Raw genomic sequence first — 57671 nt, 5'->3', positions numbered from 1 at the left:
CAGCAACGCAGTCTCGAACGGAAACACGCACAGCATGTGATCGACCGCTTTCGCGATCTTCTTGATGCGGCCGCCGCGCCAGGCCCAGATCGACGGGCAGACGAAATGCACGGTCGGAATGCCGGCTTCGCGCAGCGGCTGTTCGAGGCCGAAGTTGAAATCTGGCGCGTCCACGCCGATGAACATCGACGGCGGCTCCGCAAGCAACTGGCGCTTGATCTCGTTGCGGATACCGAGAATCTCGGGGATATGCTTCAGCGCTTCGACATAGCCGCGTACCGTCAGCTTGTCCATCGGCCAATGCGCTTCGAAGCCCTCGGCTGTCATGCGGGGGCCGCCGATGCCGCTGTAACGCGTGCCTTCCGGCAGGGTTTGCGCGAGGCCCTTGAGCAGCGAGGCCGCGAGCAGGTCGCCGGACGGCTCGCCCGCGACCATCGCGATGCGTGGCGGGTTGGTGATCAGGGTCATCGGGCAGCGTGCTAGCGGATGATGCCGCGCTGCGACGCCGCGATGAAATCGGAAAATGCCGTGACCGGCTCGTCGCCCTCGCCGCCGGCCGTGCTCAGTTCCTTCAACTGCGCCTTCGCCTCTTCGAGCGACAGACCGCTTTTGTAGACGATGCGATACGCCGAGCGCAGCGCGGAGATCGCCTCGGGCGTGAAGCCCCGGCGGCGCAGGCCTTCGACGTTGATGCCATGCGGCTCCGCCTTGTTGCCGGCCGCGATGACGAAGGGCGGCACGTCCTGCACGAGCGCGGAGGCGCCGCCGAGCATCGAATGCGCGCCGATGCGCACAAATTGATGCACGCCCGACATGCCGCCGATGATCGCGTGATCGCCGACGAACACGTGCCCGGCCAGTTGCGCATTGCTCGACATGATGACGTTGTTGCCGAGCCGGCAGTCGTGGCCGACGTGCACGTACGCCATGATCCAGCAATCGCTGCCGATGGACGTCAGCCCCTGATCCTGCACCGTGCCCGTGTGCAGCGTCGTGAATTCGCGGATGGTGTTGCGGTCGCCGATTTCGAGGCGCGTCGGCTCGCCCTTGTACTTCATGTCCTGCGGACGGCCGCCGATCGACGCGTAGTGGCCGATGCTGTTGTCGCGGCCGATCGTCGTATGGCCTTCGATTACGCTGTGCGAGCCGACGGTCGTGCCCGCGCCGATCACGACGTGCGAACCGACGATCGCGTACGGTCCGATTTCGACGGACTCGTCGAGCTGGGCGCCCGGCTCGATGATCGCGGTTGGGTGAATCTTGCTCATGCGCATTTCGCCTATGCTGTTCGTGCTGCTTGTTACGATGAACGCGGGATGAACGCAAATGCGCTCAGGCGTCCGTGGTCTTGACGGTACACATGAGCTCGGCCTCGGCGGCGGTCGCGCCATCGACCTCGGCGCGCGCCTTGAACTTCCAGATGCCTCGCATGTACCGCTCGAAGTGGACGTTGAGGATCAACTGGTCGCCCGGCTCCACCACGCGCTTGAAGCGCGCACCGTCGATGCCGACGAAGTAATAGAGCGTATTGGTCGGATCGTGCGGCTCTTCCGCGAACGTCAGGAGCGCCGCGGTCTGCGCGAGCGCTTCGAGGATCAGCACGCCCGGCATCACCGGGCGCGTCGGGAAGTGGCCCTGGAAGTACGGTTCGTTGATCGTCACGTTCTTCAACGCTTTGATGCTCTTGTGCGGCTCGAGTTCGAGCACGCGGTCCACGAGCAGAATCGGGTAGCGGTGCGGCAGCAGCGTGAGGATCTTGTGGATGTCGAGATTGATTTTTTCTGTGCTCATGGTCGTTCTGCTCACGCGCGCGTCGGGCGCGGAAATTTGGGTGGCGGGGCGTATCGGACGCCCGCCCGGAATTGCCTTCTTGCTTCGGCGGCGTGAAAGAGCCGCTCTGCTCGAGGTTCTTGCTTATGCGCCGCCGCTCGTATCGTCACGCTTGCCCGCATCGGCGAGCGCTGACTCCAGCGCCTTGATGCGCTCACGCATCTTGTCCAGATTGCGCATGATCGCCGCGTTCTTGTTCCAGTCGCCGTGCGGCACTGCCGGAAACGCGCTGGTGTACATGCCGGGCTTCAGAAGCGACTTCGAGACGCCCGATTGCGCCGTGACGATCACGTAGTCCGCGAGCGTCACATGGCCCGCAATACCGACCGCGCCGCCGATCATGCAATGCTTGCCGATGTTCGTGCTGCCCGCGATGCCCGCGCACCCGGCGATCACGGTATACGCGCCGATGCGGCAGTTGTGACCGATCTGCACGAGGTTGTCGATCTTCACGCATTCCTCGATGACGGTATCTGCCATCGCGCCGCGATCGATCGTCGTGTTCGCACCGATTTCGACGTCGTCGGCGATATCCACCGCGCCGACCTGCGGAATCTTGACCCAACTGCCGGTGCGCGCATCGCCCTCGCCGACGAAATCCGGCGCGAAGCCGAAGCCGTCCGCGCCGATCACGGCGCCCGCGTGCACGATCACGCGCGCGCCGAGCTTGCAGCCGTGATAGACGGTCACGTTGGGATACAGATGCACGTCGTCGCCGAGCTTCACGCCGCGGCCGACGACCACACCCGCATCCAGCTTCGCGCGCTCGCCGACGACCGCGCCCGCCTCCACCGTCACGTGCGGCCCGATCACGGCGCTCGCCGCGACCTTCGCGTCCGGATCGACGTAAGCGCTGGGATGCACGCCTGGCCTCGCCTTGGGCGTCGCCAGGTCGATGAACGCCTGGGCGACGCGCGCGAAATAAGCGTAGGGGTTCGGCGTGACGATGAAATTACTGCCCGCGCGATTCGTCACCTTCTCGAGATCGCCCGGAGAAATCAACACTGCGCCGGCGCGCGTCGTTTCGACTTGCGCCAGATACTTCTGATTCGCGAGAAACGCGAGTTGCGCGGAGCCAGCCTTGTCGAGGGGCGCGAGACTCCCGACAGCGTGCGCGCCGTCGCCGACCACCTCGCCGCCGAAGCGCTTCACCAGTTCGTCGAGCGTGATCGCCATGCCTGATGCCATCTCGTCTCAGTCCTCGTCAGTTCGGGCTCGTGAGCGAGCCCGTGCCGGTCGCACCCGCGGCCAGCGCCTTCAGCACCTGATCGGTGATGTCGATGCGCGGGCTCACGTACACCGCCTCCTGCACGATCAGGTCGTAATGCTGCTGCTCGGCAATCTGCTTGATCACCTTGTTGGCCCGGTCCAGCACTGCCGAGAGCTCCTCGTTGCGGCGCTGGTTCAGGTCCTCGCGGAACTCGCGCTGCTTGCGCTGGAAGTCCGCGTCGAGTTGCGCGAGGTCACGCTGGCGCGCCGCGCGGTCGGTCGGCGACATCGATGAACCGTTCTTATCGATGTTGTCCGACATCGCCTTCAGGCGCTGCGCCATGTCCTGCAGCGCCTTGTCGCGCTTGGAGAATTCCTGCTCGAGCTTCGACTGAGCGGCTTTCGCCGCAGCAGATTCGCGCAGGATGCGGTCCGAATTGACCGCAGCGATGCGCGCTTCCTGAGCACTGGCGGACATCGCCGTACCCAGGCCGAGAACCATCGACAACGCAAGCGCCAGCGCCCTATGTTTCGAATGCTTACCGGTTCCCAAAGTGTTCCTCACGTTACGTCTGAATGGATGAAGTTCGTGTCCGTCCGGGCGCCTTTAGAAGGCCGTACCGATCTGGAACTGGAACTTCTGATACTGGTCGCCATCGTGCTTCTGCAGCGGGAAGCCGAGGCTCAGCTTGAGCGGGCCGATCGGCGAGATCCACGCCAAACCCACGCCGTAGCCGTAGCGCAAGCCGTTCGCGCCGCCGCTCGTGCCGCCCTGGTTCGGATCGCCCCAGACGTTACCGGCATCGAGGAAGGTGAAGACGCGCAGGGTGCGGTCGTAGCCCGTGCCCGGAAGCGGGAAAGTCAGCTCGATGTTGCCGACCGCCATGCGCGAGCCGCCGATCGGATCGTTCGTCTTCGCGTCGCGCGGACCCAGCGAGCTCGGCGAGTAGCCGCGCACCGAGCCGATACCACCCGCATAGTAGTTCTTGAAGATCGGGTACGTCTGACCTTGCAGGCCCTTGCCGTAACCGCCCTGCAGGTTGAAGCCGAGCACGAAGCCGCGCGCGAACGAGTAGTAATACTGGAACTGCGCGTCGAATTTCGCGTAGGTCGTATTGCCGAGCGGCGTGCCGTATTCCGCGTTCGACTGGATGTAGTAGCCGCGGCTCGGAACGAGCGCGCTGTCGCGATTATCGCGCGACCAGCCCACTGTCAGCGGATAGTTGTTCACCACGCGGCCGAACTCGTTCACGTAGTTGATGTACGACTGCGGCGTGTTCGAGTCCACGTCCATCGTGTTCTGCTCGGCGCCCACGCCGAAGAACACGGTGTCCTGCTCGGAGAACGGGATGCCGAACTTGGTGTCCGCGCCCATCGTCACGATCTTGAAGCTCGAATCGGTCGAGTAGTACAGCGGCTGATACGTGCGGTAGTACGCGTCGGTGATCCGCTTGATGCCGTCGATCGTGAAGTACGGATCGACCTGCGTCACCGTCAGCGTGCGGTACGTCTTCGCGGTGTTCACGTTGACCGCGAGACTCGTGCCCGAGCCGAACACGTTGTCCTGCGACACGCCCGCCGACAGCACCACCTTGTCCGTCGACGAGAAGCCCGCGCCCAGCGTGATCGCGCCGGTCGGCTTTTCCGCGACCTTCACGTCGACGTCGACCTGGTCGTTCGTGCCTTCCACGGGCGTGGTGGTGACGTCCACGTCGGTGAAGTAGCCGAGACGGTTGACCCGGTCCTTCGACAACGCGAGGCGGCTCGAATCGAACCACGAGCTTTCGAGCTGGCGCATTTCACGGCGCACGACTTCGTCGCGCGTGCGCGTATTGCCGACGATGTTCACGCGCCGCACATAGACGCGGCGGCTCGGGTCCACTTGCAGCGTGAGCGCCACGGTGTGGTTGGACTGATCGATCTGCGGCTGTGCGTTGACCTGCGCGAACGCGTAGCCGTATTCGCCAAGCTTGTCGACGATCGCCTTGGTCGTCGCCTGCAGCTTCTCGGCGGAGAAGCGCTCGCCCGGCTTGATCTTGATGAGCTTGTTGAGCTCGGCTTCGCGGTCGAGCAGATTGCCCGAGAGCTTGATGCTGCTGATCTTGTACGGCTCGCCTTCATGCACGGCGATCGTCAGATACATGTCCTTCTTGTCCGGCGAGATCGACACCTGCGTGGAGTCGATGCTGAACTCGAGGTAGCCGCGGTTCAGGTAGTACGAGCGCACGTTCTCGAGGTCGCCCGTGAGTTTTTCCTTCGCGTAGAGATCGCTCTTCGTGTACCACGAAAACCAGTTCGGCGTGGAGAGCTGCATTTCTCCGAGCAGCGTGCTCGAACTCACCGCCTTGTTGCCGACGAAGTTGATCTGGCGAATCTTGGCGCTCGGGCCCTCCGCGACGGAAAACAGAATGGCGACCCGATTGCGGTCGACCGGCGTCACCGTCGTTGTGACTTCCGCCGCGTAGTAACCGCGCGTCAGATACTGACGCTTGAGCTCCTGCTCCGCCTTGTCGACGAGCGCCTTGTCGTACGAGCGGCCTTGCGACAGACCGACCGAACGCAGCGCCTTCGTGAGGTTGTCCTTGTCGAACTCGTGCAGCCCTGCGAAATCGATGGCCGAGATGGCCGGGCGCTCCTGCACCTGCACGATCACCACATTGCCTTCGGTGGCGATCTGAACGTCGTTGAAGAAACCCGTCGCATAGAGTGCGCGAATCGCTTCGGAGGCCTTGTCGTCGGTGAACGTGTCGCCTTGCTTAATCGGCAGATAAGCGAATACGGAGCCCGGCTCGATGCGTTGGAGACCGTCGATCCGAATATCCTGCACGACGAACGGCGTGGTGGCGTGTGCCGCCATACCCGTTGCGGCGAGTGCCGCGGCCACAGCCGTCTTAGGAACAAAGCGATGAGGTTTGAACAACGTGCTTCCCCAGTATTTAAAGCTGCATTCGTTCCGGCGGTCGCTCGAAAGGCGCCGCCAGAAATTGTCAAAGTGGATCAAAAACGAATCAGACGAGCGAGGTCGTTGAACAGTGCGATCATCGACAGCGCGACGATGCAGACCAGGCCCGCCCTTTGCAGAACCAGCTGCCAGCGATCGGATACGGCCTTGCCGGTAACAGCTTCAACCAAATAATATAACAGATGCCCACCGTCCAATACCGGAATCGGTAACAAGTTCAACACTCCGAGGCTGATGCTGACGAGGGCGAGAAACGAGACGAAGGCCGCCACGCCGAGCCTTGCGCTCTTGCCCGCGTAGTCGGCAATGGTGACCGGCCCCGAGAGATTTTTGAGCGAAGCCTCGCCGATGACCATCCGCCCGAACATGCGCAGCGAATAGATGCTGATGTCCCACGTGCGGTTCACGCCGAGGCGCAGACTCTCTATTGGCCCATAGCGCACGTCCACGGTCGGAAGCTGATTCGCGAGCGCGGCGCCGATGCGGCCGATTTCCTTGCCCGTCGACCCGTCGCGCTTCAGGTCCGGCACGATCTGCACGGATTCGCGCTTGCCGTTGCGCTCGATGACGAGCGTGACGGGCTTTGCGCCGTGCGCTTTCACGTAATCGATGAAGCTCGTCGCGTTGTCGACGCTGCGGCCATCGATCGCACGCAGCATGTCGCCCGCCTTCAGCCCGCTCTTCTGCGCCGCGCTGCCCGCCTCAACGCCCGCGACGGTCAGCGTGCCGCCGCCCGGGGCGAAGCCGAGCTTGTCCATGAAATCCTGATCGGCTTCTTCGTCGGTAATGCCGGCGACGCTCACCGGGAAGTCGAACGTGCCCTCGTGGGTCTTTGCCGTCAGCACGATCCGCCGATGATCGAACGATGCGTCGAGCACCTTCCAGCGCAAATCGGACCAGGAGCGGATCGGATGCGTCTCGCCGCCTTGCGCGTCGCGCATCGAGAGGACCGTTTCACCGCCTTCGAAACCCGCGCGCGCCGCTGCCGTGCCGGGCGCGGGCTGCGACACGATCGCCGCGGGCTCGGTCACGCCGCCCGCGAACACTGCGGAAAAGAGCGCGATCGCGAGCAGGAAGTTGGCGACGGGCCCCGCCGCGACGATCGCGATCCGCTTGGCGACGCTCTGGCGGTTGAAGGCGCGCGGCAAGTCCTCGGCGGGAATCGTCGTGCCGCTAGCGGGATCGATCTCGCGCTCGTCGAGCATTTTCACGTAGCCGCCGAGCGGCAGCGCGGCGATCGTCCATTCGACGCCCGTCTTCTTGCTGACCCACCGCACGAGCGGCTTGCCGAAGCCGACCGAGAACCGCAGCACTTTCACGCCGCACAGTCGCGCGACACTGTAGTGACCGAATTCGTGGACGACGACGAGTACGCCTATCGCAACGACGAAGGCGACGATTTCGGTCAGAAAGTTCATGACGGCCTCAATGGGCGATGGGTTCGGCGCCCGGCGCGCTCGCGGTGAGCTCTGCGACGAAACGGTAGGCGAGACGGCGGGCGTCCGCATCCGCGGCGAGAACGTCCGCCAGCGTCGCGGCGCTCGTATTCGGCAGCGCGTTCAGCACGCGCTCGACCACGCCGCCGATCGCCATGAAGCCGATGCGGCGCTCCAGGAACGCTTCCACGGCGATTTCGTTCGCCGCATTCAGCGCTGCGCTCGCGATGCCGCCCGCTTCGAGCGCCTGGATGGCAAGCGCGAGGCACGGGAATCGTGCGAAATCGGGCTTCTCAAACGTGAGGGTCGCAATCTGCGCGAGATCCAGCGGCGCGACGCCCGAGTCCACACGGTCAGGATACGCCAGTGCGTGCGCGATCGGCGTGCGCATGTCGGGGTTGCCGAGTTGCGCGAGGACCGAGCCGTCGGCGTAGGAAACCATCGAATGAATCACGCTCTGCGGATGGATCAGCACCTCGATGCGCGAACCCGGCAGATTGAAGAGCCAGTGCGCCTCGATCACTTCGAGGCCCTTGTTCATCATCGTCGCGGAATCGACGGAGATCTTGCGACCCATCGCCCAGTTCGGATGCTTGACGGCTTCCTCGGGCGTGACGTTCGCGAGCGTTGCCGGCTCGCGCGTGCGGAACGGGCCGCCGGACGCCGTCAGGATAATCTTGGAGACGCCGCCATGCAGCTTCGCTTCCTTGTCCGCGCACGGCGGCAGGCACTGGAACACGGCGTTGTGCTCGCTGTCGACCGGCAGCAGGATCGCACCGTTGTCGCGCACCGCGTCCATGAAAATCTGGCCGGACATCACGAGCGCTTCCTTGTTCGCGAGCAGGATGCGTTTGCCGGCCCGCGCAGCGGCGAGCGTGGGCGCGAGACCCGCCGCACCCACGATGGCCGCGACGACCGTATCGCACTGCGCCGCGCGTGCCACCTCGGCGAGCGCTTGCGCCCCGTACGTGACTTCGGTCTTGCAGCCCTGCGCGCGCAACGCCGCCGCCACGCGCTCGGCCGTTTCGGCGTCGCCGACGACCGCCACTTCGGGCTGAAATTTCAGGCATTGCGCGACGAGTTTGTCGCCGTTGCGGTGAGCGGTGAGCGCATAGACCGAGAAGCGGTCCGGGTGCCGTGCCACGACGTCGAGCGTGCTGTCGCCGATCGAGCCCGTGGAGCCGAGCAATGTGAGACGTTTTTGCATAAATTCTTCTCTAGCCGATTAGCCAAGCATGAGCAATGCGATCGGCAATACGGGCAACAATGCGTCGATGCGGTCGAGGACGCCGCCGTGACCGGGCAAGAGGCCGCTCGAGTCCTTGACGCCGGCCTGGCGCTTGAGCAGCGACTCGAACAGGTCGCCGACCACGCTGAACGCGACCAGCACGGAAAGCGCGACGAACGAGCGATCCCAGCCGAGATGCTCGACGAAGGCGGTAAACACGGTAGGCGCATAAAAGCCGGTGGACGCGGCGAGCGCGCCGATGGCGATGACGGCGAGCCACCCGCCGACGGCGCCCTCCCAAGTCTTGCCCGGGCTGATCGACGGGGCGAGTTTGTGGCGGCCGAGCGCTTTTCCGGCGAAGTATGCGCCTATGTCAGCCAGCCAGACTACTAGAAGAAGCGATAGCACGAATGCCACGCCTCGCGTGCGCGCATCGACGACGGCATGCCAGCACGCCAGAAACACGACGATCCCTGCGAAAAGCAGGAATGCGCGCCACGCGTGGGCGGCCAGCGCCGGCTTGCGCAGCAATGCATAGGGACCGGCGAGCACCCAGAAAATCGCGGCCATCTGGTACAACGGCGCGGACCTGATGCCGAGAAACGTGCTGAAAAGAAGCGCGAGTCCGGCAACGAGCGCGTAGGCGACGGGCCCTGCCCCATTCAGCTTGAGCAGACGCCCCCATTCCCAGGCCGCGAACACCACGACCAAACCGATGAGCGCCCCGAACGCGCCGACCGGCGCGAACAGCGTGATCGGCACAAGTACCGCGAGCAGGACGATTGCCGTGATGACACGGGTTCTTAGCATGAAAGGGTGTCGGCCTTCTGCGATTGCGAAGCGAGTTGCGCGCTCGTACGCCCGAAGCGGCGCTCGCGGTCGCCGTACGAAGCGATCGCGCGATCGAGCGCGTCGGCGTCGAAGTCGGGCCAGTAGATGTCGGTGAAATAAAACTCGGTGTACGCGAGTTGCCACAGCAGGAAATTGCTGATGCGCTGCTCGCCGCCCGTGCGGATGAAGAGATCAGGCTCTGGCGCATAGGCCATCGCGAGATGCTCGCCGAACGACTCGTCGTCCACGCGCGCGGGCGCGCCTGCTTCCAGGGACTCGGCGATGAGCTTCTTTGTCGCCTGCATGATGTCCCAGCGCCCGCCGTAGTTAGCGGCGATGGTCAGCGTGAGACGCGTGTTGCGCGCCGTCTTGGTCTCGGCGCGTTGAATCAGCGCGCGGATGCGATCGTCGAACATGCTGATGTCGCCTACGACGCGCAGGCGGATACCGTTCGCGTGCAGCTTGCCGATCTCGCGCTCGAGCGCGGTCACGAACAGGCGCATCAGGAAGGACACCTCGTCGGTCGGACGGCGCCAGTTCTCGGAGCTGAACGCGAAGAGCGTGACGAACTCGACGCCGCGCCGCGCGCAGCTCTCGACGGTCGCGCGAACCGCATCGACGCCGCGCGTATGACCGGCGACGCGCGGCAGGCGGCGCTCGGTCGCCCATCGGCCATTGCCGTCCATGATGATCGCGACGTGGCGCGGGACAGCCGCGACATCGGGCACGGTTACGGTGGAGCTGGTATAGGTCATGGCCGCTGAATCTGGGAATCTGAAAGAGTGAAAGCCAGCCCGAATGTATAACCCCCGGGGCCGGCAGGACCGTTCCTACGGTCTCACACCGTCATGATTTCGGATTCTTTGGTTTGCACGAGCTTGTCGATCTCGGCGACGAACTTGTCGGTGAGCTTCTGCACTTCTTCGCTTGCACGGCGCTCGTCGTCTTCCGAAATCTCCTTGTCCTTCACGGATTTCTTCAGTTGATCGTTCGCGTCGCGACGCAGGTTGCGCACAGCGACCTTCGCGGTCTCGCCTTCGCTCTTCACGACCTTCGTCAGTTCCCGACGGCGCTCTTCGGTGAGCGCGGGCATCGGCACGCGGATCAGGTCGCCTTGCGTGGCCGGGTTCAGACCGAGATCCGATTCGCGGATCGCTTTCTCGACGACCGGGACCATCTTCTTTTCCCACGGCTGCACGCCGATCGTGCGCGCATCGACGAGCGTCATGTTTGCGACCTGGGAGATGGGCACATTCGAGCCGTAGTAATCGACCTGGATGTGGTCGAGCAGCCCCGTGTGGGCGCGGCCCGTGCGAATCTTGGCGAGATCGGCCTTGAACGCTTCGATCGACCGCTGCATCTTCTGGTCGACGCTCTTCTTGATGTCAGCCACACTCATTTTGAACCTCCAAACCTGGGTTTTTACCGGCGATAGCGGCGCATCCCGCGCGAGGCGTTCCGCCAGCCGCGCGGCGCCTGATATCGCGAGAGTTTACACGTGGACGAGGGTTCCTTCGTCGTCGCCCTGCACGATGCGCTTCAAGGCGCCCGGCTTCGTGATCGAGAACACGCGAATCGGCAGTTTCTGGTCGCGGCACAGGGCGAACGCAGTCGCGTCCATCACCTGAAGATTCTTGCCGATTGCCTCGTCGAAGCTGATCGTGCTGTAGCGCGTCGCGTGCGGATCCTTCTTCGGGTCGGCGGAGTATACGCCATCGACCTTCGTCGCCTTCAACACCACTTCGGCGCCGATTTCCGAGCCGCGCAGCGCGGCCGCCGTGTCCGTCGTGAAGAACGGGTTGCCCGTGCCGGCCGCGAAGATCACGACCTTGCCCTCTTCGAGCTGGCGAATGGCGCGCGGACGGATGTACGGCTCAACCACCTGGTCCATGCGCAGCGCCGACTGCACGCGCGCCTCGATGCCCGCGTGACGCATGGCATCCTGCAGCGCGAGCGCGTTCATCATGGTGGCGAGCATGCCCATGTAGTCGGCCGTTGCGCGATCCATGCCGGCCGCGCCGCCCGCCACACCGCGGAAAATATTGCCGCCACCGATGACGACGGCGAGCTGCGTCCCGATCCGCACCACCTCCGCGACATCCGCCACCATCCTTTCGATCGTTGCGCGATTGATGCCGAAAGCATCGTCGCCCATGAGGGCTTCGCCGGAGAGTTTGAGGAGTACGCGTTTGTAGGCTGTGGGCATATGAGTTTCCGATCGCGCCGAGGAGGGTTGCAACAACGTAGAACTGTAGGGGTGAAACATTACTTACCGCAAGCGGGCCGGATCGGGCGGCGGGCGCGGTAGATCAGGGGTTACCCCTAGCCTACCGCGCCCGCTGCTTGTGCGATCCGGATCGCTGAATGCGTGCGGCGGAACATTCCGCCGCAGGTACTGCGAACTCGGCGCGCCGCCGCGCTATGACAGCACGCGCGCCTTAAGCGAACCTTAGCGAGTCTTAGGACTGCTTGGCCGCCGCAACCTGCGCCGCGACTTCGGCCGCGAAGTCGTCCTGACGCTTTTCGATGCCCTCGCCCACCACGAACAGCGCGAACTTCTGCACCGATGCGTTGCCGGCCTTGAGCATCTGCTCGATCGTCTGCTTGTCGTTCTTCACGAACGGCTGATTCAGCAGCGACACTTCCTTCAGATACTTCTGGATCGAGCCGTCAACCATCTTCGCGACGATCTCGGCCGGCTTGCCCGACTCGGCAGCCTTCTGCTCGGCGATGCTGCGCTCCTTGGCGATGAGATCGGCCGGCACTTCGTCCGACGACAGCGAGACCGGCTTCATCGCGGCGACGTGCATCGCGACATCCTTGCCGACCTGCTCGTCCGCGCCGGTGAACTCGACCAGCACACCGATGCGGGTGCCATGCAGATACGACGCGATCTTGTTCGCGGTTTCGAAGCGCACGAAACGGCGGATCGACAGGTTTTCGCCGATCTTGCCGACAAGCGCGAGACGCACGGCGTCGACCGTCGAGCTTTCCAGCGGCAGCGCCGACAGGGCGGCAACGTCAGCCGGATTCTGCTTGGCCACGAGCTCGGCAATCGTCTTGCCGAATGCCATGAAGTCGTCGTTTTTCGCGACGAAGTCGGTTTCGCAGTTCAGCTCGACGAGCGCGCCCACGCCGCCTTCGACGTGTGCCGTCACGATGCCTTCTGCCGTCACGCGCGATGCCGCCTTGCTCGCCTTGTTGCCGAGCTTCACGCGCAGCAGCTCCTCCGCCCGCGCCATGTCGCCGTCGGCTTCCGTCAGCGCCTTCTTGCATTCCATCATCGGCGCATCGGTTTTCGCGCGCAGTTCTGCCACCATGCTTGCGGTAATTGCCGCCATCATTCGCTCCTTGAGTCTGTTTGATACGTGCCGCCGGCTTCGAGCACCCGCGGCAGAAATTGGTTTCAACTATCGCGAATCATCGCGCCGACTAAAAAAAAGGGGCCTTTCGCAAAGCCCCCTTTTTTGTCGGCCGCAGGCTCGATTACGCCTCTGCGTTGACCTCGACGAACTCGTCGCCTTCGCCGTTACGGACGGCCTGGACAACGTCGTTCACCGCGTTTGCGCGGCCTTCGAGGATCGCGTCAGCAACGCCCTGAGCGTACAGCGACACAGCCTTGGACGCGTCGTCGTTGCCCGGGATCACGTAGTCGATGCCTTCCGGCGAGTGGTTCGTGTCGACCACGGCGATGACCGGAATGCCGAGCTTCTTCGCTTCGGTCACGGCAATCTTGTGGTAGCCGACGTCGATCACGAAGATCGCGTCCGGAATGCCGCCCATGTCCTTCACGCCGCCGATCGACTTTTGCAGCTTGGCGATCTCGCGTTCGAACAGAAGCGCTTCCTTCTTGCTCATGCGCTCGGTTTCACCCGACTCGACAGCCGCTTCCATGTCCTTCAGGCGCTTGATCGAGACCTTCAGCGTCTTGAAGTTGGTCAGCATGCCGCCGAGCCAGCGTGCGTTCACGAACGGCATACCGGCGCGCGCTGCTTCCTGCGCGATGGTGTCACGCGACTGGCGCTTCGTGCCGACGAAAAGAATCGTGCCGCGGTTCGCTGCCAACTGGCGCACGTACTTCAGCGCGTCGTTGTAGAGCGGCAGGGTCTTTTCGAGGTTGATGATGTGAATCTTGTTGCGATGACCGAAGATGTACGGGGCCATCTTGGGGTTCCAGAAGCGCGTTTGGTGACCGAAGTGGACACCGGCTTCCAGCATTTGACGCATCGTGACTGCCATGAAATTCTCCGCGAGGGTTAGGTCTTAAGCCGGCTGCCGCATCCTGCGCCCGGTTTTTTCGCTTTCCGGACGCCGGACACCCTGGGTGCGCCGGCTTGCGTATCGACTTGAAACGATTTTCCAAGCCGCGATCCGTCAATCACTGCCGTCTTGTTCCATAGGAACCATGATGGCAATCTGGATCACGACTTAGCCTTCGAGTATAGCATGTGAGGATTGGTCGGCTCAAGCCATGCGCGGATCGGAAACTGCGCGCCTTCGCGGCCAGCGGCCTTGCCGGCGCACCTTCCGCCCCGAACTATCCGGGTGCAGCGCAATTCTTAAGGTGCGATAATGCCGCTTTCGCGGCTCACTCCGCACCCACGCATTTCGGCCCAAGTCATGTCCATTACGCTGAAAAACGAACACGATATCGCGCAGATGCGCGTCGCCTGCCGGCTCGCCAGCGAAGTGCTCGATTTCATCACGCCGCATATCGTTCCCGGCGTGACGACCGAGGAACTCGATCGCCTCTGTCACGAATACATGGTGAAGGAACAGGGCACCGTTCCCGCACCGCTCAATTACCAGCCGCCCGGTTATCCGCCGTACCCGAAAGCCACCTGCATCTCGGTGAACGACGTGATCTGCCACGGCATCCCTGGCGAAAAGGTGCTGAAAAACGGTGATGCGCTGAATATCGACATTACCGTCATCAAGAACGGCTATTTCGGTGATACGAGTCGGATGTTCATCGTCGGCGAGGGCTCGATTCTGGCAAAACGCCTCGTCCAGACCACGTTCGACTGCATGTGGCTAGGCATCGACCAGGTGCGCCCCGGCGCGCATCTCGGCGACATCGGCGCGGCGATCCAGAAACACGCCGAGGCGCAGGGCTACAGCGTCGTGCGTGAATACTGCGGCCACGGCATCGGGCAGGTGTTCCACGAGGAGCCGCAGGTGCTGCACTACGGCCGTCCGGGCACGGGCATCGAACTGCAGGCCGGCATGATTTTCACCGTCGAGCCCATGATCAACGCGGGCCGCCGCGAAATCCGCACGATGCCCGACCAGTGGACCGTCAAGACGCGCGACCGCAGCCTCTCGGCGCAGTGGGAGCACACGGTGCTCGTCACGCCGACAGGGTACGACGTGCTGACCGTCTCGGCGGGCACGCAGTCGCCGTCGCAACTGATTGCCGCAACCGCCTGAATCGCGTCTCCTGGCGCTCGCCGTGCATGCACTCGGGCGCATCCTTCCGTCGTCCTCGCCAATTTCCTTTCATGAGCGTAACCGCCGCCGTCGCCACGCCCTGTGAAACGCTGCGCGCCGCCTACAAGGCAGCGAAGGCGGCGCTCATCGAACGCTTCGGTGCGGCGTCGAACGTCGAGCCGCTGATGCACGCGCTCGCCCGCGCCACCGACGACGCGCTCAAAGGCGCGTGGGCTGCCTGCGCAATGCCCGGCGGCGCTACGCTCGTCGCGGTCGGCGGATATGGACGCGGCGAGCTCGCGCCCTATTCCGACGTAGACATTCTCGTGCTTCTTCCCGAGTCGTCGCCGCAAACCAGCGATGCGGAGCTGAACGGCTGCGTCGAGCGTTTCATCGGCATGGCGTGGGATCTGGGACTCGATATCGGCAGCAGCGTGCGCTCGGTCGAGCAATGCATCGCCGAGGCCAGCAATGACATCACCGTGCAGACCTCGCTGCTCGAAGCGCGGCGCATTTGCGGCGACATGCCGCTTTTCCAGCGCTTCTCCGCGCGCTATCGCGAGACACTGGATCCGCGCGCGTTCTTCCAGGCGAAAGTGCTGGAAATGCGCCAGCGTCACGCGAAGTTTCAGGACACGCCCTACAGCCTCGAGCCGAACATCAAGGAAAGTCCCGGTGGCCTGCGCGATCTGCAACTGATTTTATGGATCGCTCGCGCGGCGGGCTTCGGCAGCAGCTGGCGCGAACTCGACGCGCGCGGGCTCATCACCGAGCGCGAAGCACGCGAGCTGCGCCGCAACGAAGGTTTTCTGAAGGCGCTGCGCGCGCGTCTGCACGTTATCGCGAAGCGTCGCCAGGACATTCTCGTGTTCGATCTGCAGACGCCCCTCGCGGAAAGCTTCGGCTTCGAGGCGACCACCGCCAAGCGCGCGAGCGAGCAACTGATGCGTCGCTATTACTGGGCGGCGAAGGCGGTCACGCAGCTCGCGACCATTCTGATCCAGAACGTCGAGGCACAGCTTTTCCCGTCGACGAGCGGCATCACGCGCGTCATTTCCGGACGCTTCGTCGAGAAGCAAGGCATGCTGGAAATCGCCCGCGACGACGTGTTCGAGCGCGAGCCGCACGCGATTCTCGAAGCGTTTCTGCTGTACGAACAGACGCGCGGCATCAAGGGATTCTCCGCGCGCACGCTGCGCGCGATCTACAACGCGCGTGATCTGATGGACCGCGACTGGCGGCGCGATCCCGAAAATCGCCGGCTTTTCATGGAGATCCTCAAGCAGCCCGAAGGCATCACGCACGCATTTCGCCTGATGAACCAGACGAGCGTGCTCGGGCGCTATCTGCTGAACTTCCGGCGTATCGTCGGGCAGATGCAGCACGATCTCTATCACGTCTATACCGTCGATCAGCACATTCTGATGGTGCTGCGTAACCTGCGCCGCTTTGCGATCGCCGAGCATGCGCACGAGTACCCGTTCTGCAGTCAGTTGATGGGCAACTTCGAGCGTCCGTGGGTACTTTATGTCGCGGCGCTCTTTCACGATATCGCGAAGGGCCGCGGCGGCGATCACTCGACGCTCGGCATGGCGGACGCCCGGCGCTTCTGCCGCGAGCACGACATCGGGGCCGAAGATACCGAGCTCGTCGTCTGGCTCGTGCAACAGCATCTGACGATGAGCCAGGTCGCGCAGAAGCAGGACACGAGCGACCCGGAAGTCATCAAGCAATTCGCGTCGGTGGTGAAAACCGAGAGGCGGCTCACCGCGCTTTACCTGTTGACCGTCGCCGATATCCGCGGCACGAGCCCGAAGGTCTGGAACAACTGGAAAGGCAAGCTTCTCGAAGACCTTTTCCGTGCGACGCAGGCAGTGCTCGGCGGCGCGCAGCCGGATACGCATTCGGAGCTCAAGTCGCGGCAGGAAGCGGCGCTGGCGCTGCTGCGCCTGGAAACCGTGCCGGAGCACGCGCAAAAGCGCCTGTGGGATCAGCTCGACGTCGGCTATTTCCTGCGCCACGATCCGGCCGACATCGCGTGGCAGACGCGTGTGCTCTACCGGCACGTGGAAAGCGACGAGCCGATCGTGCGCGCGCGGCCCTCACCCATCGGCGCGGCCTTGCAGGTGCTGGTCTACGTGAAGGATCGGCCCGATCTCTTCGCCGGCATCTGCGCGTATTTCGACAAGAACGGTCTCTCCGTGCTCGATGCCCGCGTCACGACGACGCGCCACGGCTACGCACTCGATAACTTCCTCGTCGCCCATCCGGATCACGATGGGAGTTATCGCGACATCGCCAATCTGGTCGAGCAGCAACTGGCGGCGCTGCTCGCGGACGAGCGCATTCTGCCGGAACCGTCGAAGGGCCGCGTGTCGCGGCTCGTGCGCACGTTTCCGATCACGCCGCGCGTGGACCTGCGTCCCGACGACCGCGGCCAGTACTACATCCTGTCCGTGTCGGCCAACGACCGGCAGGGCCTTCTTTATTCCATCGCGCGCGTTCTGGCGCAACACCGGATCGGCGTGCAGGCGGCACGGATCAACACGCTCGGCGAACGCGTCGAGGACGTGTTCCTGATCGACGGCAAAAGCCTGTCGAACAACCGTACCCAGATCCAGGTGGAAACCGAACTGCTGCGCGCGATCGCAGCCTGAGACTTTATGCGCGTCAAACTGACAGCCAAACATCCGCGTCCCACCTCGGCGACGCGCTCACCGGTTCGAACCGGCACGACCACCGGGCGCAAGCCTGCTCGCGCGCCGGCGCCGGAAGAGGCGCATCCGAGGCGCGCGTCCCAGCCGACGACCGACAAGCGGGGCGATGCGCCCCGCGAAGCGCGTGCGTTCAAGCCGCGTGGCGACGATTCGCGCCCTGCGTCTGGCGAGCGAGGCCCGCGCAAGTCGTTCGAAGGTCGGCCGCCGGCGCGTGGCGAACGGCCAGCGGGCAGCGACGAACGTCGCCCGTTCAAGCCGCGCGGCGACGATTCACGTCCTGCGTTCGGCGAGCGCGGTCCGCGCAAGTCGTTCGAAGGTCGGCCGCCGGCGCGTGGCGAACGGCCAGCGGGCAGCGACGAACGTCGCCCGTTCAAGCCGCGCGGCGGCGACGATTCACGTCCTGCGTTTGGCGAGCGAGGCCCGCGCAAGTCGTTCGAAGGCAGGCCGCCGGCGCGTGGCGAGCGTCCCACGGGCAGCGACGAACGTCGCCCGTTCAAGCCGCGTGGCGACGATTCGCGTCCGGCGTTTGGCGAGCGAGGCCCGCGCAAGTCGTTCGAAGGTCGGCCGCCTGTACGCGGCGAACGGCCAGCTGGCAGCGACGAACGTCGTCCGTTCAAGCCGCGCGGCGACGATTCACGTCCCGCGTTTGGCGAGCGCGGTCCACGCAAGTCGTTCGAGGGCCGGCCGCCTGTACGCGGCGAACGGCCAGCGGGCAGCGACGAACGTCGCCCTTTCAAGCCGCGCGGCGACGATTCACGTCCCGCGTTTGGCGAGCGCGGTCCGCGCAAGTCGTTCGAGGGCCGGCCGCCGGCACGCGGCGAACGCCCAGCGGGCAGCGACGAACGTCGCCCTTTCAAGCCGCGCGGCGACGATTCGCGTCCCGCGTTTGGCGAGCGCGGTCCGCGGAGATCGACTGACGATCGCCCATTCAGATCGCGCGAGGATCGGGCGCCGGGCGCGCGTCCGCCACGTCGTGACGACGATCGGCCATTCGCGAAACGCGACGATCGAGGCGAAACGCGCACGCCGGCAATGAAGCCCGCGACCGGCGCTTCGGCACCCGGCGCCGAATCCGCGCCGAAGCACCGCGATCACAACGACGGCCTCGTGCGTCTGTCGAAAGTGATGTCGGAACTCGGCCTCTGCTCGCGCCGCGAGGCCGACGAATGGATCGAGAAAGGCTGGGTGCTTGTCGACGGAGAAGTCATCGACACGCTCGGCACGCGCATCCGTCCGACGCAGAACGTCGAAATCCTGCCCGCGGCGCGTTCGGCGCAGTCGCAACTCGTCACGATCCTGCTGCACAAGCCGGTCGGCTACGTGTCGGGTCAGGCGGAAGACGGCTACGAGCCCGCGGTCACGCTCATCAACCCGGCCAATCACTGGGAAGAGGATCGCTCGGGCATCCGTTTCGCGCCGGGGCATCTGCGCACGCTCGCGCCAGCGGGCCGTCTCGACATCGATTCCACCGGACTTCTCGTGCTGACACAGGACGGCCGCATCGCGAAGCAACTGATCGGCGGCCACTCGGAAGTCGATAAGGAGTACCTCGTGCGCGTGCGCTTCGGCGAGCACACGGTCGATGTCGAGCAGCACTTGCCCGCAGAGAAGCTCGCGCTCCTGCGTCACGGTCTCGAACTCGACGGCGTGCCGCTCAAGACGGCGCAAGTGAGCTGGCAGAACGGCGAACAGCTTCGCTTCGTGCTGCGCGAAGGCAAGAAGCGGCAGATTCGCCGGATGTGCGAACTGGTCGGGCTGGATGTCGTCGGTCTGAAGCGCATCCGCATGGGCCACGTCACGCTCGCCGCGCTGCCGCCCGGCCAGTGGCGCTACCTCGGCCCGAACGAAACTTTCTGAGCAAGAAGCCGCACACAGTCCGCCCGCACGTCCGTAACGTGCGGGCGAGCGCGTGTTGCGTCGCAAAAATACGACGTTCCAGCGAAAAAATCGGCACGATGCAGCCCCGGTCGTGCCTTTTCATTTTCAGCCGCTTTTTGACTAAAGAAAATGAATCGTCGATCCGATACACCTGTCAGGCGGATGCGCGCCACGCGCGGCCTCGTCGCTCAGGCAGACGGAAGCAGAATCAGCAGCATTGAACGGCATTGATGGATGGAGAAATGGCCATGTCAGTTGAGATCATCGTTCGTGAGACCGGAACCGGTCTGGAGATCGTGAGCGGCCGGCGACGGCTCGAAGCCCTGCTCGCCCTGCGCGACGAAGTCGTCGTGATGAGCCCCGGCGTCGGCGAAATGGTCATCGCCCGCCTTCCCGATGGGCGCCTCCAGGCATCCGCGAATCCGGAGCACGTCGCCCTGTTCCGTCAGCCGGAAATCAGCGGCAGCTCGAAAACGTTGGCGTAAAAAAGCCGCTTCTGCCGAAGCGGCCTTCCGGTGATTTCCTCGCGGTTCGAACTGCGTAGCGTCAGTCGTCGCGCGCCGGGTCAAGCCCGGGAAAGAGCACCTCCGTGAAGCCGAACTTCGAGAAATCAGTGATGCGCATCGGATAGAGCTTGCCGATCAGATGGTCGCACTCGTGCTGCACGACGCGCGCGTGAAAACCCTCGGCGAGCCGCTCGATGGCATTGCCGTACTGGTCGAAGCCCTGGTAGCGGATCATCGAAAAGCGCTGCACCGCACCGCGCAGGCCCGGCACGGACAAGCACCCTTCCCAGCCCTCCTCCATGTCGTGCCCGTTCGGCGTGATGATCGGATTGATGAGCACGGTTTCGGGCACCGACGGCGCGTCCGGATAACGCTCGTTCTGCCCGAAGCCGAAGATCACCACCTGCAGATCGACGCCGATCTGCGGTGCGGCGAGGCCCGCGCCGTTGGCGTCGCGCATTGTGTCGAACATGTCCTGCACGAGCGCGTGCAGTTCGGGCGTGTCGAAATGCTCGACCGGCTGCGCGATACGCAAAAGCCGCGGATCGCCCATCTTCAGGATTTCGCGAATCATGGAGTGACTCCTTCCAAAAGCTTACGCATGCCGTCTTCGTCGAGAACAGGAACACCGAGTTCCTCAGCTTTCGCGAGCTTGCTGCCCGCTTCCGCACCCGCCACGACGTAGTCGGTCTTCTTTGACACAGAGCCGGCCACTTTCGCCCCGGCCGCCTCGAGCATTTCTTTCGCTTCTTCGCGCGCGAGCGTGGGCAGCGTACCCGTCAGCACGACGGTCTTGCCGGCCAGCACGCCTTGCGGCGCCTTGGGCGCAGGCGGTCCTTCCGGCCACGACACGTTCATGCGCAATTGCTCGATCACGTGCTGGTTGTGTTCTTCGCTGAAGAAGTTGTGAATCGCTTCCGCAACGATCGGGCCGACATCGTTGACTTCGAGCAGTTCTTCCACGGATGCCGCCATGATCGGATCCAGCGAGCCGAAATGCTTGGCCAGATCTTTCGCCGTCGATTCGCCCACGTGCCGGATGCCGAGCGCGTAGATGAAGCGCGCGAGCGTCGTCTTGCTCGCTTTCGCCAGCGAATCGATCAGATTCTGCGCGGATTTGTCCGCGAAGCGGTCGAGCGCGGCGAGTGTCGAGAAGCCGAGATTGAAAAGGTCGGCGGGCGTGCGCACGAGGTTCTGGTCGACCAGTTGGTCGATGATCTTCTCGCCCAGCCCGTCGATATCGAGCGCGCGGCGCTGTGCGAAGTGCCAGAGTGCCTGCTTGCGCTGTGCCGGGCAGAAGAGCCCGCCCGTGCAGCGCGCGATTGCCTCATCCGGCAGACGCTCGATTTTCGAGCCGCAGACGGGGCATTCCGTCGGCATGACGAATTCGCGCGCATCGGCGGGACGGCGGTCGAGAATCGCGCCGACGACCTCGGGAATCACGTCGCCCGCCCGGCGCACCGTGACCGTATCGCCGATGCGGATGTCCTTGCGCCGGACTTCGTCCTCATTGTGCAGCGTCGCGTTGGTGACCGTCGCGCCGCCGACGAACACCGGCGCAAGACGCGCGACCGGCGTGATGGCTCCCGTGCGGCCGACCTGCACGTCGATGGCGAGCAATTGCGTCAGCGCTTCCTGCGCCGGAAACTTGTGCGCAAGCGCGAAGCGAGGCGCACGCGACACGAAGCCGAGCTGGTCCTGCTCGTCACGGCGATCGACCTTGTAGACGACACCGTCGATGTCATACGGCAGCTTGTCGCGCTTCTCGCCGATCTTGCGGAAAAAACCGAGCAAGCCGTCCGCGCCCTCGACCACCGCGCGCTCCGCGTTCACGGGCAAGCCCATTTCCTTGTACCAGTCGAGCAGCGCCGCGTGTGTGGCAGGCATCTCGGCGCCTTCCAGCACGCCGATGCCGTAAGCGAAGAACGACAGCGAACGTTGCGCGGTCATCTTTGGGTCGAGCTGGCGCAAGCCGCCCGCCGCCGCGTTGCGCGGATTCGCGAATTCACGCTGCCCCGCGTCGCGCTGACGCGCATTCAGGCGCTCGAAGTCGCGCTTGAACATCAGCACTTCGCCGCGCACGTCGAGCCGCTTGGGCACGTTCTTGCCTTTCAGCGTAAGCGGAATCGAGCGGATAGTGCGCACGTTCGCGGTGACGTCCTCGCCAGTCGCACCGTCGCCGCGCGTGGCTGCCTGCACGAAATGGCCGTCGTCGTAACGCAGCGAAATGGCGAGGCCGTCGAACTTCAGCTCGCACGCGTAATCGATCGGCGTGTGACCCAGCGCGTCGGACACGCGCTTGTCGAACGCGACTATGTCCTCGTCCGCAAAACCGTTGTTGAGCGAAAGCATAGGCACGTCGTGGACGACCGGCATGAAGCCCTCGGCCACTTCACCGCCCACGCGCTGTGTGGGCGAATCCGGCGTGATGAGATCCGGGTGATCGGACTCGATGCCCTGAAGCTCCTTGAAGAGCGTGTCGTACTCTGCGTCGGGCAGATCCGGGTGATCCAGCACGTAATACGCGTAATTCGCGCGCTCAAGTTCCGAGCGCAGCCACGCCGCGCGCTCGGCCGGACGATCGGCGCTCGGCACGGCGGCTTCCGACCTGGCGGAAACGGCGGACTCGGCTTTTGTTTTTCGGGACATGCGGCTTCGGAAAAGTGGATAACTCAGTCAACCGACCGTTCGATTGTCTCAGAAGATCGGTAAATCGTGGCGTCGGCCGGATGGCCTAAGTGCGGGCCTCGGTGCGTCAGCACGCACGCAAAGAAAAGCGCCCCGGCCGGGGCGCGATTTCTTGCAGCGAGCGCGCATTGCGAGCCGCGCGCGTCGAACGCCTACTGGCTGAAAAGACGCCGCGTCGCGGGCGAGCCGGCCGGCATCCCCGCCTGCTCAAGCTTCGCATAAAGCGTCATCAACTGCTTTTCGATGGCGAGCAGCGCGGATTCGGGCAGCGGCCGCCGCTGATCGTCGACGACACGCGCGCCGATACGCTCCGAAAGCGACTTCGCGTAGTCGCACATCAGGCGAAAGGGCAGGATGTCCTCGTCGGCGACAGGCACATCGAGCACCAGCGTGATCATCTGGCCGCCCTTGTACGTGAGGTCGTCACGCAGGAAGTTGGTGTCGCCGAACTGGAGCATGAAGACGGGATTCTGCTTCGCGTCGAGCTTCACGAAACGCGTGCCGTCGCGTGAAAGCAGGAGTCCGTCCTGCGACGCCACCGCCTGCACGTAGTTCGCGGACCACGGCGCGCCGTCGGAGAGGATGTTGATCGAAAGCTGCGCGTCGCATTGCGCGGCGAACGCGTCGAGCTCGCGCGCCATGCCGACGGTCTCCATCATGTCGGGGAACTCGGGCGCGCCGTCGATGGCATCGGCGAGGCGCTGCACGCCCGTCACGAACTCGGAGAATTCGAGCTCGTTGAGCGGGCCGCTGCGGTTCGCGAGTTGCGCGGCCGCGCGCAGTTCATCATAGCGCACGCCGTTGCGCGGCAGTTCCCAGGCGGCCTCGCCCTCGGCCTTGCCTTCGATCGTGACGGGTTTCGTGCCCGCCCGACGCAGACGCTGCGCGAGCGGAATCACTCGATCGCCCGCGACCGGCGCGGCGAGCCGGATCGGCACGACGCAGTCGATGCGCCGATCCACCACCGCCGGCGGCGCCGACGAAATCGTCGTCGCGGCGGGCATCACGGGCTCGGTGCGTTCATCGTCACCGTCGATTTCGGTTTCCTGCGCGGCGCCATTGGCGGACGTCGCCTCGGCCTGCAGATCGACGGCCGTGTCGGCAGGCGCGACCGGCGGCGCCGGATTCACGCCGCCGAAGCTCGGTTCCACGCGCGCATCGCGCGGTTTGTCGTCGGCGCCCTCGACCTCGCCCGAGACCGGCTCCCGCCGCGACTGGCGCACGGGCTCGATGAACGGCTGTTCGTCGTCGGTTTCGTGGCGCGCAAGCGCATCGGCCGCTTCATCGGGCATCGGACGCGGCATCTTGCGACGCACCTTCGCGCTCTGCCACGCGTTGTACACGACCACGCCGCCCACCACCACGGCTCCGGCTCCAATCAAACCGAGTGTCAACTCGTCCATGCAGGCTCCATCATTCTTTAGATTACGAAGCGCCGCGCGATCTGTCGCACGCATCGCGCCGCGTTCCGGCTTGTCGCCGCCGCCTGGCCGATGCGCGCCACTCCGCGCCTTGACGCACGCTGCCGGATCACTGTCCGGCCCTTCATTCAATCGAAACTTTTGCGAACCGCGATGCTTCAGCCGTTCTGCGCAAAACCCGCCGCGGCTTCCATGTCCACCGCGACGATGCGCGACACGCCCTGCTCCTGCATCGTCACGCCGATCAGTTGCTGCGCCATTTCCATCGCGATCTTGTTGTGCGAAATGAACAGGAACTGCGTCTTGGCCGCCATCGCGCGCACGAGGTTCGCGAAGCGTTCCGTGTTCGCATCGTCGAGCGGCGCGTCCACTTCGTCGAGCAGACAGAACGGCGCGGGATTCAACTGGAACATCGCGAACACGAGCGCGGTCGCGGTGAGCGCCTTCTCGCCGCCCGAAAGCAGGTGGATCGTCGAATTCTTCTTGCCGGGCGGCTGCGCCATCACCTGCACGCCGGCGTCGAGGATCTCGTCGCCGGTCATGATGAGCTTCGCCTGCCCGCCGCCAAAGAGACGCGGGAACAGCTCGCCGAAGTGACGGTTCACCTCGTCGAACGTGCCTTGCAGCAGTGCGCGCGTTTCCTGGTCGATCTTCTGAATCGCGTCTTCCAGCGTGCCGATGGCGTCGTTCAGATCCGCCGACTGCGCATCGAGGAAGTGCTTGCGCTCGGTCGCCGCCGCGAGCTCTTCGAGCGCGGCCATGTTGACGGGGCCAAGCGCGGTGATCGCGTTGTTCAGGCGCGTGACCTCGCCTTGCAGATAAGACGGCTTCATGTCCGGCGTGAGCTTCGCGGCGAGCTCGGCTTCATCGACGCCCGCTGCCTGCAATTGTTCGACGAACTGCTCGCCGCTGATACGCGCGGCCTGCTCCTTCAACTGCAATTCGTTGATCTTGTCGCGCAGCGGCTGCAGCGAGCGTTCGGCCATGAGACGCTGCTCGTCGGCCTGACGCAGACGCGCGGTGAGATCGTCCAGTTCGACGCGCGCCGCATGCAAAGATTCCTCGCGCGCCGCGCGCACTTCGAGCGCGTCCTGCAGACCGGTCTGCGCCGTCTGCTCGTTGATGGTTTCGAGTTCGGCGCGGGCGTCTTCCAGCGTGCCGGCGATGCGCTCGCTCTGATCGTGCGCCGTGTCGATGTTGCGCCGGTACTCGTCGATCTTCGCGGACAGGCCGCGCACGGCGAAGCTTGCATCGCTCGCGGCGCGCTCGAGTTCGCGCAGTTCGTGACGCGCATTCGTCAGTTCTTCGTCGAGCGATTCGAACGCGAGCTGGTTGTCTTCGAAACGCGCCTGCAATTGCGCGATCTCGCCATCATGACGCTCGAACGCGGCTTCCGATTCGGCGCGCAGCGCGCGCTGCTCTTCGATCTGCGCGGCGATCTCTTCCAGTTCCTCGCCGATTTGCGTACTACGCTGCGTGTAGCGTTCGTGCGCCTGCGCGAGCTTCAGCACGTCGAGCTGCAATGCGTGGACGCGCTGCGTCGCGCGCTCCGCCGCCGCGCGCGCCTCGGCGAGCGTCTGCGAGCCTTGCGTGTGCGCGGCATCGGCGCGCACGGCGTTGGCTTTCGCTTCGTCGGACAGCAAGCCTTGAGCGCGCACCTGCTTCGTGAGGTTCTCGATTTCCTGAGCCCGCGCGAGCATGCCCGACTGCTCGGAATCCGACGCGTAGAGCTGCACACCCACGCGCGTCACGATGTGCCCCGCTTTCACGACGAACGCGGCGCCCTCCGGCAACTGATTGCGCGAGGCCAGCGCCTGCGCGATATCGTCGACGATGAACGTCGTCGCGAGCCATTCGTTGAGCACGGCGCGCAGACCCGGATCGTCGATGCGCACGAGCGACAGCAGCGGGCGCAAGCCCTCCGGCGTCTGAACCGGCTTGCCCGCGACGGGCGGCGAATAGAACGCGAGCTTGGCGGGCGGCGCATCGGTGGCGAACGCCTTGACCCAATCCAGATTCGATACTTCGAGCGCGGCAAGACGCTCGCGCAACACGGATTCGAGCGCCGCTTCCCAGCCGGGCTCGACGTGCAGCTTTTTCCACAGACGCGGCAGCGCGCCGAGCTCGTGCTTGTCGAGCCACGGCTGAATCTTGCCTTCGGTCTGCACGCTTTCCTGAAGCTGCTTCAACGCGGCGAGGCGCGCTTCGAGCTGGTGAATCTGCGCGCTTTCCTTCTGAACGCGCTCCTGCGCTTCGCGGCGCTCAGCGTCCAGGCGCGGCACCGTTTCCTGCGCATCGGCGAGGCGCGCTTGCGCTTCGGCAAGAATCTCTTCGTTTTCGGCGAGCTGTATGCGCAACTCTTCGAGATGCGCCTCGTCGGGCGCGTCCAGCCCGCTCGCTTCGCTCTTGAGCCGCTCCTGGCGCTGCTGCAATTGTTGAAGCTGCTGATCCGCGTTGCGCTGATGCGCCGCTTCGAGCTTGAGCGCCTGCTCCGCGCGCGCGATGCCCGCGCGCTCTTCGTTCAGTTGCGTCTGGTGATCCCGCCAGCGGGCTTCGAGCGCGGGCAGCGCGTCGTGCTTCGCGGCGGCGGTATCGGCTGCGATCGCGGCTTTTTCCTCGCCTTCGGCAAGCGCTTCGGTCGCGGTGTCGATCTCGTCGCGCGCCTTCTGCGCCTGCGCCTGCCATTGCTCGCGCTGCGCGGTGAGCGCGGCGATCTGCGCCTGCACGCGATTGCGCGACTCGACGATGAAGCGGATCTCCGCCTCGAGCCGGCTCACTTCGGCATTGGCTTCGTAAAGAGAGCCTTGCGCGCCCTGCATCGCGTCGCTTGCGCTGTAGTGCGCGACACGCAGCGTTTCCAGTTGCGCTTCGACTTCACGCAGACGCGCGGTCTGCGCCTCGAGCTCGACCTGCGCCTCGCGGATCGCGCGCTGCTGGCGTTCGGCTTCGTTGCCCGCTTCCTTCTTGCGCAAGAGCCACAGCAGACGCTGTTTCTCTTCGCCCTCGGTCTGCAGTTCCTTGTACTTCGTCGCGACGACCGCCTGCGCTTCGAGCTTCTCGAGATTGGTCGACAGCTCCCGGACGATGTCCTCGACGCGCGTCAGGTTCTCGCGCGTGTCATGCAGACGGTTCTCGGTCTCGCGACGGCGCTCCTTGTACTTCGACACCCCGGCAGCTTCTTCGAGGAACACGCGCAGCTCTTCCGGCTTCGCCTCGATGATGCGCGCGATCATGCCCTGCCCGATGATCGCGTAGGCACGCGGGCCGAGGCCCGTGCCGAGGAAGATGTCCTGAATGTCGCGGCGGCGCGCGGGCAGATTGTTGATGTAGTAGCTGGAGGTGCCGTCGCGCGTCAGCACGCGTTTCACGGCGATTTCGCCGTAGCTGCTCCACTGGCCGGCGGCGCGGCCGTCGGCGTTATCGAATATGAGTTCGACGCTCGCCCGGCTGCCGGGTTTGCGCGCCGTCGAGCCATTGAAGATCACGTCCTGCATCGATTCGCCGCGCAACTCGGAGGCGCGCGATTCGCCGAGCACCCAGCGCACGGCATCGATGATGTTGGACTTGCCACAGCCATTCGGTCCGACCACGCCGACGAGCTGGCCGGGGACCTGGAAATGCGTGGGATCGACGAAGGACTTGAAGCCAGCGAGTTTTATCGAGGTCAGACGCACGGCGATATCGCTGTTTGGAATTGATGACGGAGGATAGATGGCAGACGAGCCGCATTGCGGCGCGTCGATCGCATTCGGTCACGCAACGCGACGACGCATGCGTGTCCCGGCGAAGCGGACACCATCATACCATCGCGCGAGTCGATTTCTTTTTGCTTTCCGGCGCCTCTTCTACGATGTCGAGCGCTTCGGGCGCGGGAGGCGAGCGCGCTGCGCCCTGTCGATGCACCCACGCCGACAGCACGCACGCCACGACGATGCACGCGCCGCCCGCCCATTCGCGCGGGCCGGGCACTTCGCCTGCGAACAGCCACGCCGAGAGCGCGGTGACGACGAGCTCGAAGAGCATGATGATCGACGCGCGATTGGCGGGCACCCGCGCGAGCCCGACCTGCACGATCATGTTGTTGCCCGCGAGCACGACGCCCAGCCCGATCACGATAAACGTCACCGTGGGCAGGAGCGCGGCGGCGGGCGGCGCGGGCATCGGCTCGAACAGCGTGACGACAGACGCGATCAGCGCCGCGCCGCCGAAGATCACGGCCGTGCGCATCTCGGGCTTCATCGCGGGCAGGATGCGCGTGACCTTCACGACAAGCACGTTGCTCATCGCGAAGCCCATGCCGCCGACGAGACCCGCCCATTCCGCGAGATCGGCGGGCAACGGCACGCCGAGCTCGGGCGACCAGAGCATCGTCACGGCGCCCGCGAGCGAGAGCAGCGAGAGCGCCGCATCGGCGCGAGTCAGGCGTTCTTTCAGGATGAAGTGCGCGAAGATCGCGGTCCACGCGGGCGTCAGATAGAAGAGCAGCAGCACGCGCATCACCTGGCCGTGGATCGCGCCCCACACGAAACCGATATTGGTCACGCCCGCCGCCACGCCTAGCCCGACGAGCAGCCAGTGCCAGGAGAGCGTACTGATCGAGCGGCGTTTGGCGAGCAGCACGAAGACGCACGCGGCGGCGCTCGTCGTCGCGCTGGCGGCCGTGCCGGAGAGGCCCATCGCGGCGAGCATGCGCATCGGGTACCAGACGAGGCCCCACACCGAGGCGCCCAGCATGATCGCGAGCGTCGGCCATGCATTGCGCAGTCCGCGGGTCATGCCGGCGCCCCGCCCATCATGCCCTTTTCGAGCTTGTTCATTCGTGTCTTGTCCTTCGTGCCGCGCGCCGCTGCCCGCTTTCGAGCCAGGGGCGCGCGCTATAATCGTCCGCTTGCTTCGCGTCCGTTCGATGTCTTTCGATGCCTTCCTCGCAGGCGCTTTACTGCCTCGCGCGCATCGCTCACTGCTTACCGGTCACGCCGTGAATCCACTTCTCAAGAAACTTCAGCCTTATCCCTTCGAAAAGCTTCGTGCGCTCTTCAAAGGCATCGAGCCTCGCGCCGGATTCACGCCGATCAGCTTCGGCATCGGCGAGCCGAAGCATCCGACGCCGCCGCTGATCCGCGACGCGGTGATCCATGCGCTCGACGGTCTCGCCTCTTATCCGGCGACGCTCGGCAGCGAGCCGCTGCGCGCGGCGATCGCGGCATGGGTGATGCAGCGCTACGGCCTCGAATCGATCGATGCGGCGACGCAGGTCCTGCCCGTTTCCGGCTCGCGAGAAGCGCTCTTCGCGCTCGCGCAGACCGTGATCGACAGTCGTACGACGAACGCCGCCGAACCGCCCATCGTACTCTGCCCGAACCCGTTCTATCAAATCTACGAAGGCGCAGCCCTGCTCGCGGGCGCCGAGCCGTACTTCGTCAACAGCGATCCCGCGCGCAATTTCGCGTGCGACTATTCGGCGGTGCCCGAGCACATCTGGGCACGCACGCAACTGCTCTACGTGTGCTCGCCGGGCAATCCGACCGGCGCGGTGCTCACGCTCGAGAACTGGCGCGAGCTCTTCGCGCTGTCAGACAAGCACGGCTTCGTGATCGCGTCGGACGAATGCTATTCGGAAATCTATTTCGACGAGACCAATCCGCCGCTCGGCGGCCTCGAAGCGGCGCGGCTGCTCAATCGCGGCTTCGAGCGTCTCGTGATGCTCTCGAGCCTGTCGAAGCGATCGAACGTGCCCGGCATGCGCTCGGGCTTCGTCGCGGGCGATGCGTCGATCCTGAAGGACTTCCTGCTCTACCGCACCTATCACGGCGCGGCGCTGTCGACGGTGTTTCAGCGCGCGAGCGTCGTCGCGTGGCAGGATGAAACGCACGTGCGCGACAACCGCGCGAAGTATCTGAAAAAATTCCAGACAGTCACGCCGATGCTCGCCGACGTGCTCGACGTGCGCCTGCCCGACGCCGCGTTCTACCTCTGGGCGAACGTTTCGGGCACCGGGCTCACGGATACCGAGTTCGCGGCGCGCCTGTACGCCGACTATAATGTGACGGTTCTGCCGGGCTCTTTTCTCGCTCGCCTCGCGCACGGCACGAATCCCGGTGAAGGGTTCGTGCGTATCGCGCTCGTGGCCGAGACCGGGGAATGTGTCGAAGGAGCCCGCCGCATCGTCGAATTCTGCCGCTCGCTCAAGTCCTGACGCACATCGAGCGTCGCCGGTCCAATCCTCCATCCTTGATATCACTATGTCGCAACAACTTCAGAGCATCATCGATACCGCCTGGGAAAACCGCGCCGAGCTTTCGCCCAAGGCCGCGCCCGCCGAAGTCCGCGAAGCCGTCGCGCACGCAATCGAGCAACTCGACCGTGGCCAGATGCGCGTCGCCGAAAAACGTGACGGCGACTGGGTCGTGAATCAGTGGCTGAAGAAGGCCGTGCTGCTGTCGTTCCGCCTGGAAGACAACGCGCCGATGCCCGCGGGCGGCTACTCGCAGTTCTACGACAAGGTGCCTTCGAAGTTCGCGAACTACACGGCCGAAGATTTCGCGGCGGGCGGTTTCCGCGTCGTGCCGCCGGCCATCGCGCGCCGCGGCTCGTTCATCGCGAAGAACGTCGTGCTGATGCCGTCGTACACCAACATCGGCGCGTATGTCGACGAAGGCACGATGGTGGACACATGGGCCACCGTCGGCTCGTGCGCGCAGATCGGCAAGAACGTGCATCTGTCGGGCGGCGTGGGCATCGGCGGCGTGCTGGAGCCGCTGCAGGCGAACCCGGTCATCATCGAGGACAACTGCTTCATCGGCGCGCGTTCGGAAGTGGTGGAAGGCGTGATCGTCGAAGAGAATTCCGTCATTTCGATGGGCGTGTATCTCGGCCAGTCGACCAAGATCTATGACCGCGAAACCGGCGAAGTCAGCTATGGCCGCATTCCGGCGGGCTCGGTCGTCGTCGCGGGCAATCTGCCGTCGAAGGACGGCTCGCACAGCCTGTACTGCGCCGTGATCGTCAAGAAGGTCGACGCCAAGACGCGCGCGAAAGTCGGCCTCAACGAACTGCTGCGAGGCGACTGATCGTGGCGCGCGGTTCCACTCCGACCACCGTCGTCTACGGCATTCCGAATTGCGACACCGTGAAAAAAGCGCGCGTGTGGCTGGAAGAGCACGGCGTGCCGTTCGAGTTTCACGACTTCAAGAAGGCCGGCGTGTCGAATGCGCTGATTCAGGACTGGCTGAAGGACGTGCCGCTCGACCAGCTCATCAACAAGCGCGGCACGACGTGGCGCGGCTTGTCCGACGTGCACAAGGCCGAAGCCGATACGACCGGCGGCGCGATCGCGCTGATGATTCACAAGCCGTCGATCATCAAGCGGCCGGTCGTCGTCGTGAACGGGCGCGTGAAGACGCTCGGGTTTTCGGCCGAGCAGTACGAAACGCTCTTCGCCTGAGCGAACGCGATGACTGTGAACTCGACGGTCATCGCAGGATTGCTACGAGTGCCGGCCTGCGCGCCGGCATTTTTTATCGCACCGACCTAATACGACCATGTCCGCGACCCTTTCCCTCACCGAAGCGCTGATCGAACGCGCATCCGTCACGCCCGACGACCAGGCTTGTCAGGCGCTCATGATCGAGCGGCTTGCGGCGATCGGCTTCGAATGCGAAACAATCGAATCGGGCGGCGTCACCAACCTGTGGGCCGTGAGGCGCGGCACGGACGCATCGGCCAGACTGCTCGCGTTCGCCGGCCACACCGATGTCGTGCCGACGGGTCCGCTCGAACAATGGACCTCGCCACCCTTCACACCGACGCATCGCGACGGCAAGCTCTTCGGCCGCGGCGCGGCGGACATGAAGGCGTCGCTCGCGGCGTTCGTCGTGTCGAGCGAAGAGTTCGTCGCAAAACATCCGGAGCATCGCGGAACGCTCGCGTTTCTCATCACGAGCGATGAAGAAGGCCCCGCGACCGACGGCACGATCAAGGTCGTCGAAGCGTTGAAGGCGCGTGGCGTGCGGCTCGATTACTGCATCGTCGGCGAGCCGACCTCGAACGCCACGCTCGGCGACATGGTCAAGAACGGCCGGCGCGGCTCGATGACAGGCAAGCTCGTCGTCAAGGGCGTGCAGGGGCATATTGCGTATCCGCATCTCGCGAAGAATCCGGTGCATCTGCTCGCGCCGGCGCTTGCCGAACTCGTCGCCGAGCGTTGGGACGACGGCAACGAATACTTCCCGCCGACGACCTGGCAAGTGTCGAACCTGCACTCCGGCACGGGCGCGACCAACATCATTCCCGGCCACGCCGATCTGATGTTCAACTTCCGCTTCTCGACGGCGAGCACGGTCGAGAGCCTGCAAAGCCGTGTGCGCGCGATTCTCGACAGGCACGGCCTCGACTACGATCTGACATGGATCGTGAGCGGCCTGCCCTTTCTCACGCCGCGCGGCGCGCTTTCGGATGCGCTCGAAAAAGCCATCGTCGATGAAACCGGCGTGCGCACCGAACTGTCTACCTCGGGCGGAACGTCCGATGGACGCTTCATCGCGCAAATCTGCGATCAGGTCGTGGAGTTCGGCCCGCCCAACGGCACGATCCACAAGATCGACGAGCATGTCGACGTGCGCTTCATCGAGCCGCTCAAGAACGTGTACCGGCGCGTGCTCGAAGCACTGATCGCCTGAATTCAATCTCACAATAACAAGGAGCCTTCAATGGCGCTGCCCTTCACCACCGTGCGCGACCTGCTGCGCTTCGGCGTCTCGCGTTTCACCGAAGCAGGCCTGTCGTTCGGCCACGGCTCGGCCAATGCCTACGACGAAGCCGCGTATCTGATCCTGCATACGCTGCATCTGCCGCTCGACACGCTCGACCCGTTCCTCGACGCGCGCCTGCTCGACAACGAAATCGACGCCGTCATGAAAGTGATCGAGCGCCGCGCGAAGGAGCGCATTCCCGCCGCGTACATCACGCAGGAAGCGTGGATGCACGGCCGCCGCTTCTACGTCGACGAGCGCGTGATCGTGCCGCGTTCGTTCATCGGCGAGTTGCTGCAGGACGGCTTGCAGCCGTATGTCGCCGATCCGGATCAGGTCACGCGCGTGCTCGAGCTGTGCACCGGCTCCGGCTGTCTCGCGATCCTCGCCGCGCAAGCCTTCGAAAACGCCGATGTCGATGCCGTCGACATCTCGGCCGATGCGCTCGCGGTCGCGCGCCGCAACGTCGACGAATACGGGCTCGACGCGCGCGTGAGCCTCTACGAAGGTGACCTGTACGCGCCGCTGCCGCCGGCGCGTTACGAGGTGATCATCACCAATCCGCCCTACGTCAACGCACAGGCGATGCAGGCGCTGCCGGAAGAGTACCGGCACGAGCCCGAGCTCGCGCTCGCGGGCGGCGCGGATGGCATGGACGTCGTGCGGCGCATCGTGCGCGACGCGCGCAAGTGGCTGACCGAAGACGGCGTGCTCGTCGTCGAAATCGGCAACGAGCGGCCGAACGTGGAAGCCGCGCTCGGCGGTCTCGATCTCGTCTGGCTCTCGACGAGCGCCGGCGACGACAACGTGTTCCTGATCCAGGCCGCCGATCTTCCGGCGTGAGCCTTCCGCTCAGGCGAACGTTGCGGCGCACGCGCGGCAACGTTCGCTAACACTTCGCGGGAAAGGGTTGGGTAATATGGCAACTCGCCAATAGCGAGGCCCTTCGCTCCTCCCCGCGTCTATGCAAGCATCCGACTGGCTACACCTCGGCACGCTCGTGATGGCCGCGCATGTGCTCGGCGTGATCGCCGCCATCCATGCCGTCATCAACACTCGCACGTCACAAGGCGCGGTGGCGTGGGCGGTGTCGCTCGTCGCGATGCCCTACTTCACGCTGATTCCCTATCTCTTCCTCGGCCGCAGCAAGTTTGCGGGCTATATCGACGAGCGTCGGCTGGAGATCGAGATCCTGCGCAGCCGCTCGAAGCCCGCCGAATGGGACTCCGGCGCACGCAGCGATGCGCCCGAAGCCGCTGCGCTCGTCGATGCCACCGGCGTGCGCGGCGAAATCGCGCCGGGACCGGCGTCCTATCTCGGCAATCCGACGATCCGCACCTTGCAGCGACTTTCCGGCATGCCGTTTTTGCGCGGCAACTCGGCGCGCGTGCTCATCAATGGCGACGCCACGTTCACGGCTATCCTCGAAGCCATAGCCGCAGCGGAACACTATGTGGTCGTGCAGTTTTTCATCGTGCGCGCCGACGCGCTCGGCGAATTGCTCAAGGACGCGCTCATCAAGAAAGCCCAGGCCGGCGTGCGCGTGTATTTCCTGTACGACAGCATCGGCAGCTTCGACCTGCCGCATCGCTACGTGAGCGCGCTGCGCGCGGGCGGCGTCGAGGCGCATCCGTTCGCGGCCACCCGCAAGTTCGTGCACCGTTTCCAGATCAACTTCCGCAATCATCGGAAGATCGTCGTGGTGGACGGCAAGCGCGCGTTCGTCGGCGGGCACAACGTCGGCGTCGAATATCTCGGCGGCAATCCGCGGCTCTCGCCGTGGCGCGACACGCACGTGGAAGTGCGCGGGCCGGCGGTCGCGAGCATCCAGTTCGTGTTCACCGAAGACTGGTACTGGGCGACGCAGCGTCTGCCCGAACTCGGCCCCGCGCCGCATTCGGACGAGAACATGCACTGCATGGTGCTGTCGAGCGGTCCCGCCGACAAACAGGAGACCTGCTCGCTCTTTTTCGTCGAGGCGATCAACGCGGCGCGCGAGCGCATCTGGATCACATCGCCCTATCTGATTCCCGACGAAGCCGTATTTTCGGCGCTCAGGCTTGCGGTGATGCGCGGCGTGGACGTGCGCATCCTGATTCCGAGCCGTCGCGACCATCGCGTGGTCTTCGCGGCATCCCGGCTGTATGCGTACGACCTCGTTCAGGCGGGCGTGCGCATCTTCCGCTACAGGCCGGGCTTTCTGCATCAGAAGGTCGTGCTCGTCGACGACATCGCCGCGTCGATCGGCAGCGCGAATCTCGACAACCGGTCGTTTCGCCTTAACTTCGAAATCACGGTGCTGACGGTCGATCGCGCGTTCGCGAGCCAGGTCGAATCGATGCTGCTCGCCGACTTCGCGGATTCCTTCGAGATCGACAGCAACGACTACCGCGGCAAGACGTTCTGGCTCCGCATGGCGATGCACGTCGCGCGCCTTTTCTCGCCGATCCTCTGAACGCGCGCGCCGCTCAGAGCAGTTTCTCGATGTCGTCCGTGATCGATTCGGGCTTCGTCTGCGGCGCAAAACGCTTGACGACGCTCCCTTTCCGGTCGACCAGGAACTTCGTGAAGTTCCATTTGATGGCCTCGATGCCGAGCAGGCCGGGTTCCTTGTCCTTCAGATACTTGTAGAGCGGATGCGCGTTCGCGCCGTTCACCTCGATCTTGGCGAACATCGGAAACGTCACGCCGTAGTTTTTCTCGCAGAACGCGCCGATCTGCCCCGCGTCGCCCGGTTCCTGCTTGCCGAACTGGTTGCACGGAAAACCCAGCACCTCGAAACCGCGCCCCGCAAATTGCTGATAGATCTCCTGCAAACCCTTGTACTGCGGTGTGAAACCGCATTCGCTCGCCGTATTCACGATGAGCAGCACCTTGTCGCGGTAGATGTCGAGACCGACGGTCGCGCCGTCGAGTGTTTCGGCCGAAAAGCCGTAGATGCCTTCGTTGGCTGCGCTCATGGCGTGCTCCGCGAAATGAAGTCGGTGAATGATAGGCGATGCTAACCCGGCGCGCGTTCGCCTGCCATCGGCCGAACGGCCGACCCCTGCCTCGCAACCGGTCCAGTCTAAAATAGCGCTTTCCCTCAAAGCCGCGCCCTTTTCGCCGCCAATCCGACGTGATCCGCTTCAATCAGTTCAGCCTGTCCCGCGGCACCAAGCCGCTCTTCGAAGACACGAGCTTCACGCTCAATCCGGGCGAGAAAGCCGGTCTCGTCGGCGCGAACGGCGCAGGCAAGTCCACGCTCTTTTCCGTGCTGCGCGGCGAGTTGCACGCGGACGGCGGCGATTTCTCGATGCCGCCGTCGTGGCGCATCGCGCATGTCGCGCAGGAAACGCCCGCAGTGGACCGCAGCGCGCTCGACTACACGCTCGATGGCGACACGCATCTGCGCGAGATCGAAGCGCGCATCGCGGCGGCCTCCGCCGCGCACGAAGGCGCAGCCGAAGCGGAAGCCCACGCCGCCTTCGCGGACGCCGACGGCTACACCGCGCCCGCGCGCGCCGAAACGCTGCTGCTCGGCCTCGGCTTCACGCTTGAGCAGACGCGCGAGCCGGTAACGAGCTTTTCGGGCGGCTGGCGCATGCGCCTGAATCTCGCTCAGGCGCTGATGTGCCCGTCCGACCTGCTGCTTCTCGATGAGCCGACCAACCACCTCGACCTCGACGCCATCGTCTGGCTGGAAGACTGGCTCGGCCGCTATCCGGGCACGCTCGTCGTCATTTCGCACGACCGCGAGTTTCTCGATTCGGTCTGCAATGTCACGCTGCATCTCGAGAATCGTCAGGTGAAGCGTTACGGCGGCAATTACAGCCAGTTCGAAGTGCTGCGCGCGCAGCAGATCGCGCTGCAGCAGAGCGCGTATGAAAAGCAGCAGAAGACCGTCGCGCATCTGCAGAGCTTCATCGACCGCTTCAAGGCCAAGGCGACCAAGGCGAAACAGGCGCAAAGCCGGGTGAAGGCGCTGGAGAAGATGGAGCTGATCGCGCCCGCGCATGCGAGTTCGCCCTTCACGTTCGAATTCCGCGAGCCCGATGCCGCGCCCAATCCGATGATGGTCATGGAGAGCGTGCGCTGCGGCTATCACAACGATGCAGGCGACGAGATTCCGATCGTCGAGGGCGTGACGATGTCGATCCAGAACGGACAGCGCATCGGGTTGCTCGGCGCGAACGGCCAGGGCAAGTCGACGCTCATCAAAACGCTCGCGCAGACGCTCGAACCGCTCTCTGGCGGCGTCCGGCAGGGCAAGGGCCTGAAAATCGGCTATTTCGCGCAGCATCAGCTCGAAACACTGCGCCCCGACGATTCGGCGCTTGCCCATCTCGCGCGCCTCGCGCCCGACACGCGCGAGCAGGAACTGCGCGATTTCCTCGGCAGCTTCAACTTCTCCGGCGACATGGCGACAGCGAAAATCGCGCCCTTCTCGGGCGGCGAGAAGGCGCGGCTCGCGCTGGCGCTCATCATCTGGCAGAAGCCGAATCTGCTGTTGCTCGACGAGCCGACCAATCACCTGGACCTCGAAACGCGCCACGCTTTGACGATGGCGCTCGCGCAATTCGAAGGCACGCTCATTCTCGTGTCGCACGACCGGCATCTGCTGCGCGCGACGACCGATACCTTCATGCTCGTCGCGAAACATCGCCTGAGCCCGTTCGACGGCGATCTCGATGACTACCGCGACTGGCTCCTGCAACACGCCGCCGAGACGCGCGCGGCGGCAAAGGAAGCCGGCGGCGCGGCATCGGGCGACGCGCAGGACAGCGGGCTCAATCGCAAGGAACAGCGTCGGCAGGAAGCTCAGGAGAGGCAGAAGCTCGCGCATCTGAAGAAGCCGCTGCAGTCGCGCATCGCGAAAATCGAGAAGGAGATGGAGAAGCTCAACGCGGAGAAGACGCAGCTCGATGCGTTCGTCGCCGACCCGGTGAGCTACGAAGCCGCCATGAAGGCGAAGCTCACCGAGACGATCCGCCGTCAGGGCGAAGTCAATGCGCGCCTCGAAACGCTCGAAATGGAGTGGCTGGAAGCGCACGAGGAACTGGAGCAAATCGGCTCATAACCGGAGATCGACGACTTGACGCCTTCTCTCACCGGCCTGCGCGTGCTGGATCTGACGCGGCTGCTTCCCGGTCCCGTCGCCACCTTGCGTCTCGCCGAACTCGGCGCGGACGTGCTCAAAATCGAGCCGCCTGGTGAAGGCGACTACGCGCGCACGATGCTGCAAACCGAAGCCGACCGGCAAAGCGGTACGCCGAGCGCGTTCTATCGCATCGTCAATCGTGGCAAGCGGCAGCTCACGCTCGATCTCAAGACGGACGAAGGCCGCGCGAAGCTCATCGAACTCGCGCGGGACGCGGATGTGCTGGTCGAGAGCTTCCGCCCTTCGGTGATGGCGCGCCTCGGCGTCGGCTATGACGTATTGCGCGAGGCGAATCCGAAGATCGTCTATTGCGCGATCACGGGTTTCGGCAGCGACGGTCCGTTCGCGCACAAGGCCGGTCACGATTTGAACTACATCGCCTATGCGGGCGTGCTCGATCAGCTCGCGACGCGCGACGGCACGCCCGTCGCACCGGGTTTTCAGCTGGCGGATCTGCTCGGCGGGGCACTCTCGGCCGTCATGGAAATACTCGCGGCGGCGTGGCATGTCGCCCGCGGCGGCGAAGGGCGCTGTCTGAACGTCTCGATGACGCACGCGACGCACGCCCACAACGTGATGGCGCACATCGCGCTCGCCAGCGCCAATGAATCGGGGACGCACGCCGGCGCGGGCCTTCTGAACGGCGGCGTGCCCTGTTACGACGTATATCGCACGCGCGATGACCGCTTCGTCGCGGTCGGCGCACTGGAACTGAAGTTCTGGCAGACGTTGTGCGAGGCGCTCGGCCGCCCCGACTGGGCGACGCGGCACTGGAGCCTCGGCCAGGCGATCGGCGGCGCGGATGCGGCGGAATTGTCGGCGGAGCTTGCCGCGCGCTTTCGCGAACGCACGCGCGACGAATGGATGACTCTGCTGGAGCCGCTCGATTGCTGCGTCGCGCCTGTACTCACACCCGCCGAAGCGGCGGCGCATCCGCTCTTTCGCGGCGACGCAACCTGAAAAGCGGAAAGCCTACCGCCGAGGCAAGACCTGGCGCGGCTGGTGTTCGTCGTCGATGAGCACGTGCTTGCGGCCCGTCACATGCTGGCGAATGGTCGCGACGACTTCGTCCTCGGTGATGTCGGCCGCGACGACGCGTCGCGAGATCTGCCCTTGCTCGTCGATCCATTCGACGATTCGGCAACCGCTTCCCCAAGGCTGCTGAAGCGGCGCGGAAACGCGGCATCCGCGCAGATGGAACGCGGGCTTCGGCCGGGTTGATTTGGCGTGTTTCAATGCGTGGTCCTCTCGATCCTTCCGGTCACTTCGCTTCTTGCGCCGCCTTTTAGCGAAGTTGGCCGCGAACTTACCCTAATGAGGTAGCCCTGCAAGGATAGAAAAACCGCGCATCGCTTGGGTTACATTGAGCAACCGGATTCTTACGCCGCGTTACGAAGGGTCCGATCAACCGGTTATTCGAGGTCGCGAACCCGGTCGATCGCTTCCTCGATACGGTCCACCGCGACCACCTTCAGACCGTCGATCGCCTGTTTCGGCGCGTTCGCCTTCGGAATCAGCGCCATCGAGAAACCGAGCTTCGCGGCTTCCTTCAGACGGTCCTGACCGCGCGGCGAGGGCCGGATCTCGCCCGCCAGGCCTACTTCTCCGAATGTGATGAGGCCCTTGGGCAGCGGCTTGTTGCGCATCGACGAGTGAATGGCGAGCAGCACGGCCAGATCGGCGGCGGGCTCGGTGATCTTCACGCCGCCGACCGCATTCAGGAACACGTCCTGATCGAAGCACGCGATGCCCGCGTGCCTGTGCAACACCGCCAGCAAGAGCGCCAGCCGGTTCTGCTCGAGACCGACCGCGAGCCGGCGCGGATTGGGCACGTGCGCCGTATCGACGAGCGCCTGCACCTCGACCAGCAGCGGCCGCGAGCCTTCCTGCGTCACGAGCACGCACGAACCCGGGACACTCTGCTCGTGCTGCGACAGGAACAGCGCCGACGGATTCGCGACGCCGCGCAAGCCTTTTTCCGTCATCGCGAAGACGCCGAGCTCGTTGACCGCGCCGAATCGATTCTTGAACGCGCGCACGAGCCTGAACGACGAATGCGTATCGCCCTCGAAATACAGCACCGTATCGACGATGTGCTCGAGCACGCGCGGCCCCGCGAGACTGCCCTCCTTCGTCACGTGACCGACCATGATGATCGACGTGCCCGTCTGCTTGGCAATGCGCGTCAGTTGCGCCGCGCACTCGCGCACCTGTGCGACCGAGCCGGGTGCGGACGTCAGCGCCTCCGAGTAGATGGTCTGGATGGAATCGATCACAGCGACTTCCGGGCGGTGCTCGTCGATCGTCGCCTGAATTTTTTCGAGCTGGATTTCCGCCAGCAGCGCAAGATCGCCCGCCGCGCTCGCGTCGCCGATCAGCCCGAGGCGCTGCGCGCGCAACGCGATCTGCGCGCCGGACTCCTCGCCGCTCACATAGAGCGCGGGCCGCTCGCGCGCGATCTCGGCGAGCGATTGCAACAGAAGCGTCGATTTGCCGATGCCCGGATCGCCGCCGATCAGAACCACGCCGCCCGGCACCAGCCCGCCGCCGAGAACACGGTCGAATTCACCGACTCCAGTCGTGAAGCGCGGCACGTCCGACGCCTCGATTTCGGCGAGCTTTCGCACCGGCGAACTCTTCGCGAGCGCCTGAAAGCGATGCGCGGATGCCGCCTGTTCCACCGATTCCACCAGCGTGTTCCACGCCCCGCACGCGGCGCACTGGCCGGTCCATTTCGGCGCCTGTCCGCCGCATTCGCTACACGTATAGAGCGTTTTTGCTTTTGCTGCTTTCGCCACACAGAGCCTTGCTTCGAATTGCGTTAATGATGCTGAAAGAGTTACTCCGCGCGCACCGGCACGCGCTGCGCGATCGCGCACATGAGTTCATAGCCGACGGTGCCCGCCGCACTGGCAACGTCGTCGATCGGCAGATTCGCGCCCCACAGCTCGACGCGCGAGCCGATGCCCGCGCTGGGGCACGGGGTGAGGTCGACCGTCAGCATGTCCATCGACACGCGGCCGACGAGCTTCGTCCTCACGCCATCGACGATCACGGGCGTGCCTTCCGGCGCCACGCGCGGATACCCGTCCGCGTAGCCGCACGCGACCACGCCGACGCGCATCGGCGCGTTCGCCGTATAGGTGGAGCCATAACCGATGCTGCTTCCCGCGTCGACGGTCTGCACGGCAATCAGCTCGGACTGGAACGTCATCGCGGGTTTGAGCCCGGTGCCGGCGATGTCGGCGGTGACGCCCGAAGGCGACGCGCCGTAGAGCATGATGCCCGGCCGCACCCAGTCCACATGCGCGTCCGGGTGCCACAGCACGGCCGCCGAATTGGCGAGGCTGCGTGCGCCCGCAATGCCTTCCGCGCCGCGCTCGAATGCCTCCAGTTGATGCGCAATGCCGCGCGGGCCGTCGGCATCGGAAAAATGGGTCATGAGCGTGATCTGGCCGACGCCCTGCACGGCGCGCGCCCGCTCCCACGCGGCGCGAAATTTCTCCGGCGTGTAACCGAGGCGGTTCATGCCGCTGTTCATCTTCAGCTGGATGTTGATGGGCTTCGAGAGGCGCGCCATTTCCAGCATGCGCAACTGCTCGTCGCAGTGAACGGCCGTGGTCAGGCTGTAGCGGTCGATTACGTCGATGTCCGTGGGCCGGAAAAAGCCCTCGAGCAAAAGAATCGGCCCCGCCCAGCCCAGTTCACGCAACTTCGCGGCTTCTTCGAGGTCGAGAAGGCCAAAGCCGTCCGTCGCGCGCAACCCGGGGAACGCCCGGGCGAGTCCGTGGCCATACGCATTGGCCTTGACGACGGCCCAGATCTTGGATTTCGGCGCGTACTTGCGTGCAATGGCGAGGTTGTTGGCGAGTGCGGCGGTGTGAATCGTTGCAGAAAGGGGGCGAGGCATGAGCGTTTGGTGGAATTGCAGTGAGTGCGGTCAAAAAGGTGAGCATACGACAGCGGGACGCGCCGCGCTGCTCCGACCGGGACGCCTTGCGAATCAGTATGTTATGAGGAATCTCAGGCACGAACGTGTCATTTCTCGCCCGATCGAGATTACTGCTAGTCAGAATGCGCCTATTTTCGTGTTATAAAGCCGTGCGCACAACCCATTTCGAAAGGCATAAGCCCGAGTGCATGACAGGCGCTCGGGGCGGATCACCCGCAGTGAGGAAAGCTTCGGATCAGATGAAAAAAGGTTTTTACACCATCATGGCCGCGCAGTTTTTCTCTTCGCTGGCCGATAACGCACTACTGATCGCTGCCATCGCACTGCTGAAAGACCTTCACGCCCCGAACTGGATGACGCCGCTGCTCAAGCTGTTCTTCGTCCTGTCGTACGTGATTCTCGCGGCTTTCGTCGGCGCTTTCGCGGATTCCAGGCCCAAGGGCCGCGTGATGTTCGTGACCAATTCGATCAAGGTCGTCGGCTGTCTGACGATGCTCCTCGGCGCGCATCCGTTGCTCGCGTACGGCATCGTCGGATTCGGCGCCGCCGCGTATTCGCCGGCAAAATACGGCATTCTCACCGAACTGCTCCCAGCCGACCGCCTCGTCGCCGCGAACGGCTGGATCGAAGGCACGACCGTCGGCTCGATCATTCTCGGCACCGTGATGGGCGGCGCGCTCATCAGCCCGCATATCGCAAGTCATCTGCTGTCACTGAATATTCCGCGCATCCACACGCCCGCCGAAGCCGCAATGCTCGTCATCGTGCTGATGTACGTGGTCGCCGCGATGTTCAACCTGCGCATCCCCGACACCGGCGCGCGCTATCCGAAGCAGGAGACGCGGCCGCTCAAGCTCATCACCGATTTCGCCGACTGTTTTCTGGTGCTGTGGCGCGACAAGCTCGGCCAGATCTCGCTCGCCGTCACCACGCTCTTCTGGGGCGCGGGCGCGACGCTGCAGTTCATCGTGCTGAAATGGGCCGAAGTGTCGCTCGGCATGACGCTGTCCCAGGCAGCGATCCTGCAGGCCGTGATCGCCGTCGGCGTCGCGGCGGGCGCGGTGCTCGCGGCCGCGCGTGTGCCGCTCAAGCGCTCGCTCAGCGTGCTGCCGGTCGGCATCGTCATGGGCCTCGCCGTGATGCTGATGGCGTTCTACACACGCCACCTCTTTCCCGCGCACTGGGGCATCTACTTCGGCAAGATGCACTTCCCCGGCTATCTGCTAGTCGCGTATGTGTTCCTGATGATCGTGGGCGGCCTGTCGGGCTTCTTCGTCGTACCGATGAACGCGCTGCTCCAGCATCGCGGCCACGTGCTGCTTTCCGCCGGGCATTCCATCGCCGTGCAGAACTTCAACGAGAATCTATCGGTGCTCGTCATGCTGTGCCTTTACGCGGTGCTCGTGTGGCTCGACATGCCGATCCAGTTCGTCATCGTGCTGTTCGGCTCGTTCGTCTGCCTGATGATGTACTTCGTGATGCGGCGGCATCAGGCCAATCAGCGCGCGTTCGATTCGGTCGCGCTGATCGGTGAAGCGCGGCACTGACGCGTCGCGCGCCTTCGTCTTCGTCTTCGTCTTCGTCTTCGTCTTCGTCTTCGTCTTCGTCTTCGTCTTCGACAGACTCTCATCATGCTCGCCGCCGATCTCTTCTCGTTCGTCAACCGCGTGCGCGAACGCGCGCCGCTCGTGCACTGCCTGACGAATCTCGTCGTCACCAATTTCACCGCGAACGTGCTGCTCGCGATCGGCGCCGCGCCGGCGATGGTCGTCGCGCGCGAGGAAGTCGGCGAGTTCGCGCCGCTCGCCAACGCGCTGTCGGTCAATCTCGGCACGCTCGACGTGCCGCAGAGCCGCGCGATCCGCGCCGCCGTCGATGCCGCCAACGGCGCGGGCAAGCCGTGGGTGCTCGACCCGGTCGCGGTCGGCCCGCTTTCGTTTCGCACCGAGTTCGCGCTCGATCTGCTCGATTCGAAGCCCGCGGTGATTCGCGGCAATGCGTCGGAGATCATCAGCCTGTCGGGGGGCGCCGCGAGCGGACGCGGTGTCGACAGCACCGCCGCCACCGATGCCGCGCTCGATGCCGCGCAAGTCCTGGCACTGAAGACGCAGGCCGTCGTTGCGGTGACGGGCGAGACCGATTACGTGACCGATGGCCGTCGCGTGATCGCGCTGTCGAACGGCTCCCCGTTGATGACGCGCGTGACGGGCGTCGGCTGCGCCCTCTCCGCGACGGTTGCGGCGTTCGTCGGCACGGCGTCGGATCGCGACGAGTTCTGGGCCGCGACGCTCGCCGCGATCGCGTATTCGACTATCGCGGGCGAACTCGCCGCGCGCGACGCCGCCCTGCCCGGCAGCTTTGCCGTCGCGTATCTGGACCGGCTCGGCTCGCTCGACGCCGCAGCGTTCGACAAGACGTTCGTGCAGCGCGACATCGTGTCGGGCTGATCATGCGCGCTTCGTTCGACCTCTCGCTCTATCTCGTGCTCGATCCCGTGCAGTGCGGCGGCCACGATGCCGCGATCGCCGTTGCGCGCGCCGCGCTCGAGGGCGGCGCGACCATCGTGCAACTTCGCGCGCCCGAATGGCACAAGCGCGCATGGCTCGAGCTCGCGCGCGCGTTGCTGCCGCTCACGCGCGCGCACGGCGTGCCGTTCGTCATCAACGATCATGTCGATGTCGCGCTGGCCGTCGGCGCCGATGGGGTGCATCTCGGGCAACGCGATCTTCCCGCCGATGCCGCGCGGCGGTTGCTCGGGCCAGATGCGCTGATCGGATTGTCGGTGTCGAATCTCGATGAAACCGCGGACGCGGAAAAGCTCGCGGGCGTCATCGACTATCTCGGCGCGGGCCCGGTGTACGCAACGCCGACGAAAACCGACGCCTCCATGCCCTGCGGCATCGACGGCCTCGCTGATATCTGCGCGGCCGCGCGCCTGCCGACCGTGGCGATCGGCGGCATCCAGGCGCATAACGCCGCCGACGTGATGCGCGCAAAACCCGCCGGTCTCGCCGTGGTCTCCGCAATCTGCAAGGCCGCCGACCCGCGCAAAGCAGCCGCGGCATTGCGCGCGACCATCGTGCGCGCCCGAACCTGATCCCGATATGTCCGCAACGAACCCTATTCCCAACGTGCTCACGATCGCCGGCTCCGACTCGGGCGGCGGCGCGGGCATCCAGGCCGATCTGAAGGCCTTCTCCGCGCTCGGTGCGTACGGCGCGAGCGTCGTCACGGCGCTCACCGCGCAGAACACGCGCGGCGTCACGGCGGTTCATGCGCCGGAACCGGCCTTCATCACCGCGCAGCTCGACGCCGTGTTCGACGACATCCGCATCGATGCCGTGAAGATCGGCATGCTGGCGAACGCGGGCATCGTGCGCGCGGTCGCCGATGCGCTGAAGCGTCATCGGCCGACGCATGTGGTGCTCGACACCGTCATGATCTCGAAGAGCAATCACGCGCTGCTCGCGCCGGACGCGGTCGCGGCGCTGCGCGACGAACTGCTGCCGCTCGCGACGCTCGTCACGCCGAATCTGCCCGAAGCGGCGGCGCTGCTCGGCACCGAAAGCGCCGCCGATGAAGACGCAATGGTCCGTCAGGGCGAAGCTTTGCGCAGGCTCGGCGCGCAGGCCGTGCTGATGAAAGGCGGCCATCTCGCATCATCCGATAGCCCCGACTGGCTCATCGAGGCGAGCGGGTCGCTGCGGCTCGGCGGCGCGCGCGTGCCGCTCAAGAATACGCACGGCACGGGCTGCACGCTGTCGTCGGCGATCGCGGCGCTGATCCCGCAAACCGATGATCTCGCGAGCGCGACGGCCGAAGCGAAGCGCTATCTGACCGGCGCGATCGAGGCGAGCGTGCGGCTTGACGTCGGTCATGGCGTCGGGCCGGTGCATCACTTCTATCGCTGGTGGTGATCGGCGCGGTTGGTCACGGCGCCGACTCGGCGAATGCGCGCGCACGCTCAGGCCAGTCGTCCGGCACGATGAAACCGCGCGATTCCTCGACCCATTTCCCGGCGGCGTCACGCGCATAAGCGGCGATCATCGTCGGCGCGACGGTCGTTTCAAGACGCGTGCGGATCGCATCCGATTCCGCGATCAGTGTCGCGGCGGCAGCCGCGTCGAGCCGCCGCGACGCGAGCCACGCCATGCGCGGCTGCACGACCCACGCGCGTTCATCGTCGGATACGTTCGCCCGCGCCTCGCGCCATTCCGACGCCGTCAGCCACCATCCGCGCAAATGACTTGCGCCGATCTCGGGCGCGGGCTCGATGTGCTCGTCTTCGCGGCCGTGATAGAAGAGCCGCCCCTTGATGAATAACTGCGCGCGCCACGGCCCTCCGAAGCCGAGCGCGGCGAACTCCGCGCGCGAGGTCAGGGCGAGCTGATGCGTGACGAGCCGCGCGTACTTCAGGTCGAAGCGATCCTGGAGATTCGGTCCGACGTAGTCGGCCAGGCGCACCGGGCACGCTGCATCGGCATCGCCGATATGCAGGTAGAACTTCACCGCCAGTTCCCAGTGCAGCCGCGCGCCGTGCGTCGATTCGAGCAGAAAATCGCATTCGCCGATGGTGCGCCGCTGTCGCCGCAACGGCACGTTCGCCGCGACGAGGCGCGCAGCGGGCCCGTGCGAGAGGAAGAAGCGGATGAGGCTCTCGGCATAGATGCCGAGGCGCGTGAACTTGGGATCGTGCGCGTGATCGTGGAGCGATTGTGGCGCGGCATCGAGCGTCCCGAGCCAGGCGAGCGTCGCGTCACGCTCTTGCGCCGAGGCGAACGGATGCGCCAGCGTAGCTTCACCCTCGCGCAGCAGATCAGGAGCGAAAAGCAGCCAGGCGAGATCGCGGACCGTGACGTCGTCGAAACAATCGACGAGTCGCGTGAGCTCACTCGCCTGCGTGGTCATCAGATGCCGCCCTTCTCCGCTCCCTGCTCCACGCCGAGCGCGGCGAGCGCCTCGCGATACGTGTTGCGCGCGAGACAGAGATCGGCCCACGCCTTTGCCTTGTCCTGGAGGCTGCGCAACAGATACGCCGGGTGATACGTGACGATGACCGGCACGCCGCGATATTCGTGCACGCGACCGCGCATCGACGCGATGCTCGTCTCGTTCTTCAGGAGACTTTGCGCGGCGAAGCGCCCCATCGCGACGATGACCTTCGGCTTCACGAGCTCGACTTGCCGTTGCAGATAAGGCTCGCAGCGCGCGACTTCATCGAGCTCGGGATTGCGGTTGCCCGGCGGGCGGCACTTGATCACGTTGGCGATATAGACGTTCGACTGACGCGACAACGTGAGCGCGCGCAGCATGTTATCCAGCAGCTTGCCTGCCTGGCCGACGAACGGCTCGCCCTGCTTGTCCTCGTTCTCGCCCGGCGCCTCGCCGATCAGCATCCAGTCCGCTTCGCGATCGCCGACACCGAAAACCGTGTTCGTGCGGCGCTCGCACAAGCGGCAGCGCTCGCAGTTCGCGACACGCTCGGCGAGCGCATCCCAGTCGAGCGTATGGACGTCGCTCGGCGCTTCGACGACGGCGGCTTCGGCGTGGGCGGGCGCGTCGTCGGTCCAGGGAAGATCGTCGTAGGCATCGACGGGCGGCACGTCGGATTCCGGCTGCAGGGCGGAAGGCGGGGCGGCAGGCTGCGGCGCTTGCCGCATCCCGACGGGCGCGGGCGCTTCCGAAACCAGCGCGGCGGACTCGGCGGGCGGAGGTTCGTCCTCGACCGGCGCCACGGACGCGACACCTCGCCGGACCCAGACCGGTCCGATTCCCAGTTCTTCAATCAGCGAATCATCGAGCGCCATGCGCACTCTCCTTCGTGAACGACAGACGCATGACGATTGCGTCCTCGCGCGAGCGATGCCGCGCGGGGTAATAGTTCTTGCGACGACCGATGGCCGCGAAGCCGAAGCGCTCGTAAAGCTGGATCGCGCGCGGATTGGACGGCCGCACTTCGAGCAGCACGCCTTCGAGCTTCTCCGTGCGGGTGATGCGCACCGCTTCGCGAAGCAGCGTGAGGCCCGCGCCCGCGCGCTGCGCCGACGGCGCGACGCACAGGTTGAGCAGATGCATCTCGTCGACGACGGGCATCAGCACGCAATAGCCGATCAACGTGCCGGTCACATGACGCAGGCACACGCCGTAATAGCCGTTGCGCAGCGAATCCTGGAAATTGCCGCGGCTCCAGGGAAACTCGTAGGCGAGCTTTTCGACCGCGGCGACTTCGTCGAGGTCGGCTTCGGTCATCGGCGTGAGATACCGATCCGCGAGCAACACCCCGCTCACCGAAGCGCCTCCTCGCGAGCGCGAATGCGCTCCGCCGTGGTCTGGGCGACCTTGTCCCGCACGTATTCCGGCGCGGCGTGCTCGGGCGCGACCGTACGACCCGCCCGAAATTCGCGCAAGCCGATGAGCGCGACCGGCAACGCGTGCGGCAACGCTTCACCATCGACACGGGCGGCGGCGGCCACCGCCGGCAGGCGCTCGCCGAACGCGGCCGCTGCATTGCCGGCGAGTGCGAACGGCACGCCGGGCAGCGGCAGCGCGCCGGGCGCATCGAGCGCGGCGGCGTGCAGCGTGCGCCATTCGCCGGCGACTGCATCGAATTCGAAGTCGGCCCAGTACACCTCGTCCATGCGGGCATCGAGCGCCGCGATCACGCGCGGTGGGATCGACGGATCGTTCAGCCGCGCGGCTTCCGCGCATGCGAGCAGCGTGCTCACCGGGACGACCGGCACGTTCAGGCCGAACGCCAGCCCTTGCGCGACGCCCGTCGCGGTGCGCAGACCGGTGAACGAGCCGGGCCCTGCGCCGAATGCGATCGCGGCGCAATCGGCGAGCGCGAGACCGGCATCGTCGAAAAGCTCGCGCACGGCCGGCAACAGGCGCGTGCTCGAGACGGCGCCTGTCGCCTCGTGGCGCAGCCAGACGCGCGTGTCGCCGTTGACGTACTGAGGCGCGGCGGCGGATTGAACGGAGGCAGAAGCGGTATCGGCGTGCAGGAGCGCGACGGAGCAAAACTCTGTCGACGTGTCGAGGGCGAGCAAAACGGTGCGTGTCATAGCCGGTATTGTAATGCGGGACATGCGCAGCATCGGCGGGATCGCCAGAGGCGCCGCGATCCGAATCGCGTCTGGAAGACGTCCTCGGTTGGAGGAAAGCCTCGACCTGTCTTGCGCGCCCCGCTTGCTAAGATCGTCCGGACCTATCCCGATAAGAACGGAGAACGCATGACCGACATCGACCAACAATTCAGTCAGGCCCAGGCCGACGTGGCCCAACTGCCCGAACGACCCGAAAATCTGACGCTGTTGCGTCTTTACGCGCTGTTCAAGCAGGCGAGCATCGGCGATGTGCAAGGTGAGAAGCCGGGTTTCACGGACATCGCCGGGAAATACAAATATGAGGCGTGGGCCGCGCTCGAAGGCACGCCCGCCGACGAAGCGAAAACGCGCTATGTGGAACTCGTCGCGTCGCTCAAGCGCGGCGAAGCGGCCTGACGCGACTGCGAATCCCACCTGCGCCGTCGATGCCCGACGATGGCGCGGTCATGCGCCAATATGTGGCGCAGTGCAGCAAAGTCGGATATACTAGCGGTTAGCGCTCGACTGCGGGTTGCCTGCTTTTCGGCAAAGCCTCGCGCAGCAAGGCGCTTCGTAGCGTTTCGCCCCAATCCAGTTTAGAAACTGTCCCCTCCCTGCTAGGCCGTTGCGCGGTCGTATTGCGCGCAGTATGTTTCGCGGCCCGTCATGCATCAGGCTGACGTCAGCGCCCGTCGTTCTCAGTTGAACGATCGAGCCTGCCGTATCCGATACAGCTTCTAACAAAACATGCTCGCCGCACGTTCGCGCGAGTAGCCCCCGTTTTTCGATTTGCTCGCTGTTTCTTCGCTCGCTGAATCCAACGACTTGGGTATGCCGATTGGCGCCGACGCCTTATTCCTCGTTTCAAGGATCGACATGACTTCGAGCTTCACCGCTAGCCCGTTGGACAATCTCGCAGCAAACATTGGCATCACCCCCACGGCCGATACTCCGGTCATCGACGCACCCGTCGAAAAACCCGCCGGCCCCACTTTCGAATCGCTCGGCCTGTGCGCCGACATCGTGTCCGCACTGACCGCCGCAGGCTATCAGAACCCGACGCCCGTGCAGCAGCGCGCGATTCCCGCCGCGCTCGCCGGTCGCGACCTGCTCGTCTCGAGCCCGACCGGTTCGGGCAAGACGGCGGCGTTCATGCTGCCGGCCATCGAAAAATTCTCGCAACTGCAAAAGCAGGAAGCGCAGCAACCGCGCGAGCCGCGGGACCCGAACGCCCGCAGCCGCCGTCCGCAGCCGGTGGCGCGCCCGCGCCTGCTCGTGCTCACGCCGACACGCGAACTCGCGATGCAGGTTTCCACCGCCGCGACCACGTACGGCAAGCACCTGCGCCGTCTGCGCACCGTCAGCATTCTCGGCGGTGTTGCCTATGGCCAGCAGTTGATGCTGCTTGCAAAGAATCCCGAGATTCTCGTCGCGACGCCGGGACGCCTGATCGATCACCTGGAACGCGGCCGCATCGATCTGTCGAGCCTCAACATGCTCGTGCTCGACGAAGCCGACCGCATGCTCGACATGGGCTTCATCGAAGATATCGAGCGCATCGTCGATGCTACGCCGGCCTCGCGCCAGACGCTGCTCTTCTCCGCGACCATCGACAACAAGATCACGTCGCTGACCGGGCGTCTGCTGAAGGATCCCGAGCGCATCGAGATCGTGCAGAAGCTCGAAGCGAACGGCAATATCGCGCAAGCCGTGCATTACGTCGATGACCGCGATCACAAGGATCGTCTGCTCGATCATCTGTTGCGCGACTCCGGGCTCGATCAGGCGATCGTGTTCACGGCGACGAAGAGCGACGCCGATCTCATCGCCACTCGTCTCGCCGACGCGGGCTTCGAGTCCGCCGCGCTGCACGGCGACCTGCCGCAAGGCGCGCGCAATCGCACGATTCGCGCACTGCGCGAGCGCCGTGTGCGCGTGCTGGTCGCAACCGACGTCGCCGCGCGCGGCATCGACATTCCGGGCATCACGCACGTCTTCAACTACGACCTGCCGAAGTTCGCGGAAGACTATGTGCACCGAATCGGCCGTACCGGTCGTGCCGGCCGTAGCGGCACGGCGGTGAGCCTCGTGCATTACGCCGAGATGGGTGCGCTCAAGCGCATCGAGCGTTTCGTACGCACGCCGCTGCCGGTGAATGTCGTTGCGGGCTTCGAGCCGCGCAAGGCGCCGCCGAAAGGCGGTTTCGGTGGCGGTCGTGGCCGACCGGCCGGCAACGGCGGCGGTCGCCGTTTCGGCGGTAGCGGCGGTGGCAGCAGCAGCGGCCGCGGCTACGGCGCGAGCAACGCCAGCGGCTACGGCAACAAGTCGAACGCAGGTTCGCGCGACGGCGGCGGCTATCGCAGCGGCAACAGCGATGGCGGCTATCGCGGCGGCAATCGTGGCGAAGGCGGCTTCGGCTCGCGCGACGGCTACAGCGCACGCCGCAACGACGGCCCGCGCGCACCGCGCCGCGGCAGCTAAGCGGCTTTAAGGAGGCGGATCAGAACGCCGCTTTCCGAGTCGAAAAAAGAACCGATGCCCAGCGCATCGGTTTTTTTTCGCCCTTGGCCATATTTCACGATGTGCAATGGTCTTTTGCGTCGCAAAAGATGTGCTGCGCGGCACAAATCTGCTCGTTGCAAGATAGAAAAAGACATTCCGCAATACGATATGTAAGCCGTATCTCATTGAATATTAAGATTAAAAATTATCTGAAAATCTCCTCCCAGGGGGTGTTTCGCAGAGTCTCATTTGCCTAGACTCTTATATAAGAGTTGAGCAAACGCGGGCTGCCAGATCAGGCGCATCGGAGCTCAAGTCGTTCAGGAACACCGGTTCAAGATTCGTCGTTCAGTCCAATCTCAAGGAGAAACGCTATGACCTCACGCCAACAACAAGCTCAGCAACTCCAGCAGCAATGGGAAAGCGATCCGCGCTGGAAAGGCATCAAGCGCGGCTACTCGGCGGATGACGTCGTGCGTCTGCGCGGCTCGGTGCAGCCGGAGCACACGCTCGCACGCCGTGGCGCCGAGCGGCTGTGGGCGTCGATTCACGAGGAGCCGTTCGTCAACGCGCTCGGCGCATTGACCGGCAACCAGGCGATGCAGCAGGTCAAGGCCGGCCTCAAGGCGATCTATCTGTCGGGCTGGCAGGTGGCCGGCGACGCCAACGTCGCGGGCGAAATGTATCCGGACCAGTCGCTGTATCCGGCGAATTCGGTGCCGCTCGTCGTGAAGCGGATCAACAACACGCTCACGCGCGCCGATCAGATCCAATGGTCGGAAGGCAAGAATCCGGGCGATGAAGGCTATATCGACTACTTCGCGCCCATCGTGGCCGATGCTGAAGCGGGCTTCGGCGGCGTGCTCAACGCGTTCGAGCTGATGAAGGCGATGATCGAGGCCGGCGCCGCGGGCGTGCACTTCGAGGATCAACTGGCGTCGGTCAAGAAGTGCGGCCATATGGGCGGGAAGGTCCTTGTTCCGACGCGCGAGAACGTCGCGAAGCTGTCGGCGGCGCGGCTGGCTGCGGACGTGTGCGGCGTGCCGACGCTGCTCATCGCGCGCACTGATGCCGAAGCCGCCGATCTCGTCACGTCCGACATCGACGAGAACGACAAGCCGTTCCTGACCGGCGAGCGCACCGTGGAAGGCTTCTTCCGCACGAAGCCGGGCCTCGACCAGGCAGTCTCGCGCGGCCTCGCCTACGCGCCTTACGCGGATCTCGTGTGGTGCGAAACCGGCAAGCCGGATCTCGAATACGCGAAGAAGTTCGCCGAGGCGATCCACAAGCAGTTCCCGGACAAGATGCTGTCGTACAACTGCTCGCCGTCGTTCAACTGGAAGAAAAATCTGGACGACGCGACCATTGCCAAGTTCCAGCGCGAGCTCGGCGCGATGGGCTACAAGTTCCAGTTCATCACGCTCGCGGGCTTCCATGCGCTGAACTACTCGATGTTCAACCTCGCGCACGGTTACGCCCGTTCGCAGATGAGCGCGTTCGTCGAGTTGCAGCAGGCCGAATTCGCCGCCGCCGACAAGGGCTTCACGGCGGTGAAGCATCAGCGCGAAGTGGGCACGGGCTACTTCGACGCCGTGACGCAGACGGTCGAGAAGGAGTCGTCGACGACCGCGCTGCACGGCTCGACCGAAGACGAGCAGTTCTTCGACAAGAAGGTTGCGTAATACCGCGTCAGGCAGGGTGAATCAGGGAGAGCGTTGAAAAGAAGCAGCGGCCGTGGCGCACGCAGTATCGCGCGACGGCCGCCGCTCAAACGAAAGCGCACCGGGTGCGCTTCCGTTTGAGGCATCAGCGGTACACGATGACCGGAATCTTCGTATGCGTCAGCACGCGCTGCGTTTCGCTGCCGATAAGCAAGCTTCCCAGTCCACGGCGTCCGTGCGATGCCATCAGAATCACGTCGCAGCCATTTTGCTCCGCCGCCTCGATGATGCCGATATACGGCGCGGCATCGATGCTCGTCACGCTCGTGCAGGGCACGCCGGCGCTCTCGGCGGCACGCTCGACGGCGCGCAGATGCTCGCGCGCTTCGTTCTCGGCGCGGGCATGGAAGTCGTCAGGCGGCTCGACGGCGACATCGGCGAAAGGCGAATACGGATATTGAGGCAGGCACGCGTAAGCGGTGATGCGCGCGCCAACGGATTGCGCGAGATCGATCGCGCCGTCGATGGCCTTCTGCGATAGCTCGGAGCCGTCGGTCGGCACGAGGATGTGTTTGAACATGGCGTCCTCCGCGTCACGTGTAAGTGCGTGGTTCTATTGTAGTAACCGGGACGGACGCGGAGAAAGTTTCGATGCATGTGCGCGGCGACGTGCCGCTTTGAGCGGTCAGTCACACCGCCCGCATAGGAATCCGAAGTTTCTCGCAATCCGCAGATTCACCGCCAATACCCCGTCGCGTTATACGTATGCTTGAGCAAATCGAGAAACAACCGCACGCGCAACGGCAAATGCCTTCTCTGCGGAAACACCGCATGAATGCCGATCGGCGGCGCGGCGAACGCATCGAGCACGCTCACGAGACGCCCCGCGCCGATGTCCTCCCCTACTTCCCACCACGAGCGCCACGCGAGTCCGCGGCCTTCGAGACACCATTCATGCAGCACCGCGCCGTCCGAGCACTCCATCGTGCCGGACACCTTGATCGTCACGACCTTGCCATCCTGCTCGAACACCCAGCCACGTTGCTGATTCGCCGATGCACCGAGCGCAAGGCAATTGTGATGGGCAAGCGCGGCAAGATCGGCGGGCTCGCCGCGCTTCGCGAGATAGTCCGGCGACGCGACACACACGCGCCGGTTCTCCCCGAGTTTCAGAGACACGAGCGACGAATCCGGCAGTTCGCCCAGGCGCACCGCGCAATCGAAGCCTTCGTTCACGAGATCGACCATGCGGTCGGTCAGATCGAGGCTGACGGACACATCCGGATGCAGCGTCGTGAACTTCGGCACGAGCGACGCCACGTGACGCCGTCCGAAGCCCGCCGGCGCGGACACGCGCAAATGCCCGCTCGCCTTCACGCCGCCCGCCGACACGCTCGCCTCCGCGTTCTGCATGTCATTGATGATGCGCTGGCAGTCCTCGAGAAAAGCGGAGCCTTCGAAGGTGAGCGTGACTTTTCGCGTCGTACGCACGAGCAGTTTCACGCCGAGCCGCTCCTCGAGCGCGTCGAGCCTGCGTCCGATGACAGCCGGCGCGATGCCCTCCGCCTGCGCCGCCGCCGACAGGCTGCCCTTCGCCGCGACCGAGGCAAAGGTTTCTATCTGCTTGAATCGATCCATGCGTGTTCGTCGTCAATGTGTGGACGCACGGTCAGATTAGATAAGTAAAAGTAAAAGATCAAGTGATCCTGCGGTGCTTTTTCCATCACTTCGATCACGAATAGAATGACTTCGACCTCTAAACCGGAGCGCATGGCTATGTCGGCCATAACGACACCCGCATCGTCCTTCGAATCCTCCCGGCTTCCCCGAGCAGTCATCTTCGACGCCTACGGCACGCTCTTCGACGTCCATTCCGTCGTCGCGGCCGCCGAGCAGCTTTTTCCCGGCCACGGCGAGGCGCTTTCGAAGCTCTGGCGTCGCAAGCAGATCGAATACACGCAACTGCGCACGCTCGCCGATCCGTCCGGAGCGCACTACGAGCCGTTCTGGACGATCACGGTCGATGCGCTGCGCCACGCGGCCGCGCGCCTGAAGCTCGCCGACGCGCTGACGAGCGCCGCCGAGAAGCGGCTGATGGACGAATACGCGTGCCTCTCCGCGTTTCCCGACACCGTGCCCGCGCTCAGATCGTTGCGCGACGGCCTCGCCATGCCCCTCGCGATTCTCTCGAACGGCAATCCGCCGATGCTCGACGTCGCCGTGAAAAGCGCCGGCATGAGCGGGCTTTTCGATCACGTGCTGTCCGCCGATTCCGCGCGCGCCTACAAGCCCGCCGCCGCTGCGTACGCGCTCGGGACGCGCGCGTTCGGCGCCGCCGCGCGCGACATCGTGTTCGTGTCGAGCAACGGCTGGAATGTCGCCGGCGCGACATGGTTCGGCTACACGACGTTCTGGATCAACCGCGCCGCGCTGCCGTTCGAGGAACTCGGTGTCGCGCCGCACGGCAGCGGCCGCGGCATGGCCGAACTCATCGCTTTCATCGAAGGCGGCGCGGCGCGCGCGGCAAGCGCGTCGCGCGGCCGCAAGACAGGCAGCGCGCGCAGGCCGCCCGGCATCGATCCGCCGGCTGCCCTCTGATCGCTTCAAGCACAACCACTCGCAAAACCGTCTGACCGACCAAGGAGAAAACCATGACGCATCCATCGAACCCGCTTTCGCTTCCGAAAGGCATGGCAATCTCAGCCGACATCGAGCCCGGCTACGAGACCATCCTGACGCCCGAGGCGCTCGCGTTCGTCGCCGCGCTGCATCGTCAGTTCGAGCCGCGCCGTCAGCAATTGCTCGCAGCGCGCGTCGAGCGCACCAGGCGTCTCGATGCGGGCGAGCGCCCCGGCTTCCTCGAAGCAACGAAATCGATCCGCGAAGGGGACTGGAAAGTCGCGCCGCTGCCGAAGGACCTGCAACGCCGGCGCGTCGAAATCACCGGCCCGGTGGAGCGCAAGATGATCATCAACGCGCTCAACTCCGGCGCGGATTCGTACATGACGGACTTCGAGGATTCGAACGCGCCGAGCTGGGACAACCAGATCGTCGGCCAGATCAACCTGAAGGAAGCGGTGCGCCGCACGATCTCGCTGGAGCAGAACGGCAAGTCGTACAAGCTCAATGACACGATCGCGACCCTGATCGTGCGCCCGCGCGGCTGGCATCTGGATGAAAAGCACGTGACCGTCGATGGTGAGCGCGTCTCGGGCGGCATCTTCGATTTCGCGCTCTTTCTCTTTCACAACGCGAAGGAACTGATCGCGCGCGGCAGCGGCCCCTACTTCTATCTGCCGAAGATGGAAAGCCATCTCGAAGCGCGCCTGTGGAACGACATCTTCATCGCGGCGCAGGAAGGCGTCGGCATTGCGCGCGGCACGATCCGCGCGACGGTACTCGTCGAAACCATTCTCGCCGCCTTCGAGATGGACGAGATCCTGTACGAACTGCGCGAGCATAGCGCCGGACTGAATGCGGGCCGCTGGGATTACATCTTCTCGGCGATCAAGAAGTTCAAAAACGACACGGACTTCTGCCTTGCCGACCGCGCGAAGATCACGATGACCTCGCCTTTCATGCGCGCTTACGCGCTCGAGCTGCTGAAGACCTGCCACAAGCGCAATGCGCCGGCGATCGGCGGCATGTCCGCGCTGATTCCGATCAAGAACGATCCGGCCGCGAATGACAAGGCGATGGGCGGCGTGCGCTCCGACAAGGCGCGCGACGCGACCGACGGCTACGACGGCGGGTGGGTCGCGCATCCGGGACTAGTGCCGGTGGCGATGGAAGAGTTCGTGAAGGTGCTCGGCGACAAGCCGAATCAGATCGAGAAGCAGCGCACCGACGTGCAGGTCACGGCGCGCGATCTGCTCGACTTCCGTCCGGAAGAGCCGATCACCGAAGCGGGCCTGCGCAACAACGTGAACGTCGGCATCCACTATCTCGGTTCGTGGCTCGCGGGAAATGGCTGCGTGCCGATCCACAACCTGATGGAAGACGCCGCGACCGCGGAAATTTCGCGCTCGCAAGTGTGGCAATGGATCCGCTCGCCGAAGGGCAAGCTCGACGACGGCCGCAAGGTCACGGCTGCGATGGTGCGCGAGATCACCATCGACGAACTGGAGAAGGTGAAGCAGGCCGTCGGCGCGTCGGGCGCCGACACGAAGCCGTACGAGCGCGCCGCGAAGATCTTCGAGGACATGTCGACGTCGGCGCAGTTCACCGAGTTTCTGACGCTGCCGCTGTACGAGGAAATCTGAGCGTCACGAGCGTTCCGGCACATGGCGAAAAAACGGCCTCAGGGCCGTAATGCCGTTCAGTTAAGGTCTTTTCTTAGATAACGAACGGTGTACCGTTTAGGGCGGGATTTGACGACCCGGTCGCATGCGCGTCCGGGTCGTTTTTCGTTGGGGAGAGACTTGAGCCTTTCGCGCAGGCGCTGA

The 57671-nt window shown here is 64.8% G+C and carries 50 protein-coding genes (1 of these 50 running past the window's edge); 21 read left to right on the top strand and 29 right to left on the bottom strand.

The genetic code is table 11. From position 1 onward, the window contains the following. The 14 genes from lpxB to rpsB form a co-directional block, all read right to left on the bottom strand. Nucleotides 1-468, bottom strand: partial view of a lipid-A-disaccharide synthase gene (gene lpxB, locus NCR38_RS05695; RefSeq protein WP_061117559.1) — the 5' end (the start) only. It extends 699 nt beyond the left edge of the window; 468 of the gene's 1167 nt are visible here — the first part of the coding sequence; it begins with the start codon at nt 466-468; its stop codon lies off the left edge, out of view. 11 nt (nt 469-479) lie between these two features. Further along, nucleotides 480-1268 (bottom strand): acyl-ACP--UDP-N-acetylglucosamine O-acyltransferase, encoded by a 789-nt coding sequence (gene lpxA / locus NCR38_RS05690; RefSeq protein WP_061117633.1) that lies wholly within the window; start codon nt 1266-1268, stop codon nt 480-482. A 64-nt stretch (nt 1269-1332) separates the two neighbouring features. Then, nucleotides 1333-1791 (bottom strand): 3-hydroxyacyl-ACP dehydratase FabZ, encoded by a 459-nt coding sequence (gene fabZ / locus NCR38_RS05685; RefSeq protein WP_061117560.1) that lies wholly within the window; start codon nt 1789-1791, stop codon nt 1333-1335. A 123-nt stretch (nt 1792-1914) separates the two neighbouring features. Next, on the bottom strand, nt 1915-3006 hold the full coding sequence (lpxD, locus tag NCR38_RS05680) for a UDP-3-O-(3-hydroxymyristoyl)glucosamine N-acyltransferase (protein WP_250476574.1): 1092 nt from the start codon (nt 3004-3006) through the stop codon (nt 1915-1917). A gap of 28 nt (nt 3007-3034) precedes the next feature. Next, nucleotides 3035-3541 (bottom strand): OmpH family outer membrane protein, encoded by a 507-nt coding sequence (locus NCR38_RS05675; RefSeq protein ID WP_061117562.1) that lies wholly within the window; start codon nt 3539-3541, stop codon nt 3035-3037. A 105-nt stretch (nt 3542-3646) separates the two neighbouring features. Continuing rightward, a complete protein-coding gene (bamA, locus tag NCR38_RS05670; protein WP_061117634.1) occupies nt 3647-5959 on the bottom strand; it encodes an outer membrane protein assembly factor BamA in 2313 nt (770 codons plus the stop codon). A 77-nt stretch (nt 5960-6036) separates the two neighbouring features. Continuing rightward, nucleotides 6037-7419, bottom strand: coding sequence for an RIP metalloprotease RseP (rseP, locus tag NCR38_RS05665; protein ID WP_061117563.1), 1383 nt, complete (start codon nt 7417-7419; stop codon nt 6037-6039). A 7-nt stretch (nt 7420-7426) separates the two neighbouring features. Continuing rightward, nucleotides 7427-8644, bottom strand: coding sequence for a 1-deoxy-D-xylulose-5-phosphate reductoisomerase (locus NCR38_RS05660; RefSeq protein ID WP_061117564.1), 1218 nt, complete (start codon nt 8642-8644; stop codon nt 7427-7429). A gap of 18 nt (nt 8645-8662) precedes the next feature. Further along, nucleotides 8663-9475 (bottom strand): phosphatidate cytidylyltransferase, encoded by an 813-nt coding sequence (locus NCR38_RS05655; protein ID WP_061117565.1) that lies wholly within the window; start codon nt 9473-9475, stop codon nt 8663-8665. Beyond that, the gene (gene uppS, locus NCR38_RS05650; RefSeq protein WP_061117566.1) at nt 9469-10251 is read right to left on the bottom strand and encodes a polyprenyl diphosphate synthase; all 783 of its coding nucleotides are present in this window, start codon (nt 10249-10251) and stop codon (nt 9469-9471) included. Before uppS ends, NCR38_RS05655 begins: the two co-directional genes overlap by 7 nt. Nucleotides 10252-10334: 83 nt before the next feature. Continuing rightward, entirely contained in the window at nt 10335-10895 is a 561-nt protein-coding gene (gene frr, locus NCR38_RS05645; protein WP_061117567.1) for a ribosome recycling factor, read from the bottom strand. Nucleotides 10896-10988: 93 nt separating this feature from the next. Next, a complete protein-coding gene (gene pyrH, locus NCR38_RS05640) occupies nt 10989-11702 on the bottom strand; it encodes a UMP kinase (RefSeq protein ID WP_008350086.1) in 714 nt (237 codons plus the stop codon). Between the two features lie 253 nt (nt 11703-11955). After that, nucleotides 11956-12837, bottom strand: coding sequence for a translation elongation factor Ts (gene tsf / locus NCR38_RS05635; protein WP_061117568.1), 882 nt, complete (start codon nt 12835-12837; stop codon nt 11956-11958). Nucleotides 12838-12982: 145 nt separating this feature from the next. Next, nucleotides 12983-13735 (bottom strand): 30S ribosomal protein S2, encoded by a 753-nt coding sequence (rpsB, locus tag NCR38_RS05630; RefSeq protein ID WP_061117569.1) that lies wholly within the window; start codon nt 13733-13735, stop codon nt 12983-12985. A gap of 381 nt (nt 13736-14116) precedes the next feature. Here rpsB and map point away from each other — a divergent pair, with 381 nt between their 5' ends. The 4 genes from map (at nt 14117) to NCR38_RS05610 (ending at nt 20006) form a co-directional block, all read left to right on the top strand. Further along, nucleotides 14117-14926: a type I methionyl aminopeptidase gene (gene map / locus NCR38_RS05625; protein WP_061117570.1), complete on the top strand. Its 810-nt coding sequence runs from the start codon at nt 14117-14119 to the stop codon at nt 14924-14926. A gap of 71 nt (nt 14927-14997) precedes the next feature. Next, nucleotides 14998-17583: a [protein-PII] uridylyltransferase gene (locus NCR38_RS05620; protein ID WP_061117571.1), complete on the top strand. Its 2586-nt coding sequence runs from the start codon at nt 14998-15000 to the stop codon at nt 17581-17583. Nucleotides 17584-17589: 6 nt separating this feature from the next. Beyond that, nucleotides 17590-19500 carry a pseudouridine synthase gene (locus NCR38_RS34435; protein WP_250476550.1) on the top strand — a complete coding sequence of 637 codons (1911 nt, stop codon included), beginning with the start codon at nt 17590-17592 and terminating at the stop codon, nt 19498-19500. Between the two features lie 269 nt (nt 19501-19769). After that, nucleotides 19770-20006 (top strand): hypothetical protein, encoded by a 237-nt coding sequence (locus tag NCR38_RS05610; protein ID WP_143756312.1) that lies wholly within the window; start codon nt 19770-19772, stop codon nt 20004-20006. 61 nt (nt 20007-20067) lie between these two features. Here NCR38_RS05610 and def read toward each other — a convergent pair whose 3' ends face one another. The 5 genes from def to NCR38_RS05585 all read right to left on the bottom strand — a co-directional run bounded on the left by def (nt 20068) and on the right by NCR38_RS05585 (nt 28912). Next, nucleotides 20068-20601 (bottom strand): peptide deformylase, encoded by a 534-nt coding sequence (gene def, locus NCR38_RS05605; protein WP_035503534.1) that lies wholly within the window; start codon nt 20599-20601, stop codon nt 20068-20070. Continuing rightward, nucleotides 20598-22676 carry an NAD-dependent DNA ligase LigA gene (gene ligA, locus NCR38_RS05600; RefSeq protein WP_061117573.1) on the bottom strand — a complete coding sequence of 693 codons (2079 nt, stop codon included), beginning with the start codon at nt 22674-22676 and terminating at the stop codon, nt 20598-20600. Before ligA ends, def begins: the two co-directional genes overlap by 4 nt. Before the next feature lie 191 nt (nt 22677-22867). Further along, nucleotides 22868-24118 carry a cell division protein ZipA C-terminal FtsZ-binding domain-containing protein gene (locus NCR38_RS05595; protein ID WP_061117574.1) on the bottom strand — a complete coding sequence of 417 codons (1251 nt, stop codon included), beginning with the start codon at nt 24116-24118 and terminating at the stop codon, nt 22868-22870. A gap of 176 nt (nt 24119-24294) precedes the next feature. Further along, complete coding sequence (gene smc, locus NCR38_RS05590) at nt 24295-27810, bottom strand: chromosome segregation protein SMC (protein ID WP_061117575.1); 3516 nt, start codon at nt 27808-27810, stop codon at nt 24295-24297. 124 nt (nt 27811-27934) lie between these two features. Further along, nucleotides 27935-28912: a DMT family transporter gene (locus NCR38_RS05585; protein WP_061117576.1), complete on the bottom strand. Its 978-nt coding sequence runs from the start codon at nt 28910-28912 to the stop codon at nt 27935-27937. Nucleotides 28913-29114: 202 nt separating this feature from the next. Between NCR38_RS05585 and dapC the strand changes: the two genes are divergently transcribed. The 6 genes from dapC to cls all read left to right on the top strand — a co-directional run bounded on the left by dapC (nt 29115) and on the right by cls (nt 35341). Further along, entirely contained in the window at nt 29115-30332 is a 1218-nt protein-coding gene (gene dapC, locus NCR38_RS05580; RefSeq protein WP_061117636.1) for a succinyldiaminopimelate transaminase, read from the top strand. A gap of 46 nt (nt 30333-30378) precedes the next feature. Beyond that, entirely contained in the window at nt 30379-31206 is an 828-nt protein-coding gene (gene dapD / locus NCR38_RS05575) for a 2,3,4,5-tetrahydropyridine-2,6-dicarboxylate N-succinyltransferase (protein WP_061117577.1), read from the top strand. A 2-nt stretch (nt 31207-31208) separates the two neighbouring features. Then, the gene (locus NCR38_RS05570) at nt 31209-31580 is read left to right on the top strand and encodes an ArsC family reductase (protein WP_061117578.1); all 372 of its coding nucleotides are present in this window, start codon (nt 31209-31211) and stop codon (nt 31578-31580) included. A gap of 97 nt (nt 31581-31677) precedes the next feature. After that, the gene (dapE, locus tag NCR38_RS05565) at nt 31678-32814 is read left to right on the top strand and encodes a succinyl-diaminopimelate desuccinylase (RefSeq protein ID WP_061117579.1); all 1137 of its coding nucleotides are present in this window, start codon (nt 31678-31680) and stop codon (nt 32812-32814) included. A gap of 30 nt (nt 32815-32844) precedes the next feature. Next, on the top strand, nt 32845-33729 hold the full coding sequence (gene prmB, locus NCR38_RS05560) for a 50S ribosomal protein L3 N(5)-glutamine methyltransferase (protein WP_061117580.1): 885 nt from the start codon (nt 32845-32847) through the stop codon (nt 33727-33729). A gap of 121 nt (nt 33730-33850) precedes the next feature. Continuing rightward, entirely contained in the window at nt 33851-35341 is a 1491-nt protein-coding gene (gene cls / locus NCR38_RS05555; protein WP_061117581.1) for a cardiolipin synthase, read from the top strand. Nucleotides 35342-35354: 13 nt separating this feature from the next. Here the strand turns inward: cls and NCR38_RS05550 are convergent, their stop codons facing one another. Beyond that, nucleotides 35355-35846, bottom strand: coding sequence for a glutathione peroxidase (locus NCR38_RS05550; protein WP_061117582.1), 492 nt, complete (start codon nt 35844-35846; stop codon nt 35355-35357). 158 nt (nt 35847-36004) lie between these two features. On the opposite strand from NCR38_RS05550, the gene NCR38_RS05545 reads away from it, so the two are divergent. Both NCR38_RS05545 and NCR38_RS05540 read left to right on the top strand, forming a co-directional pair. Further along, entirely contained in the window at nt 36005-37945 is a 1941-nt protein-coding gene (locus NCR38_RS05545; protein ID WP_250476549.1) for an ATP-binding cassette domain-containing protein, read from the top strand. 15 nt (nt 37946-37960) lie between these two features. Beyond that, nucleotides 37961-38986 carry a CaiB/BaiF CoA-transferase family protein gene (locus NCR38_RS05540; protein ID WP_250476548.1) on the top strand — a complete coding sequence of 342 codons (1026 nt, stop codon included), beginning with the start codon at nt 37961-37963 and terminating at the stop codon, nt 38984-38986. Between the two features lie 12 nt (nt 38987-38998). Here the strand turns inward: NCR38_RS05540 and NCR38_RS05535 are convergent, their stop codons facing one another. From NCR38_RS05535 to alr, 3 genes are all read right to left on the bottom strand, one after another. Continuing rightward, complete coding sequence (locus NCR38_RS05535) at nt 38999-39262, bottom strand: DUF2866 domain-containing protein (protein WP_061117585.1); 264 nt, start codon at nt 39260-39262, stop codon at nt 38999-39001. Nucleotides 39263-39438: 176 nt separating this feature from the next. Continuing rightward, nucleotides 39439-40824, bottom strand: coding sequence for a DNA repair protein RadA (gene radA / locus NCR38_RS05530; RefSeq protein ID WP_061117586.1), 1386 nt, complete (start codon nt 40822-40824; stop codon nt 39439-39441). A gap of 41 nt (nt 40825-40865) precedes the next feature. After that, on the bottom strand, nt 40866-41936 hold the full coding sequence (gene alr, locus NCR38_RS05525; RefSeq protein ID WP_061117587.1) for an alanine racemase: 1071 nt from the start codon (nt 41934-41936) through the stop codon (nt 40866-40868). Between the two features lie 281 nt (nt 41937-42217). Here alr and lplT point away from each other — a divergent pair, with 281 nt between their 5' ends. The 4 genes from lplT to thiD all read left to right on the top strand — a co-directional run bounded on the left by lplT (nt 42218) and on the right by thiD (nt 45895). Then, on the top strand, nt 42218-43525 hold the full coding sequence (lplT, locus tag NCR38_RS05520) for a lysophospholipid transporter LplT (RefSeq protein WP_061117588.1): 1308 nt from the start codon (nt 42218-42220) through the stop codon (nt 43523-43525). A gap of 84 nt (nt 43526-43609) precedes the next feature. Beyond that, nucleotides 43610-44425 (top strand): hydroxyethylthiazole kinase, encoded by an 816-nt coding sequence (thiM, locus tag NCR38_RS05515; RefSeq protein WP_250476547.1) that lies wholly within the window; start codon nt 43610-43612, stop codon nt 44423-44425. A 2-nt stretch (nt 44426-44427) separates the two neighbouring features. Further along, a complete protein-coding gene (thiE, locus tag NCR38_RS05510; RefSeq protein ID WP_061117590.1) occupies nt 44428-45075 on the top strand; it encodes a thiamine phosphate synthase in 648 nt (215 codons plus the stop codon). 7 nt (nt 45076-45082) lie between these two features. Further along, complete coding sequence (gene thiD / locus NCR38_RS05505; protein WP_250476546.1) at nt 45083-45895, top strand: bifunctional hydroxymethylpyrimidine kinase/phosphomethylpyrimidine kinase; 813 nt, start codon at nt 45083-45085, stop codon at nt 45893-45895. Nucleotides 45896-45908: 13 nt separating this feature from the next. Here thiD and NCR38_RS05500 read toward each other — a convergent pair whose 3' ends face one another. The 4 genes from NCR38_RS05500 to tsaB are packed head-to-tail and all read right to left on the bottom strand — an operon-like array spanning nt 45909 to nt 49042. After that, a complete protein-coding gene (locus NCR38_RS05500) occupies nt 45909-46886 on the bottom strand; it encodes a DUF1853 family protein (RefSeq protein ID WP_250476545.1) in 978 nt (325 codons plus the stop codon). Further along, complete coding sequence (locus NCR38_RS05495; RefSeq protein WP_250476544.1) at nt 46886-47785, bottom strand: uracil-DNA glycosylase family protein; 900 nt, start codon at nt 47783-47785, stop codon at nt 46886-46888. Before NCR38_RS05495 ends, NCR38_RS05500 begins: the two co-directional genes overlap by 1 nt. Beyond that, nucleotides 47772-48266, bottom strand: coding sequence for a ribosomal protein S18-alanine N-acetyltransferase (rimI, locus tag NCR38_RS05490; protein ID WP_250476543.1), 495 nt, complete (start codon nt 48264-48266; stop codon nt 47772-47774). The genes NCR38_RS05495 and rimI overlap by 14 nt, the downstream gene beginning before the upstream one ends. Next, the gene (gene tsaB, locus NCR38_RS05485) at nt 48263-49042 is read right to left on the bottom strand and encodes a tRNA (adenosine(37)-N6)-threonylcarbamoyltransferase complex dimerization subunit type 1 TsaB (RefSeq protein ID WP_250476542.1); all 780 of its coding nucleotides are present in this window, start codon (nt 49040-49042) and stop codon (nt 48263-48265) included. The genes rimI and tsaB overlap by 4 nt, the downstream gene beginning before the upstream one ends. 168 nt (nt 49043-49210) lie before the next feature. Here tsaB and NCR38_RS05480 point away from each other — a divergent pair, with 168 nt between their 5' ends. From NCR38_RS05480 to aceA, 3 genes are all read left to right on the top strand, one after another. Next, nucleotides 49211-49480 (top strand): acyl-CoA-binding protein, encoded by a 270-nt coding sequence (locus NCR38_RS05480; RefSeq protein WP_250476541.1) that lies wholly within the window; start codon nt 49211-49213, stop codon nt 49478-49480. A gap of 459 nt (nt 49481-49939) precedes the next feature. Beyond that, nucleotides 49940-51544 (top strand): DEAD/DEAH box helicase, encoded by a 1605-nt coding sequence (locus tag NCR38_RS05475; protein WP_061117637.1) that lies wholly within the window; start codon nt 49940-49942, stop codon nt 51542-51544. A gap of 395 nt (nt 51545-51939) precedes the next feature. Beyond that, nucleotides 51940-53247, top strand: a complete 1308-nt coding sequence (aceA, locus tag NCR38_RS05470; RefSeq protein WP_061117597.1) for an isocitrate lyase — start codon at nt 51940-51942, stop codon at nt 53245-53247. A 124-nt stretch (nt 53248-53371) separates the two neighbouring features. Here aceA and NCR38_RS05465 read toward each other — a convergent pair whose 3' ends face one another. Both NCR38_RS05465 and NCR38_RS05460 read right to left on the bottom strand, forming a co-directional pair. Next, the gene (locus tag NCR38_RS05465; RefSeq protein WP_008350148.1) at nt 53372-53806 is read right to left on the bottom strand and encodes a universal stress protein; all 435 of its coding nucleotides are present in this window, start codon (nt 53804-53806) and stop codon (nt 53372-53374) included. Nucleotides 53807-53961: 155 nt separating this feature from the next. Continuing rightward, a complete protein-coding gene (locus tag NCR38_RS05460) occupies nt 53962-54864 on the bottom strand; it encodes a LysR family transcriptional regulator (RefSeq protein ID WP_250476540.1) in 903 nt (300 codons plus the stop codon). Nucleotides 54865-55002: 138 nt separating this feature from the next. Here NCR38_RS05460 and NCR38_RS05455 point away from each other — a divergent pair, with 138 nt between their 5' ends. Beyond that, nucleotides 55003-55824, top strand: a complete 822-nt coding sequence (locus NCR38_RS05455) for a haloacid dehalogenase type II (RefSeq protein ID WP_061117599.1) — start codon at nt 55003-55005, stop codon at nt 55822-55824. A gap of 53 nt (nt 55825-55877) precedes the next feature. Beyond that, the gene (aceB, locus tag NCR38_RS05450) at nt 55878-57488 is read left to right on the top strand and encodes a malate synthase A (RefSeq protein WP_250476539.1); all 1611 of its coding nucleotides are present in this window, start codon (nt 55878-55880) and stop codon (nt 57486-57488) included. Nucleotides 57489-57671 lie beyond the last annotated feature (183 nt).

The organism is Caballeronia sp. INML1 (assembly GCF_023631085.1).
Taxonomy (GTDB): domain Bacteria; phylum Pseudomonadota; class Gammaproteobacteria; order Burkholderiales; family Burkholderiaceae; genus Caballeronia; species Caballeronia turbans.
The sequence above is the reverse complement of the archived record's forward strand: the minus strand, read 5'-3'. Positions and strand labels throughout refer to the sequence as shown.

What these genes read in the sequence shown, in the direction of transcription:
- NCR38_RS05660 (WP_061117564.1), bottom strand. Translation starts at nt 8,644, where the DNA reads ATGCAAAAACGTCTCACATTGCTCGGCTCCACGGGCTCGATCGGCGAC.
- NCR38_RS05550 (WP_061117582.1), bottom strand. Translation starts at nt 35,846, where the DNA reads ATGAGCGCAGCCAACGAAGGCATCTACGGCTTTTCGGCCGAAACACTC.
- fabZ (WP_061117560.1), bottom strand. Translation starts at nt 1,791, where the DNA reads ATGAGCACAGAAAAAATCAATCTCGACATCCACAAGATCCTCACGCTG.
- tsaB (WP_250476542.1), bottom strand. Translation starts at nt 49,042, where the DNA reads ATGACACGCACCGTTTTGCTCGCCCTCGACACGTCGACAGAGTTTTGC.
- pyrH (WP_008350086.1), bottom strand. Translation starts at nt 11,702, where the DNA reads ATGCCCACAGCCTACAAACGCGTACTCCTCAAACTCTCCGGCGAAGCC.
- rseP (WP_061117563.1), bottom strand. Translation starts at nt 7,419, where the DNA reads ATGAACTTTCTGACCGAAATCGTCGCCTTCGTCGTTGCGATAGGCGTA.
- map (WP_061117570.1), top strand. Translation starts at nt 14,117, where the DNA reads ATGTCCATTACGCTGAAAAACGAACACGATATCGCGCAGATGCGCGTC.
- rpsB (WP_061117569.1), bottom strand. Translation starts at nt 13,735, where the DNA reads ATGGCAGTCACGATGCGTCAAATGCTGGAAGCCGGTGTCCACTTCGGT.
- thiD (WP_250476546.1), top strand. Translation starts at nt 45,083, where the DNA reads ATGTCCGCAACGAACCCTATTCCCAACGTGCTCACGATCGCCGGCTCC.
- uppS (WP_061117566.1), bottom strand. Translation starts at nt 10,251, where the DNA reads ATGACCTATACCAGCTCCACCGTAACCGTGCCCGATGTCGCGGCTGTC.
- def (WP_035503534.1), bottom strand. Translation starts at nt 20,601, where the DNA reads ATGATTCGCGAAATCCTGAAGATGGGCGATCCGCGGCTTTTGCGTATC.
- NCR38_RS05610 (WP_143756312.1), top strand. Translation starts at nt 19,770, where the DNA reads ATGTCAGTTGAGATCATCGTTCGTGAGACCGGAACCGGTCTGGAGATC.
- frr (WP_061117567.1), bottom strand. Translation starts at nt 10,895, where the DNA reads ATGAGTGTGGCTGACATCAAGAAGAGCGTCGACCAGAAGATGCAGCGG.
- aceB (WP_250476539.1), top strand. Translation starts at nt 55,878, where the DNA reads ATGACGCATCCATCGAACCCGCTTTCGCTTCCGAAAGGCATGGCAATC.
- lpxD (WP_250476574.1), bottom strand. Translation starts at nt 3,006, where the DNA reads ATGGCGATCACGCTCGACGAACTGGTGAAGCGCTTCGGCGGCGAGGTG.
- NCR38_RS05465 (WP_008350148.1), bottom strand. Translation starts at nt 53,806, where the DNA reads ATGTTCAAACACATCCTCGTGCCGACCGACGGCTCCGAGCTATCGCAG.
- NCR38_RS05475 (WP_061117637.1), top strand. Translation starts at nt 49,940, where the DNA reads ATGACTTCGAGCTTCACCGCTAGCCCGTTGGACAATCTCGCAGCAAAC.
- cls (WP_061117581.1), top strand. Translation starts at nt 33,851, where the DNA reads ATGCAAGCATCCGACTGGCTACACCTCGGCACGCTCGTGATGGCCGCG.
- prmB (WP_061117580.1), top strand. Translation starts at nt 32,845, where the DNA reads ATGGCGCTGCCCTTCACCACCGTGCGCGACCTGCTGCGCTTCGGCGTC.
- NCR38_RS05495 (WP_250476544.1), bottom strand. Translation starts at nt 47,785, where the DNA reads ATGGCGCTCGATGATTCGCTGATTGAAGAACTGGGAATCGGACCGGTC.
- thiE (WP_061117590.1), top strand. Translation starts at nt 44,428, where the DNA reads ATGCGCGCTTCGTTCGACCTCTCGCTCTATCTCGTGCTCGATCCCGTG.
- NCR38_RS05455 (WP_061117599.1), top strand. Translation starts at nt 55,003, where the DNA reads ATGTCGGCCATAACGACACCCGCATCGTCCTTCGAATCCTCCCGGCTT.
- NCR38_RS05655 (WP_061117565.1), bottom strand. Translation starts at nt 9,475, where the DNA reads ATGCTAAGAACCCGTGTCATCACGGCAATCGTCCTGCTCGCGGTACTT.
- NCR38_RS05460 (WP_250476540.1), bottom strand. Translation starts at nt 54,864, where the DNA reads ATGGATCGATTCAAGCAGATAGAAACCTTTGCCTCGGTCGCGGCGAAG.
- tsf (WP_061117568.1), bottom strand. Translation starts at nt 12,837, where the DNA reads ATGGCGGCAATTACCGCAAGCATGGTGGCAGAACTGCGCGCGAAAACC.
- thiM (WP_250476547.1), top strand. Translation starts at nt 43,610, where the DNA reads ATGCTCGCCGCCGATCTCTTCTCGTTCGTCAACCGCGTGCGCGAACGC.
- alr (WP_061117587.1), bottom strand. Translation starts at nt 41,936, where the DNA reads ATGCCTCGCCCCCTTTCTGCAACGATTCACACCGCCGCACTCGCCAAC.
- NCR38_RS05675 (WP_061117562.1), bottom strand. Translation starts at nt 3,541, where the DNA reads ATGGTTCTCGGCCTGGGTACGGCGATGTCCGCCAGTGCTCAGGAAGCG.
- lplT (WP_061117588.1), top strand. Translation starts at nt 42,218, where the DNA reads ATGAAAAAAGGTTTTTACACCATCATGGCCGCGCAGTTTTTCTCTTCG.
- dapD (WP_061117577.1), top strand. Translation starts at nt 30,379, where the DNA reads ATGTCGCAACAACTTCAGAGCATCATCGATACCGCCTGGGAAAACCGC.
- NCR38_RS05585 (WP_061117576.1), bottom strand. Translation starts at nt 28,912, where the DNA reads ATGACCCGCGGACTGCGCAATGCATGGCCGACGCTCGCGATCATGCTG.
- aceA (WP_061117597.1), top strand. Translation starts at nt 51,940, where the DNA reads ATGACCTCACGCCAACAACAAGCTCAGCAACTCCAGCAGCAATGGGAA.
- NCR38_RS05620 (WP_061117571.1), top strand. Translation starts at nt 14,998, where the DNA reads ATGAGCGTAACCGCCGCCGTCGCCACGCCCTGTGAAACGCTGCGCGCC.
- NCR38_RS05595 (WP_061117574.1), bottom strand. Translation starts at nt 24,118, where the DNA reads ATGGACGAGTTGACACTCGGTTTGATTGGAGCCGGAGCCGTGGTGGTG.
- NCR38_RS34435 (WP_250476550.1), top strand. Translation starts at nt 17,590, where the DNA reads ATGCGCGTCAAACTGACAGCCAAACATCCGCGTCCCACCTCGGCGACG.
- lpxA (WP_061117633.1), bottom strand. Translation starts at nt 1,268, where the DNA reads ATGAGCAAGATTCACCCAACCGCGATCATCGAGCCGGGCGCCCAGCTC.
- ligA (WP_061117573.1), bottom strand. Translation starts at nt 22,676, where the DNA reads ATGTCCCGAAAAACAAAAGCCGAGTCCGCCGTTTCCGCCAGGTCGGAA.
- dapE (WP_061117579.1), top strand. Translation starts at nt 31,678, where the DNA reads ATGTCCGCGACCCTTTCCCTCACCGAAGCGCTGATCGAACGCGCATCC.
- NCR38_RS05500 (WP_250476545.1), bottom strand. Translation starts at nt 46,886, where the DNA reads ATGACCACGCAGGCGAGTGAGCTCACGCGACTCGTCGATTGTTTCGAC.
- NCR38_RS05480 (WP_250476541.1), top strand. Translation starts at nt 49,211, where the DNA reads ATGACCGACATCGACCAACAATTCAGTCAGGCCCAGGCCGACGTGGCC.